The organism is Streptomyces sp. ISL-10, assembly GCF_018614575.1.
Taxonomy (GTDB): Bacteria; Actinomycetota; Actinomycetes; order Streptomycetales; family Streptomycetaceae; genus Streptomyces.
Genome location: NZ_JAGGOJ010000003.1, coordinates 745067 through 802737, shown reverse-complemented (window position 1 = coordinate 802737; position 57671 = coordinate 745067). Strand labels below are relative to the sequence as shown.

The window sequence follows — 57671 nt, the reverse complement described above, 5'->3', positions numbered from 1 at the left end:
CGCTCGGGATCCATGCCACGCATGAGTGCCGAGACCTGGACGGCCGGACCACCGATGTTCATTCGCGCGATCACCCTCATCACGCGCAGGCGAGGAATTCCGGAACCGCTGGTTCGCTGCGGGGCGGTCGACATGTGACCGATATTAGGCGGAGCGCAGTCAACTGTCCGTCAAGGGCACGGGAAGCCCGCGTGGCGCGCCTGGTTCGCGCCGGATATGAGCGGCACAGATCCAACCGAGCGTTTCTCGTTCAGGTGACGGGCGGCAAAGCGCTGCCATTTTCGTCGGACGCAGGAGCCCGCCGACTACCGTGCAGGAAGTACTCATACTGATCTGGAACCACCCGGCCGGCCGGGGCCACCGCATGGGGCCTACGCGCGCATGGCGCTTTCGGAGACGCATAAACGCCTGGTTGGCAGGCCCTTCGACCTGGAGATCTACGACAGCATGCGGTTCCTGGCCCATCCTGACAGCACTCAGGTGGGCCACCTACTCTATTTCGGCGACCTGCCGGACTTCGAGGCCATGACCTTCATGAAGCGCTGTTTACGTCCCGTTGACCGATTCATCGGCGGAGGTGCCGGCGAGGAAATCTTCACCCGCTTCCAGCCGCTGCCGGAGCGCTCTGACATTCCCCCCGGATCAAGGTCGTCACCGAGAACAGCCTCCTCTTCCCCGAGCCCGGCAGGCCCTCCATATCAAGCACCGACGCACCGACCGCACGACCGGCGATAACGTCTACACACTCACCAGCGTGACCGCCGGGCAGACCACGAGCACACGAAACGGTGCGCCCGTCGGTCGCCCGTGGGTCACCGCGTCACCCACGGCGGCGGAGGACAGCCAACATTGTGTGCTTGTGCTCGCCCCGGGCCGTGAAACGCCCCTTGACGACATGCCGGTCGTGACGGCATTGCGGCACGAGCAGCTCAGTGCTCCTGGTACGCCCGCCATCGCAGGGAGGGCAAGGAATCGCGGTGATTCGGTCACCGGGCCGTGCTTCCGTGAGCGTGCTTACGTACGGTGGTCACGCGGTCGATGTGCAGCGCCCTGTCGGAAGCCGTAGACCAAGACCACGGTCAGAGCCAGGCCCATGGCACCCACAGCCAGCCATTTGCTCCACGGCGTGGGTGTGAGGTGCGGACTGTGCACAACGGCCACGGCCGCGATGAGGCCTAGCCACACATGGACCCGCATCATGGCCCGGGCCGGGGAGAGGGGGAGGTATAGCACCACCAGGAGCAGCAGCATGCATTCGAGAAGGGAGCGCTGCCGATAAAAGGAGCTACCGAAGGTAGCGATATACATGGCGGCGTAGGCGGACGCACCCACCACGGCGGCGCGGCCCACGCCGGTGGTGTCCGCCCACGCCTTGCGCAAGGCGGTGGGCGCAAGAGCAAGGGACGCGATCCAGATGACGGTGCCCAGATAAAGCCAGCGTTCCGGGCTGGCCGTTCCCGGGCCGTACATCCAAGGGAACGGCCCCAACAGCAGGGTCACCAGGTACTGAGGGTTGCTCAGCAGATTCTGGGAGCCGTATCCGCCGGTGAAGTCCAGAGGGGTCCCTTCCTTGATCTCCAGAACGTCCAGGAGCCCGATGAGGGGAAGCAGCCGGGGGAGAATGAAGACTGCGGTGGCCCCTGCGATGATCAACGAACCCAACAGGTACTCGCGTCGGAACCTGGCCCGGGCGAGCAGGGCGGCCGCGAGGAGAAGCGCCGTGGCGGGTCTGATGTACAGACATGTGCAGATGCTCAGCACCGTGGCGACGCAGGCCAGCGAGAAGCGCGCCCGAACCTGAAAGAGCAGAGACCACAGGACGAGGCTGGTGAGCAGCCCGTCCTTCAGGCCCCAGGCGTCCCAGAGCAAGAGGGACGGACTCGTGCCCACCAGCAGCCCCGCAGCGGTGGCCCGTTTCAACCCCCGCCCTGATACGAGAGCCAACTTGTACGCCGCCACCGCGCCAGTGGCTGCCAGCAGGGCCAGCACGGTCTTAGCAGCGAGCCAGCCGCCATCGGTGACGAATCTGCACACCGCTATGATCGCCGGGTAGCCCCACATCGCCGAGCCGACCAGGGACGACAGACTGCGGGTCTCCAACGGGCTGTCGCCACGCCAGGCCATGACGATCCGGTCGCTCGCCAATTCGTATCCCCAGGCATCGGGAAACAGGGCGTGGCCGTAGGTCTGCGAATGAACTAGCAGCACCACACACACATGGAGAAGCGCCGCAACGGCGAATACCACGAGAGTATCCGCGGCCGAGGCAATCCGCTTCTCCGAGGTGCGGGGACGTGCACCGTCTGGTCTCCTGAGCAAAGTCAATGAGCCAGCCTCTTCCGATCTTTTCTCGGGGTGCATGCCTGTGCGCCGCTCCTGCGCGCAAACGTTTCGCGGTGACGAAGCCAGCCCCGGAGTCGAGCACCGAGTACGGCCATGGGGCCGATCTCCGCGACCATAACCCGCCTTTCATGCCCGACCATCATGCCAACAGTGGGGGGACGAAAAGGTCACCGAATCAGAGCACACCGCGAGTTCTGATGATGCGCGAGTGTTTGTCGGTGGTGGTTCGGCGATCTGATGTCACTGCGGTAGGTAGCGGTTTCCGCTGTTGACGGGGTGTCGTGGGTGACTCGGCTGCATGCCGATCTGGTGCTGACGTTTTTGCTGGTGAGCCGGGTCAGTTGGTTGCCGGTCGGTACGGCATGAGGTGCGTGTCGCTGGTCAGGACCGTGGTGGAGGTGCTGGTTCAGCCGTACGTGCTGCTTGATGCGGACGGCCCATCGTCGCCCCGGTGGCGGCGTTCTTCGCGGAGCTCCAGGCGTGCTCGAGTCCGGCGACGACGATCCGCTCCTACGGGATGGGCCTGCTGCGGTGGTTTCGACCTGTTAACTGCACCATGTCTTGATCGTGAACCAAGCGGATCGCTTGGTCTCTCCAGGAGCGTGGTGTGGTGGAAGACGTGAGACGTGCCCTGATGGAGGGAAAGCACTCGGTTCCAGAGGTTGGCACGGTGGTCACGGGGGCCTCGCCTCACCTTCCGTTCGTCGTGGTGGACGGTGACGGCAGGGAGGTTGAGCCAGTCAGCGTCTACTTGCGGGACTTGATGCTGGGGGACGTCAGTCCGCTGACGTGCCGGAGCTACGGGTATGACCTGTTGCGGTACCACCGGCTGCTGTGGATCTTGCAGACGTCGTGGGAGATTGCCACCGAGGCCGAGATCGCGCTGCTTGTCTGCTGGCTGAGAGAAGCCCGTAACCCACAGCGGCTCCGTAAGCGGAACGGCTCGCCGCCGCCGGGGTCGGTGAACGTGAAGACCGGGAAACCGTCGCTGCGGGAGGACTACGCGCCCAGAACGATCAACCATTACCTGACTGTGATCAGTGGCTTCTACGCCTTTCACGCCCGCTTCGGCGTCGGCCCGGTGACCAATCCGGTTCCGGCGTCGAGAGAGCGCAGGCAAGCGCTCGCACATCAGCTCCCCGCTGGAGCCGACTCCGCCTTTCCGCCGGGGCCGGCTGCGGCAGAAGGTGCCTGTCCAGGCTCCGCGGGCGATCCCGGATCACCTGTGGGATGAACTATTCGCCACGATGGGCTGTGACCGCGACCGTGCTCTGCTGGAGTTCTACGTCTCTTCCGGGGCCAGGGCGAGCGAGCTGCTGGCGGTGGGTCTTGGCGATGTTGACTGGCTGGGGCAGCTCATCTATGTGATCAGCAAAGGCACACGTATCCGTCAAGCCGTGCCGGCGTCCCCGAACGCCTTCCGCTATCTCGGCAGCTACCTCGCCACCGACGGATTGCCGACGCCAGACCAGCCAGTATGGCGTACCCGCCGTGGTGAGTCTCGACCTTTGACCTACTGGGCGATGCGGCGCATCCTCCAGCGGGCCAACGCCAAGCTTGGCACGAACTGGAGCCTGCACGACGCCAGGCACACAGCCGCGACTCGGATGGCCGGGGACGACCGGCTCACCCTCGCCGAGGTACAGACGATCTTGCGGCACGCGCATCTCGACACGACAGGCCGCTACCTGACCGCGCGGGTTGAAGACATGCACGACAAGCTGCAAGAGCACTACACGCGGCCCCGCCCCGCAGCGCACCTACGCCACCGGTTACAACCCCGACGACATCAAGACGGTGTTCGGTGGCTGAGCCCGGCTCCGCGCTCCGTCAGAGCAAGAAGGGAGGCAGCCGCTTCGTCAGCCTGAACGCGGCCCCGGCACCGGACCCGGCCTTTCCTCCACGACCTCAAGGTGATCTCTCTTGCGCCTCCATAGAGGAAGTAGCTGCGGCGATACGCGCGACGTGGCCGACGAACTCGGCGGATAATCGTTGGCGCCGAAGCCGCGGCGCCCGAGACCTCCTCCGGCATCTAAGAGCCTTCCCCGGCGACAGTTGGCAGCAGCGGTGGGACGCCAGCGGCTTCAACGAGCGCGGGCGCCCTGTCGCCGATCTGCAATCGACACGCAAGGAGAAGAGCCAGATCGGGGTGGGCACGGCCTGCCTGTTCTGCCTGCGGGTCATCCAGCCGTCCCTTGAAGCCTTTCGCTCGAATACGTTCTTGTACTACGGCCAGCGCTTCCTGACCGCCCAGAACGACCCGCTGCTCGACAAATTCTGGGCCGCAGTCCACGACAAACCGGTGAACCCGGTCCACCATGGCGTCGCACTGTTCGACGTCACCGTGGCCCTCACCACCCAAGGCATCGCGCTGGGAGACCTAACGCCGTCGGCATTCCTGCACTACGCGTGGGAGTGCCGCCGCAAGGGGCTGGTGCTCGGCCAACGCGGCGCCGGAGGCCGGTTCCCTGGACACCTCGCCTGGCAAGTGCTCCATGAGATGGGCCACTTCCCCTCTCACGGGCCCGCGACGCTGAAGGCTGCGTTGCTGACGGGACGGCTGACGGTGCGAGGAGATGGTCGACCGCTACGAGATCCGGCACGCCGGCGTCCGGCAGTTGCTCACCGCTTACCTGGACCGGCGCAAGCCCGAGCTGGACTACTCGACGCTGGACAGTCTCTCCCGGCACCTCGCCAGCCACTTCTGGTCCACGATTGAAGATCTCGCACCCGACCAACCAGACCTGCGGTTGGACAGCGAGCTCTACCAACGATGGCGCGATCGGGTGGCGGTGCGCTCCGACGGCAAGGGCGCGCGCGACTTCGATCCGATCTTGAGGGCAGTCCGGGCGTTCTACACCGATCTGCAAGCCTGGGCCGCCGCAGAGCCCGAGCAGTGGGCGGTCTGGTCGCTCCCTGCCCCATCTCCGACACGGACGTCCGCGGCTACGGAAGCGAGTCAAGGAGCGTATGGATGATCGCACCCGGCGACGTCAACCCCTGCTGAGCACCCTCGTGGAGCACATGGAGTACCGGTACAGCCACCTCCACGCGCTCTTGGAACAAGCCGCTGACGCTGCCGGCGGAGCGACCATCGCCCTCGACGGCCGTATCTACCAGAGGCTGTGGAGCCGGGCTGATGAACGACGCGTCAGGCTCGGAGGAAACGCGAACGTTCGTGTCCGCGACCAAATCAGCGGTAAGTCCATCAACGTCACGGCAGCCGAGGACGTCGCTTTCTGGGAGTGGGCGATCGTCGAAGTTCTCCGTCACTCGGGCGTCCGCATCGAAGAGGCACTCGAACTCACCCACCTCAGCATCCGCCAATACCAACGGCCAGGCGGGGAAGTCATTGCCCTACTCGTGGTCGCTCCATCCAAAAGTGACCGGGAACGCCTCATCCCCATGTCCGCGGAACTGTTCGGTGTCATCGCGTCCATCATCCGGCGCCACACGCGGGACGGCCGCACGATCCCACTGCTGCCACGCTACGACCCTCACGAGCGCCGCAGCAGCGCACCCATGCCGTTCCTGTTCCAACGACGGATCGGCACGAACCACGAGGTCATCTCCGACACCACCGTAGTCAACATGCTCAAACGACGTTGCGACGAGCTCGCGGAACACCAGCCCGCCTTCCACGCCGCCGACTTCACCCCGCATGACTTCCGTCGACTCCTCGCCACGGACCTGGTGAACCATGGTCTCCCAATCCACATCGGCGCTGCCCTACTCGGCCACTTGAATGTGCAAACAACTCGTGGCTACGTCGCTGTGTTCAACGAAGACGTCGTCCGCCACTATCAGGGCTTTCTCGACCGGCGCCGGCAGGCTCGCCCCACAGGTGAGTACCGTCCGGTCACTGACACCGAGTGGCTCGGGTTTGAAGAGCACTTCGACCACCGAAAGGTTGAGCTGGGCGGGTGCGCTCGGCCCTACAGCACCCCTTGCCAGCATGAACACGCTTGTTTGCGATGTCCCATGCTCAACATCAACCCCAACATGTTGCCTCGCCTCGACGAGATTGAGACCGATCTCGTGGCCCGCCGGGCCCGTGCCGAGCAGGAGGGCTGGCTCGGAGAGATCGAGGGCATCGAGCTCACCCTCGCCTTCCTCGGTCAGAAACGCGAAGAGAGCCAGCGGCTGGCTCACATTGCGCCGGTCAATCTCGGCATGCCTGGTCTCCGGGCCACCGACGAAATGCTGTGACCTGCAGCTGCACGGCGTCTTGTGGGTGAGGATCCCGACAGGAGCAGGCCCGTCGTCACCGCGCCAGTCATGGATTGGGCGTCGCGCGGTCCGGTCGTCGTCGCCACCTTCGGAAGACGCCTAACGTAGGGCCGGACTCGACCGTCGCGAGGAATTCGCGTGTCGCGAGCGTCGCTGTGTGGTCGGGACCGAAGGCACGCTCACGCCCTTCCAGGGTCTGCCGCAGCAGGGCGGCAGGTTCGGCTTGCTGTCCCAGGTGGAAGAGGGCACGGGCAAGGTTCTGACGAGTGTCGAGGGTGCGTGGATGGTCGGGGCCGAGGACACTTTCACGCTGCCGCAGCGTCTCGCGGAACATCGCGGCTGCCTCGTTGTACTGCCCCATCCCGTCGAGGGCACTGGCCAGGTTGTTCTTGCTCTGCAGGACCGACGCATGGTCGGGATCGAATGCGGCGAGCCGCACCTCGAACGTCTGCCGGTGGATCTGTGCGGCCTCGGCGTAGCGGCCCGCACCGTTAAGTGCGTTGGCCAGACTGTTGCTGCTGACAAGCGTCAGGGAGTGGTTCGGTCCCAGGATGTGCGCACGTTGGTCGACCGTCTCCCGCAGCAGAGCTATGGCCTCGTGGTGCTGTCCGAGATGGCTGAGCGCCATCCCCAGACTGATCTTGGTCTGCAAGGTGAAGTAGTGCGCCTCTCCCAGCGCGCGGCCGCGGTGTGCGAGGGTCTGGCGCAGGAGTTCGACGGCTTCGGCGTGCAGGCCCAGATGATTGAGCGCCGCGGCGAGAGCGTGCCGCCTCTTGTCCGTGCGGATGTGGTCCATTCCGAACGTCGCTACGTCGGCTTCGTACGCCGCCCTGGCCAAGGAGGCGGCGAGCGCATACTCCCCTGCCGCGAAGAGGCTCTTCAGGATCCGGCTCCTGGCATTGTCGACCCTGTCCGCAGGTGCTGGAGCCCCCGGGCGGAGCAGCAACTCCACATGCGGCGCCAGCGTGCGGGCCAGCGGCCAGTCGACGCTGTCCGTCGTGATCCGCTCAGCCAGCTCAGTGGTGCGCAACAGCGCCGCACGCTGCCAGAGCCTCGGATCGACCCCCGCCGTCGTGCCGAGGAGGAGCTCGTTGATCTCACGTACGAGAGAGTGGATCTGCAGAGCACCAGCCTGCGCTCGCCGTGTCCCGTCGCTGAACGCGAGGAGGCCGTACTGGTGCAGTCCCAACAGCGCGGCCTCCACGTCCCGTCCTCGGACGCGCAGGCCCGTGACCGACCTGAGCATGCCGACCGTCATCCACTCGCGTGGAATCGGCGCGTCCGCTGCAAGGGCCAGCATGCGCATCAAGGGACGCGCCACCGGATAGCCCGAGCTTTCCAACTGGTCGAGCGACAACTCCCAGGTGTGCCTCACCACTTGACGCGCGTCGGAGTCCCGCTGCACAGGTCCCGTTGCGCCCATCAGCGCGGGAAGCTCATGGTCGAGGGCGCTGCGGTAGTCGTTGAATGACCGATAGCGGCTGCTCGGCCTGGAGAGATAGGCAGCGGCCGAGCGGAGCGCCAGCGGCAGGCCGCCGAGCCGCTCCGACAGCTTCTCCGCGTCCTCAGGTGAACCTGCCTGAGGTGCCGCGTCGCAGAGGACCTGAGCACCCGCCCGGGTGTCTAGCGAGGAGAGTTCGACGATATGCGCCCGCGGGCCCCAAGTCTCCCGGCTGGTATCCCGGCTCGTGAGAAGCAGCAGGCCGTTCCCCTCGGGCCGCACCCATCCCCGGTAGTCACCGGTGGCACCCTGATCGAGGCTGAGCTGGTCGGCCAGATCCACGTTGTCGATGACCAGAAGCCAGTTGCGCACGCTGCCCAGGCGGCACCAGACGACATCGGGCAGCGGGACGAGCTCGGTCCGGGCATCCTGCAGCTCCGCCTCGGTCAGTCCGCACGCGACGGCGACCTGTGTCATCTGCAGGACGAAGGAGTCCCTGTCCTGCCAGCGGATCCAGAAGACGGTGAACCCGTCCTTCTCCGCCTGCTTGGCCAGCGCCGCTGCCAGTGTCGTCTTGCCGAAACCTCCGGCTCCGCACACCACTGCGAAACCGTCCGGGGGCCGGGTCAGCAGTGCCGACAACCGCTCGAGTTCGGATGCGCGCCCGCGCACCAGCGGAAGATCGACGTGCGGCGGCCGTAAGGAGGTGGCCCGCACGGTGCTGAGCGTCGTGCCGGTCACCGAGTCCACCCCGCGGGGAGCACCGACCGCGCCGGACGTCTGGTCGAGGCGGCGGCTCAGCAGGAGGAGCCCGACGCTGAAGGTGGCAAGGAGAACGAAGACCGCCCAGACGACGCCCGGGTTGCGGGCCCAGGCCGGGACCGTCGCACTGGCGTAGTTGGTGACGGGCCCGAGTAGAATGCTCACCGCCGCAGCCGCTCCAGCCGTGACGGCCCCGAGCAGAGCACTTCTTCGCGGTTGCATCGTCCTGTCCCCCGTAGCGGTACGGCCGCACTCACCAGCGACCGCACTCAGCCTGACAGGCAACTCTGCCTCCCGCAACGCGCTCACGGATGCATCCGCGCGCGCCCCCTTGATCGTCTTGTCCACCGCGGCCCGCGGCCCATACACCGCCCGATGTGCCGCCGGGCGTACGTCGCGCACACGACGGCGCTCTCCGCGACCGAACTCGGCCCAGGGATGTACAACACGTCTGGCGCGTCCCCTGATGCGCAGGCGGTGGTCGGCCGGGAGCGATGAAGGATCTTGCGGATCGCCCCGGAGCCGGCCCGCCAGTTCTCCTCGGAGCGGGCCCTGATGCGCAACGAATGTGCCAGCATGCCCTTGATGTCTTGCGGCACTCGCGCCCCTCATGCCTCGCCCCCTCGCGATGGACTTCACTCACGAGGTCATCGGCCTGGCGCTGTTGAAGCAGTTGCACGAGGAGGCGGCTCGGCAGCGGGCGGTGACCGGCCTGCTGCTGGCCACGCTGCTTGACATAGTGCAGAGAAGGTTCCTGTCCGGATGGGGCGTCGCGTGGGATCGGGTGACACGCATGGACGCGCCAGACTTCGCTCGGTGGATGCAGATCGCGCCGAAGGCTTCCCGGGGCCACCGGGCCTCCGGTGAGGTGCCTTGGGCGCCGGCGACACGATCCGCCGCAGGCGTGCCGAGCTCGGTGACCGGTGAACCAGGCGGGCCCTCCTCCATCGGGCGCAGCTCCTGGGCGAGTTCGTTGAGGAGCACCATCGGCTCGGTGAAGCCGTGACCGTCCCTGCCCCGCCGTGATCCCCGCCGCCCGGGCCCGCCGTCAGCCAGGCCGGGAACTCCGCGACCAGCCGGTCTAGCGCTCGGCGTCCGGGAGGCGGCGCGGGTCTGCACCGGCGTGGAGGAAGCCCGCGTTGTCCACCGGGCGCTCGCCGATCACGGCGAGGGTGTCGAGGCGGCGGAAGAAGTCGAACTGCTTGCTCGTGGCATCGCCGAAGCCGATGAACTGCCAGAACGGCGGGAGTTTCGCGGCCTCGCAGAGGTGGCGTTCCGCGGCGAGCCGGTTGATGGGGCCGCCGTCGGTCTGGAAGACGACGAGCGCGAGTGCGGTGGCACCGCTGTCCAGGTAGTGGTCATGACCGCGTCCATGGCGAGGTGGTGACTGGTCCTGCCCATATGCCCGAGGCTGGCCACACTGCGGTCGCCCCGGTCGCGGCGGTCGCGGCGGTCGTCCAGGGAGAAGTCGGTGGCGGCGTCGACGTCCGTGGAGAAGAAGACCGCCGGCACGTGCCGTCGTCGTCGAGGTGGGCGGCGAGTCCCAGGACCCGTTCGGCGAGCGCCTGGCCGCTGCCGTCCTTGTAATAGGGCTTCATCGAGCCGGAGTAGTCCACGACGAGGTAGACGGCGGCGCGCCAGCCGTCGAGGCCGCGTTTCCGGAGCGAGACCCCGGCGCTCTTGTAGAGGGGGACGGTGGCCGGGAGCTCTCTCTGCCATCTTGCGGAGCGATATCGCGGGCATATGGGCCTCCGTTCGGCCCGGTCGGGCCGAGTGGAGGCCGAGACTGCGGCACGACGGACCGCGCCGTCGACCGTCGTCACGCCGACGGCCCTGGACCGGCCCACCGCGGCGGTGTCCTCCGACGGCCGGGTCCGCCTCGTGTCGCGCCCGGGCGACACCGCTGGCCGGGTCAGCCGCTCTGGCCTGCGAAGACGGTCAGCAGACCGGTCACCACCAATAGTGAGCCGACCCAGGTCCAGAGCGAGGTCCGCTCGTGCAGCAGCGTCGAACTGGCCAGCACGATCAGCAGATAGCCGAGGGCGTTGAAGGGGTAGGCGACGCTCAGTGGGACCCGGGCGAGAGTCGACAGCCATGCGACCGCGGACACCGCGAACACGACCAGGCCGAGCACCACCCAGGGACTCGTGACGGCGCGCGTGGCGAGTGAGCCGCCATCCCGCTCGGCGGCGAGAGCCGCCGCCCGCATACCGTGCTTGAGCATGACCTGGCCGGCCGCGGCGGAGAACACCGCGAACAGCAGCAGCATCAGACTGGGGAGGGTCACGTTCCGTCTCCTGCCGACTTGCGCGGGAACGCCGTCAGACGCGCCTGCGGTCGGAAGCGTGCTCGTCCCTCGGGACGAGCTGGCGGTTGAGGATGTCCTGGACATGGATGTGCTCCCCAGCGACGATCGTCTGCGCCGCATGCGGGGTGAGCAGTGCGACGTACTGGTAGCCGAAGACGGTCGGCCTGATCCGGGTCAGCAGCCGCGACAGGCCGCCGAGCGACTTCGCGGCGGGGTGCCCATCCAGCACCGACCAGAAGGGAGCGCCGGTCGCAGCGATCGACAAGACGTCGAAGCCGGCGGAGCGGACGGTGCGGCGCAGGCTGGCCCGGCTGAAGAATCGCAGGTGCGTCTCGTCGAGGATGCCGCGGCGGTCGTAATCGAAGATCCCGAGCGCGACCCGCAGCCGCGAGTACCAGTGTCCGAAGTTCGGTACGGAGAGCAGGACGCGGCCGTCCGGGCGCAGGATCGCGGGCAGCTGGGTGAGGATCCGCTCGGGGCGGGAGAGGTGTTCGACGACGTCCGCGGCGACCACGTAGTCGTACCGGTCGCCGATGCCCTCCGGAAGACCCTCCTCCAGGTCAGCCAGGTGGAACTGCGAGCACCGATCACGCACCCCCGGCACCTCGACGCAGTCCACGCCGGTCACCTCGTGACCGAGGGCTTCGAGGCGCTCGGCGAACAGTCCGCCCGAGCATCCCAGGTCCAGAACGCGGCCCGGCGGCATTCCGCGCATCATGTCGAGGATGACGGAGTGCGACGAGCCGTCGCCCTCCTTGAAGGAGTATTCGACGGGCTTGGGGATCCAGTCGCAGGTGCCGAATCCCTTGACCGCGAGGCGGTAGGCGAGGACGTCCTTGACGACGTCCTTGGCATAGCGCATGCCGTTGACATAGCAGATCTCGTCGCCGTAGTAGGTGGGGATCGGAATTTCCTTGATCCGCATTCCGGCGTCGAGGAGCTGGACGATGATCTGGGTGTCGAAGTCGAAGCCGTCCGTATTGCGCTCGAAGGGGATCTTGCACAGGGCATCGACGCTGTAGGCGCGATAGCCGGAATGGAATTCGGTGAGTTCCGAGCCGAGCAGGTTGTTCTCGACATGGGTCAGGATCCGGTTGCCGATCCACTTGTAAGGGGGCATTCCGCCGGTGAGGGCATCCCTGGGATTCATCATGCGGGAGCCGAACACGGCATCGCATTCGCCGCGTTCCAGCGGTTCGACCATCTGTGGCAGAAATTCCGGGGCGTACTGGCCGTCCCCGTGCAACAGTGCGACGATGTCCAGTCCGCGTTCTACCGCGAGGGCGTATCCGGCTTTCTGGTTTCCGCCGTACCCGAGGTTCTTGGTGTGCCGCATGACGACGGTCGGCGGCCTGCCGTCCAACTGCGACCAGCGGCATCCGGCGGTGAAGGTGGCGTCGTGGCTGGCGTCGTCGAGGATGAGGATCTCGGCGATCCGGGAACGGAAGTCCGCCGGAATGCGGTCGAGTGTCCGCTCCAGCGTCGATTCCGCGTTGTACGCCACCACGAGGATGCCGATTCTGGGACGCTGACCTTCCGTCACGTGGCTTCTCCACTCTTGCTCGCGGGGGTCGAGGTGCCGGGCCGGGCCGCGGCGAAGGCGGACTGTGTCCCGGCGCGCCGAATGCCGCCGGCCGGGAGACCGGTATCGGGCGCGGCCGCGCCGAGGACGGCGCGGATGCCGGAGAGGACGCCGAAGGCGAGGACCAGCCATGCGGCGATGCCGACCGCCAGCATCGCGGAGTAGAAGAGGCCCCCGGTCGTGAACGCGTAGAGGGGGGCGGCGAGGGCGCCGCTGACGACGCCGTAGGACAGCCCCTCCCGCAGGCCGATGACGAACAGCCCGGCGGCGGGCCAGGCGAGGTACTGCAGACCCGACGCGGTGCTGAGCAGCAGCAGCAGTCCCAGCGTCGTGGCGAGCACGATGTGCAGGGCAGCGGGACGCCGCCACACGAGCCACATTCCGGTGGCGGCGCAGACGAGGACGAACAGGAAATGACCATCCCCTTGGGCGAAGGCGATGACGGGCTCCGGCACCCGGGCCCATTCGGCGAACCGGATCAGCCCCCACATCCGCCAGTGGCCGCCGCCGTATTCCAGGACGTTCTCTCTCAGCGGGCCGGGTACGGTCACGAGGACCGGCCCCCAGACCGCAAGGACCAGTGCGGTGAAGGCGGCGCCGAACCGGAGCAGCGCCGCTCGTCCGCCGAGGCGCCAGGCCGCGAGGAAGAACAGCGGCACGGCCACGACCGGGGGGAGTTTGACGCTGAACGACAGGACGACGGCGCAGCCCGCCAGGGCGGGGCTCGCGCGATCCAGGAGCAGGTGCGCCGCGGCGAAGGCAAACATCACGGCGATCGTGTCAGTGTTGCCGTGGTACCCGGAGGTGGCCACGAGCAGGGGACACAGCGCCGCGCCGACGGCACAGAGCACGGCGGTGCACAGCGAGGTGCGACGGCGCAGGATCTCGAAGACCAGAATGCAGGTGACGAAATCGGCCAGACATGCCGGCGTTCTGATGAGCGTGCTGAACGGGATTCCCCATGCGGCGATTTCACGGAGGCCGAGGAGCATCCAACTGGTCAGCGGCGGATGATTGTATACCGGCAGGTCGCCGAGCGCCTGCTCGTAGATGTACAGGGTGCCGTACTGGGCCACAGCCTGGGAAAAGCTCTCGAAATACCGCACGTCGACCGGACCGCGGGTGCTCGCCGCCAGTGCCATCTTCGCGACGAAAGCGATCGCCGCTACGGCGATGACGACGGCTCTGGCTCTCGACAGATCCCAAGGGTGCGAGAATCTTCGCAGGTTCATGACGGCACAACGTAGCAACCTGTCCCCCGATACGCGACGAACCTATAACCACACTAAGCCGAAATACAGCTCCGGCCCTCGGAGTTCTCGCACCACGGGACCTGCGCGGAATCACGCGAATGGCCCCTCGGGGAAAAGTAATGGACCGCGTGCGGCACTGATTCACTACCTGTCGGGAATTCCTCAGCGCCCTCACCACCACCGACGGGTCAGGTCCAGTGAAAGCACTCGTACTCTCCTGCGGCGCCGGCATCCGGCTGCGGCAGATCACCCACCGGCCTGGTCGATCAGTTCCGCAGGGAGCGGCCGGACGCCGGGATCCTGCCAAACTCTTCAAGCCCGTCTACACGGCACCGACCGAGGAGGCCGCCCTGGACCGGTTCGCCGAGTTCGCCGACGCCTGGGGCAGGAAGTACCCGGCGATCGTGAAGCTATGAGAGCACGCCTGGGAGGAGTTACCCGTTCCTGCGCTTCGACACCGAAATCCGCCGCATCGTCTGAACCGCGAACACGATCCAATCCGTGAATGCCCGTATCCGGCGAGCGGTCAAAGCCTGCGGACACTTCCCCAACGAGCAGGCCGCCCTGAAGTGCGTCTAAAGGCCATCATGTCGCTCGATCCCACAGACAAAGGCCAGGACCGCTGGAACATGCTATGGAAGACCGCGCTGAACGCCTTCGACATCACCTTCGACGGCTCCGCCGCACGTCAGTAACCAACCACCCTGGTTACGCCGCTCATTTGACAGACCACCACACGGATGCTCTGCGGGAAGCCCTGGACACCACCTGTCGCATGATTGCCCCCGAAAGGGCTGATGTACGTGTCGGTCTACGACAACCAAGGTCTTCAGAGCCGCGTGTCGAGGCGGATCAAACAAAACTGCAACTCCTCCGGGTCGTTGACACGGAGTCATATTGGTCACCGGCAGCAAGATGTACCTCACCGCTCCCGGCGTGCGCTCGGCGCTGGTGCGGTCCTCCAGGTCCGGATGAGCGACCGCTGACCCCAACCGCGCGGACACGCGGCATGTCCGCCCATTACGACCGCATCGACTGGGTCGGCGGCTATCCATTTGACGTCGCAGCTCCGGAAGGGGTTCTTCCGTGTTGGGCGGCGCTACGGGTTCGAACTCCGCCGCCTCAAGACCTGCGGAGGGGGGCCTGGGCTGCAACGAGTACGTGTTCGTATCGAAGACTGATCCTGGCGTTGCGGCACCGTCGGCCGGCTGCCAGCAGGTCACGGCATTGGCCTGACGGATTCCGGTCGGCGACGCGACCGTGCTGCCCGCCGACCGGCGGGCTCGAACGTCTTGGGCATGACGGCTGCGCGTCCGGAGAGCACACCGGCGGCGGTGTCCACCTCAACGGCACCGGTCTTGCGGCGCGTGGCCCGATCGAGTTGGTTGACATGGAAGTGCTTGCGGCTCAAGGACCGTGCGAGGGCGGCCCCGCAGGAATCTGTGCACTACAGTGCTGCACGGTGGAGGACGCCGAAGAGGCGTTTCCAGGAAAGAAGTTGATGGTATGCGACGGCGGTCGCCGGGGGACTTCTGGGGCGACAAGAACGCGCCATACACGGTGATCACGACGGCGACGTAAACCTGCCTGTGGGTACCACTGCCGAGAATCACGTCCTCAGCCGGATCTCCTCGGTCATGTGACGGACAACATCTGCACTGGCACTTGTGCACATTCACAAGACCGCCACTGTCAGCGCCGTGTCGAGGCGACCCCGTATCCCTCAAGGGCGCGAAATCAATGTGCGCGCCGCCCAAATGGCCTCACCCGCCTATTTCGCGAATCCGCGAAGAACCTCCCGGGGTTCGGCATCCGGTCTATATCTTGCGGAAGCTGGCGCAGGTTGGATCCCTTTGTGCCGGACGTCTGATATATCCGCGTCAGTAGGCGGAACATGAGCACAATGAAGGGAGACCCCAGATGACCGACTGCACCAGCGAGGTGGAGCGAGGTAAGCGCTTCGCCTTCGGCCGTAACTGGCAGAACTTCAGCAGGCTGGTGGACGAGGACCGTATCGCCGCCGCGCAGGAGTCCCTCGTGTCCGCCCTGGCGATCGACGACCTCCAAGGCCGCACGTTCGTGGACATCGGCTGCGGCAGCGGGCTGTTCTCGCTGGCCGCGGTCCGGCTCGGCGCCAGGGTGCACTCCTTCGACTACGATCCCGACGCGGTGGCGACGACCATTCGGCTGCGGGAACGGTACGCGCCCGACAGTGACTGGCAGGTGGAGCAGGGTTCGGTGCTGGACACTTCTCTGGTCTCCTGCCTGGGAAGATTCGACGTCGTCTACTCCTGGGGAGTGCTCCACCACACCGGGGGCCTGTGGGAAGCCCTGGACACCGCCTGCCGCATGGTCGCCCCGGGCGGGCTGCTGTACGTGTCGGTCTACAACGATCAGGGTCTGCAGAGCCGCGTGTGGAGGCGGATCAAGCGAAAGTACAACTCCTCGGGCCCGCTGACGCAGAGCTTGCTGGTGACCGGCAGCGGGATGTTCCTGACCGTTCCCGAACGTGCGCTCGCGGTGGCGAGGTCCGTCACGTCCGGACGGGCTCCCGTCAACGGGCAGGCCCGTCGCGCCCGAGGCATGTCCGCCCGGTACGACCTCGTCGACTGGGTCGGTGGCTACCCCTTCGAAGTCGCCACTCCGGAAGAGGTCTTCCGTGTCGGCCGGCACCACGGCTTGGAACTGCGTCACCTCAAGACCTGCCGAGGGGGCCTGGGGTGCAACGAGTACGTCTTCGCTTCGTGCGCCGATCTCGGCCCCGCGAAGTCCTCGGGCGCGTCCCGCAGGGTGACGGCTGTGGCTTGACGGATACGGGACGGCGGCGCCGCCTCCCTGCTGCAGGCATTACGTGCTGCAAGCCGGTCGGCGCCGCCGTGGGGCTCAGTGCCCGACCGTCGCCCCAGCGGGACATGCAGCAGCTGCCGGATCGGCCCCTCCCGGGATCACCTGGCGGCTCTGCGGTCCAGCAGCCCGCGGTACAGCGTGAGGTGCCGCTCCACCATGGATTTGGCACTCAGGTGCTCAAGGGCCCACTCCCGCGCCGCTTTCCCGAGGCGTGCGGCGGCGGGGCCGTCCGCGAGCATCCACTGCAGTCCCTGAGCGAGAGCCTCGGCATCCGCCGGAGGTACCAGCACGCCGCGGTCCTGCAACAGTTCGGGGATACCACCCACAGTCGTGGCCACCACGGGCCGGCCGACCGCCATGGCCTCCATGACGGCGTTGCTCAGGCCCTCCTCCAGCGAAGGAAGGACGACGACGTCGGCCCGGGAGAGGAAAGAAGCGACATCCGTGCGGTGCCCGAGAAACCGAACGTCGAGGCCCAGCCGGTCCGCTTGTTGTTGCAGAGCCGTACGAGCCGCGCCTTCTCCGATGAGCACGAGGGTGCAGCGCTGCCCCCGCCGCTGCATCAGGCCCACAGCGTCCAGGAGGTATCGGTGCCCCTTGTAGACGTGCAGGTTGGCTACACACACGACTACGGGGAACGATGTGTCGAGCACGGCGGGGCCAACGGGCTCGAAGTCCCTCTCTTCCATCCCGTTGCGGATGACGGCGATCTTGTGTGCCGGCAGGCCCTCCCGGCACCGGGCCTCGTCCGCGACGGCCTGCGCATTTGCCACGACGAAGTCCGTCATGCCGGTGGCGATCCGTTCCACGGCGAGCCGTGCCCGGCCCCCCTGCCTGGGAGCACCCAGACTCCGCCGGCCGGCCACGCAGACCGGTACCCGTGCCAGGCGGGCTGCGGGCGCCGCCGCCACGTAGCAGTGGAACAAGTAGGCGTGCAGGATCTGCGGCCGGGTCTGGCGCAGATGCCCGAGCAGACGGGCGTATGCTCGGGCGCCGAGGGCGGTCCTTCTGATCGCGGTCCAGGGGTCGACCCAGGGCCGGATTCCTTTGTATCCGAGGCAGACCACCTTCACTCCGGACCCGGCCAGTTCCGCCTCCCGCGGCCCCCGTTCGGACAGCAGCAGCAAGGTGGTGTCGATTCCGCGAGCGGCGAGGCCGCGGGCGAGCATGACGATCTGCTTCTCCGCACCGCCCAGCCCCAGTTGGCCGATCATGAGACACACTCGGGACAGTTCGGGGCCGCACCGGGCACGGTAGCTGGTCGAGAATTCCGTAGTGCCGGGGAACGCAGCCACTGATACCAACTCCATCCCGCCCGCGGTCCTCGCGTGACACAGCGTGCTTCTCTTCCGGCTCAGCCTCTCAACCTGTTCGCCCGACAGCCGATCGCAACGCCTTGTCGACCGGGTGATCCTTGCACTGCAACTGGGTTTGGGGCGACGAGGTCACCGCTCCAAGGGCACCTCGTCGTTTGTAGCGGCTGTGACGGGCTCCCTACCCTGTCTTCGGCGGTATGCCGGTGCAAGCCCTCGTAGCGGCGGACCGGATACGGGTCGAGGCCTCATTCACCTGCGGCGCTCGGGAAGCATTCCTCGACGACCCAGCCGGTGCCGGCGACGGCGACGAGCTTGTGGAGGGTGGCCTTGGCGGGAGCGCAGGCTATGCGGGGGCCATCTCGTGCCGGGCGGTGCTGCTGAGACAGGCTGGGACCCAGTGCCGACCGTCCGGCCGATGCAAGGGCCTCACCTCAGCGCGGGGCCAGTCATAGGGCCGTGGACTCCGGCTCCGGCTCTGCAGGTTCGGCGTTTCCACTTCTGCCGAGGCAGAACGGCGATCAGTTCGTTGACGCTCTGGTCAAGACAGAACGCGGTCGGTGATGGCGCGGTCCACCATCACCTCGGTCATCTGCAACTTCGTCGCGAACTCGATCTGGTCGACGATGCCTGCGGCCCGGTATCGCCGATGGTCCTCCTTCATGACCTCGGCAGGTACAGGTCCCGGTCGATCAGCGTGCACCCGCGCAGCGTGGCGTATGCGAGGAGGACGCCACGCCTGCAACTTCACCGTCCTGCCCGCGGTTCCGGAGTGCTGCCGCTGAACCCTGACCGATCGAGTGCCCCTATTCATATAGCTGGTGACATCCACGATCAGCACCCCGCTCGGGTCGCCGAGATACTCGATCATGTGCTCCCGCACGTCATCCAGCACCCCGTCGACGTCTGAGTGGCAAGTCTTCAGCAGCCGCTGTATCCGACCCGGGCCCCGTGTCCCGCCTCCTCAACAACCGTCCAGTCCGACCTGGCGTAATGTCACACCAAAGGCAGTTGCGGAATCAGGCGTCACCCGGTCGGCTGCTCGGACCACGGGTCGGCTGCCCTGAAGGGGCCGGCATGGGCCGGCCAACCGGACCGCAGCGACGCAGTGCCGTGAGCAGTACGCGGAGGTCGGCCGACGTTGGCAACAGCTCCCTGGCGGGGATTCGGGCTTCGCGCAGGAACAGGCGTGTCTGCCAGGCGGCCAACAGCAGGTACGACACCGAACAGGCCACCGCGCAACCGATGGCGCCCCATTCGGGAATGAGCACCAGGTTCATCGCGATGTTGATGGCCAGAGCTACCACGCTCGGCGTGACGACCAGGAGCGGACGGCGCAGCCTCAGCAGGTACGTGCTCGGCATCCGGCTCGCGCCCAGAGCCAGCGCGCCGGGAGCCAGCAGGGCCACGAGCGGTACCGCGGCGGCGAATGCCTCGCCGTACACGGCGACAACGATCAGCGGGGCTCCCAGCACCACGAGCAGTCCCGAGGCGACGGCCAGCAGGATCGCGATCCGTGTGTTCCGGACGGTGACTTCGACGGACTCATTTGAATTCGAGTCGAGTTGACGGTTCATCATGACCTGTGAGAGAGCATCGATCAGGATGCGACCGTATCCGGCCAGGATCACCGCCAAAGAATAGATGCCCACGTCCTCAGCACCTGCGTAGGCGCCCAGAAGAATGATGTCGGCGTACTGCAAGAGGAAGATCGCCGTGGGTCCCGGGTGGTAGCGGGCACCGGTGATCACCGTCGTACGTGCCAGCCTCAGGTTCGGACGGCGCACCGGCATGCCGCCCCCGACCACGAGCGCGAGCAACGGAACGGTCTCGGAGGCGACCCAGACCAGCACCACCGCTATGGGCGACAGCCCGCCTGCCGCGGCCAGCACCAGCAGAAGCCCGCACTGCACGAATGCACGGGCCAGCAGGGCCCTGGAGGCCACATGCGGCGCTCCGTGCAGGAGCGTGATGTTGTTCGCGTAGTTCACCGCGACGCCCAGCGGCACGCCGAGGCACGCCAGCGCCACGATCGACAGGCCGGGCAGGTGCAGTGCATCGGGGCCGATCATGGCAACACAGGCCGTACCGGCGAGTCCGCCCACCGTCCCAAGCGACAGGGCCAGCGGTACGCTATTGCCCGTCAGCGCCTCTCGGCGCTCGGCGTCCGTCCAGAGAGCGCTCTGCGCCTGTTCGACCGACAGCTGCGCCAGCGCGGTGGCCGTGGCGGCGACGGTAACCGCCATGTAGTAGATCCCTCGGCCTTCCGGCTCCAAGGCCCGCGCGATGATGGCGCTGGTCACGGCGGAGAGAACGAGGCACGCGCCCCTGCTGCCCAGCATGCCGACGGCCTGCCGCGCACTGTCAGCCACAGCACTCCTGGGCCCGGCCGGGCGTCGCGGCCGTGACGTCCCAGGACTGGTCTTCGCACGTGCGCTGCCACAGCTCGAACTGCAGCAGCGCCCATAGTTGGTCGGCTCGGTCCCGCCCCTCGACGTGGTCCTTCAGCAGTCGCCGGACGACATCGGGTTTGAACAGGCCACGAGAGCGTGCTGTGTGGTCGACCAGGAGATCGAAAGCGAGTGGCCGAAGCTCGCCGCGCAGCCACTCGGCCAGCGGCACCCCAAATCCTGCTTTCGGTCTGGTGATCAGATCAGACGGCAGCCACGGAGCCATCGCCTTCTTCAACAGCGCCTTGGTCACCTGGCCGTCGACCTTCCACCGGCCCGGCAAACCTGCGGCCCACTCCATCAGATGGTGATCGAGGAACGGCGAGCGGGCCTCCAGTGAGTGGGCCATAGTGCTGATGTCCACCTTTACGAGCAGGTCTCCGGGCAGGTAGGTGTTGACGTCCACGTCCAGCAACCGGTTGACGTCCTCGTCGGCACGTGAGGAGTTGAAGACCTGCCGGATCAGCTCATAGCTATCGACGCCGGCCACCTGCTCGTGCATCTCCTCGGTGTAGAGGGTGTCCTTGGCCTCGCTGGTGAAGTAGGCCATGAGGCTGGCGTAGCGGCGCTGGGGCGTCTCGGCCAGCACCTGCATGCCGCGGCCCACCCTGCGAAGCCGCGACCTGGCATCCGCCCTCATCAGCGCGGACCCGACGCGGTGCAGCGTGCCGCGGAGAACGCTCGGGGGCTCGATCCGTCCCACTCTGTTCATGAACGCATAGCGGCGGTACCCGCCGAAGCACTCATCTCCCCCGTCTCCGTTGAGTACCACCGTCACGTGGCGACGGCTCAGTTCGGCAACGAAGAAACTGGGAATGGAGGAGGAATCGGCGAACGGCTCGTCGAACTGCCGGGTTACGCGGGGCAGGACGTCCAGCGCCGACGACCCGGCCACCACGAACTCGTGATGGTCCGTCCCGTAGCGGCGCGCCACGGAGGCCGCGTAAGCCCGCTCGTCGTAGCGCGGGTCGTCGAAACCGATGCAGAACGTCTTGACGGGTCGGTCGCTGAGACGGGCCATGGCGGCCACCACGGCGGAGGAGTCGATGCCGCCGGACAGGAACGCGCCCAGGGGCCGCTCGCTGACCATGCGGACCCGTGTGGCATCCAAAACCAACTGCCTTACCTGTTCTGCCGCTTCCTCCTCGCTGCCGACCGGGCGTGGTGTGAAGTCCAGCTTCCAATAGCGCCTCAGACGCGCCTCGCCCTCCTCCCACACCAGCAGATGTCCGGGGGGAACCTTGCGGACACCGCGGTAGATCGACCACGGAGCTGGCACGTACTGGTAGGTGAGGTAATGGTGCAGGGCTACCGGGTCCACCTCCCTTGACACCGACGGATCGGCCATCAGAGCCTTGAGCTCGGACGCGAACGCCAGTGAGGGCCCGGCCTGCCGGTAGTACAGCGGCTTCTTGCCCACCCGGTCCCGCGCGAGGAGGAGTCGCCGCCGCGCGGTGTCCCACACCGCGAAGGCGAACATCCCGCGCAGGTGACCGACGAGGTCCTCGCCGTATTCCTCGTACAAGTGGACGAGCACCTCGGTGTCGCCGTCGGTGGTGAACCGGTGCCCGCGTGCAGTCAACTGTGCGCGCAGTTCACGGAAGTTGTAGATCTCGCCGTTGAAGACGGCAGCGACGGTGCGGTCCTCGTTGTAGACCGGTTGGTCCCCGCCCGCAACGTCGATGATGGCGAGCCGGCGCATTCCGAGGGCCGCCCGGTCGTCGACGTGGTATCCCTCTCCGTCCGGCCCCCGGTGGGCGATGACCCGGCACATCGCGCGCACCTGTTCCGGGTCGGGAGAGCTGGTGGACACGATCCCGGCTACACCGCACATGAAGACTCCCATTTGCCACGGATCGCCGATGACGAGTCCGCCCGACATCATCACTCCGGCTCGTCGGCGCAGCTCATCAGTCCGACCGACCACCAAAAGCTGGCAGATTCATACCACACGGATATACTCATTCCCCGGCACCCCGCCTGGCTGGGGCCGCTTTCGGTCCGCAAGAGATCAGCCGTGTGCTCTGATCCGGTGACCTCCCCCGCGCAGTCCCCGGAAAGTCGCCGCAGGGCGCACACTCCGGGTTATGGTCGCCAAGCCCTGACCGGTGGTCTTTACTTGGGAGCCCATATGGCAATCGACACCGCTGAAGCACTCGGGAACCAGGCGATGACTTCGACCTGCCAGGCGGTGCTGGCGCGCCGTGGCGGGCTCGTCCGCGGACAGCGCGTCCTGGATTTCGGATGCGGCTCGGGCCGTCATTTGCGTGAATTCTCCACCGCCGGCTACGAGGCGGTAGGTGTGGACCGGCCTGTGGAGAAAGTACTCGCAGGGTGGGAGGAGCTTCCGGCGGAGCGCAGGGAGAAGATCCACTTCTCGGACTCGGAGGGAAGGTTTCCTTTTCCCTCGGATTCCTTCGACTTCTGCTACTCCACCTCCGTCTTCGAGCATGTGATGGACTACGACAAGGCAATCGGTGAAATCGCCCGGGTCCTGAAACCGGGCGCCTGGACCCTGCACATCTTCCCGGCTCGTTGGCGCCCGGTCGAGCCCCATATTTTCACACCCTTCGGTGGACGGTTCCAGCAGCCCGCATTCATTTCCCTGTGGGCAAGGCTCGGCATCCGCAACTCCTTCCAGCGAGGGCTCAGTGCCGCCGAGACCGCTGCTCGAAACGTGGAATACAGCAGGACCGGAATCAACTACCCGACCAGGCGGGAAATCTCACGGTCATTCGGCCGCCACTTCGCACACGTGGAGTTCGCCGAACGCGAGTTCGTCCGGGCGACGCGAAAAGTGAGCCGTGTATCCGGACTCCTGGCACCGGTGATCTCATGGCCCACGGTCGAGTCGTTCTACCGAGGCTTCCACACGCGCGTTGTGCTCGCTCGCAAGGCGTAGGCGACTGGAATCTCCCTTTCCTTGCTGCCGTCGTCGTCCTGTGTCTCGCGCTGATGGCCCTGCCGCGGCCCGACTTGGCGCTCGTGGCAGTGCTGGCGAGCGTGCCGACCGCCGCCACCGTCGATCCCGGTGGCGCGACGGCTCCGCTCCTTGCCCCCACAGCCATGGGGCGTTCTGTTCCGTATGACACGGACCGGTTTCCGGCCGCGCGTGCACTTCGTGCTCATCATGCCCACTGCTTTCGTGGTCGTGTGGAGCTTCTCATGCCTCAGGTGCGCAGACATCGGAGCGGTCGTGGGCCGACCTCGCCTGCCTCTTGACGGGGCTCGGCGCCCTGGCGACTTCCACGGTCGCTCCTCCGAGCCCTCGTTCCGTCACGTGCTGCGCCGCCGGCACGGGCGCGGGCGTCGCCGAATTCCTTCAAGCCGGCGCCACGCCCCGGTCCGGGCGGTGCTCCAGTCGCTGTGTCCGACCTACGCGCTGGAGATTCCGTTCGCCAACGACCTTGGGAACATCGTGGTGACGGCGCCCATCTGGGTCTCACTCGGCTGCCTTTCGCTCATGCACGGCGCCGCCATCCCGCTACTGCATCACACGGGCGGCCATCACGGTCTACGCGTGCCTCCGGGTGCCTCAGGAAGCCGCACGTCGGACGTCGGCCTACAGCCCGGTAGGCGCGGGTGACCGGCGCTCGGCCGAGACAGGCGCCCATGCGCACGAGTGACGGCGGACGGGTAACGACTGTATGCCTCAGCGTGACAGCAGCACGGCTGCGATCCGGTCAACCGACTCCTCGATCCTCCGGAAAACCTCCCGCACCTCCGGGGGCCTCGCGCCGAGGGGATCGGCCACATCGTCATCGCTCACGTCCGCCCCGGCCGAACCGCGGCGAGCCGCCGCTCCCTTCACCAGTGCAGTGAGCCGCGCCGCCGGGTCCACCAGCCCGGCCGCGTCCTCGGCCCGCACCAGCCGCGCGAACTCGCGCAGACTGAAGGCCCGGGACAACGCCCGTACGGGAGAAAGCCGTACAGCGGCCTCGCGGTGTTCGGTGGCGGCTCCGAGCACGAGATCGGCACTCTCGACCAACCCTGCCGTCAATCGGCGGGTGACCGTACCCGGCAGGTCCGCAGCCATTCCGAGCAGGGACGCAGCGGTGGCAGCGACCGGCACCCCTGGGGTCGCGGCCGTGCCCGCGCTGCTCACGTGGATCGCCTCCAACAGGGGAGCCAGCCGCCGTCTCAGAAGGCACTCGGCGACGGGTGACCGGTAGAGGTTGCCCGTGCAGACGGTCAGCACCCGGAACCGGGCCTGGTGCGCCGCGGGGAGGGATGAGTCAGGCATGACGTCAGTATCCACCCCAGAAGCCTCAGGACCCGCCCCCCACCGCCGACGAGGCACTCAGGTTGCGGGGCAGGGCGGGAAAGGGTGCACGGTGGCCTTCAGGGGGCGGGGCAGCAGCTGGTGCAGCACCGCGGGCGACCGGTCGGTCGGAGGCTCCAGCAGACGCAGCATCACCGTACGGCTGCCACCAGCAGGGACTTCTACATCGAGCGTGTACACCGGGTGTCCTCGTTCGCGGCCGGATGACAGCAGAGTGGGCCGCCCGTCCACGGTCGCCTTCTTGAGCCTCGCTCCGGAGGTCGCGTAGTAGGACACCAGCAGCCGGTTGTCACCCCTGCGCGTCGCGTAGGGGGTCTTGTCCATGCGGTGAGTGACGTAGGAGGGAAGTCCGGAGGACGGCGCACGGTTGGTGAGCACTGCCTTCACGGTCACCTCGCGGCCCGCGGCGGTGCACCGGCCGACGTGCCAGTCCAGGGTGCGGTCCAAGTAGTAGTCCAGTTTGGTGCCGGCTGCGTTGTTGACCACCAGTCCTGCGTAGGGCTCCGGCCCGTGCGGCAGGGAGCCGCCGACGGGCCGTGACTCCAGTTCCCGCTGCTCGTCGGGGCGGGTGCTCCAGGCATTGATCTGCCCGTTGCCCAGCACCTCGTACAGGGCTGTCAGCAGGCCGGGCCGAAGCCGCGGGTCCTCGGCCGCGGTCAGCAACCGCCCTGCGGCGGCCCGTGCCACCTCGAGGAGGAATGCCTTGCGCTGCAGCGGGTCCGCGTACGTCACGTAGTTGGTGCGCTCGCTGATCTCCACGACGGTGTCCGCAGAGACCACCGTTCCGTCGCTGGTCTGCGCTGGCCCCGAAGCCGCCAGCAGGCGGGCGAGGACAGCCGGATCCACGGAGAGCACGCCATCGACACGCTCGCCGCTTCTGTCCAGCCAGGCGGCCGACCAGATGCGCGCCGCGTAGGGGAAGTGCGGGCTCATGTTGGAGTTGGGCCATGTGTTCACCGGGTCGGCCACTGCGTACATAGCGTTGAACTCGGCACCGAGGTCGACCTTGGGCCGGGCGGTCACCATCTCTCCGTCGTGCCCGAAGCTCGTCAGTGCCAGCGCCCCCCTGTCGGCCGTCAGCATGGCGTGGGCACCTGGCATTCCGCCGGTTCCTCGGGCTTCCGCAGGATTCTGGAACACCAGGAAGTAACGCCGCGGACCGTCCTCCCCCAGCATCGCCGGCAGGAGCCGGGCTCCGGTTGCGGCGTCGTCCACGAGGGGCACCATCCGGTCCAGCCCCTCGAGCAGGCGCGCCCGGGCCTCGTCGGTGGCGGGCAGCCAGGTCTGGCGCGGCAGTCCGCGCGTCTCGGAACGAACCGCGACGACCCTGCGCGACGCCTCCTCAAGAGCCGGCGCGGCCCTGCGCAGCACGGAGAGGTTGAGGTGGCCGCCGTCGGCGCCGGCACTCTCGGTGAGGTCGCCTGCCGTTCGTACAACCGCCGGCAGGACTTTGCCGGTCAGCTGGTCGAGGGCATTGGCCGTCCCGCGCACGGTCTCGAAAGGGCCCCCAAGCACGGGGACATGCGCGGCCACGAACCACGCCGGTCCGGTGGTCAGCCGCCGTGCCCGAGCCGCGTGCGCCGCGGCAGACCGGGCCGGCGATTCGGCCCGGGCCCAGCGGCCCTCGACGTCTCCCGCGGCCGCCTCCTGCGGGGGCGCCGTCACTGTGTTCCGCAGCGATTCCAGGTCCTTTTGCGCCGCAAGCAGCTCGCTGCGGGCGTACAGACCCGTGACCAGCACCCAACCCGCGCCGGCGACGAGGAAGGCTGCCGCCCCCCAGATCCACAGCTTGGTCCGACGGATGGATGTCATGAAGGCGGCCGGCTTGATGCGAGGCATTGACGGCATCGTCGGTCTCTCAACCGCATCCGGTGCGGGCACATCGGCAGCCGGCGACCACCCGCGAACCGCCGGCGAAGAGCAAACCGTCTGCGGCGGCAGCCAAAGAGACCGGGCTGCCCGAGGCATTGGGGTGTGCCGGCCCACGGCCCTCCTCAACGTGACCGGAGAATACGCCGTCGTGGCCGGGGGCGGCGGCAAGGGGCACCCGCCATCCAGGACGTCTAGGCATTCTTAGGGCTCCTTCAGCAGACGCGCGACCGGGGAATGAGCGGTTGTCGGCTTGGAGTGCCGAGCACCCGTGGCCGGACAGCTGGTAGCCGGTGGCCCATGGCCTGGACCGACCGAAATCCGATACGGGGATCCATAGACGGTGACGTTTCCGGCCAAACAAGGTCTGCGGAACTCATCAACAGGACGGGGGCGCTCGTAAACCCGTCTGGCAAGCAGTCAGGCACTCCGCGCTCGCCGCGCATGCCGGACGCATCAACCGGCTCAGGGCCGCGAAGGGCCGCGTCGCGGAGGCGGTTGGTCGCCGAGCAACCCCTCGCCCACCACCGGGAGTCCTGCCGAATCGTCACCGACTTTCTCCGGCGATAACGAAACACCCGAGTACTTGCCCACACAAAAGCGGGGGATCACTTAGCCTGTTCCACATGTCCATGAAATTGACTGACAGCCTCCCGGAACATAATCGGGACTGTCGCTGGTTCGAGGCGCTTCGTTGCCCTAACTGCCTCATGCAGCTTCATAGAGAGACTGCGCTGATCTGTGAGGGGTGCGGACGTACCTATCCGGTGCGGGATGGGATCCCGAGGTTCGTCCCTGAGGAAAACTATGGCAAGTCGTTCGGATACCAGTGGAATCTGCATCGACTTACCCAGCTCGACTCGCATGTGGGACTCCCGATCTCCAGAGACCGACTACTGCGGGAGAGCGGCTGGAGCGCCGACGAGCTCGAGGGCCGCGAAGTCCTCGAGTGTGGAAGCGGCGCCGGACGGTTCACTGAGGTGCTCTGCCAGACCGGCGCTGTCGTCACCTCCTTCGATATCTCCAACGCGGTGGATGCCAACGCCGCGTCCAATTCCCGGTTTACCGATCTACGACTGTTCCAGGCAAGCATTTATGACCTGCCGCTGATGGAGGAGTCGTTCGACTACCTTGTCTGCATCGGGGTGATCCAGCACACGCCTGATGTCGAGCGGACTTTCAAGACGCTCATGCGTTACCTGCGGCCCGGTGGAAAATTCTGCGTCGACGTGTACGCAGCGATCGTCGCCTATCCGCATCTCCGGCACCTGCTGCGGCCCGTCACCAAGCGAATTCCTCCCCCCAAGCTGTACAGCGCCGTCCAGTCCGCTGCTCCGCGGCTGCTGCCACTGTCCATGCGTCTCAGCGCGGTCCCACGAGTGGGCGACTACCTGACGAGACTGGTTCCCGTCGCCAATCACCGCCACCTCGGGTTGACGGACGCCGAAACCCTGCGCACCTGGTCGATCCTGGACACCTTCGACTGGCTGTCGCCCCAGTTCGAGCGGCCTCAGCCGCGACGCCGACTCGAGCGCTGGTGCACCGAGCTCGACCTGAGCGATTTCACCATCGAGCGCATTCGCGGCCTCTATGTCATCCGGGGCACGAAGTAGAACACTGACCAGAACGCCGGAAGAACGTGGGAGGCAGTGTCGGATCATTCCGACCGGCGCTCCGCGCGGAGTGCGTCACAGTCTTGTCGGCGTGTTTGCTCTCGCCGCCTGCGCGATGCCATCCGGGGGCCACCTCGCTGCTGGCGCTGCGCCACGCGTGATCCCAGCATCGCGTGCCGACCAGGAGCGCAACACGGCCAGCTTGTATGGCCGCAGCGGGACCGAGGAGATGGCAACGTTGGCTCTCCTGCCGCAATGGCCACTCGCTCCGTGTGCGCGGCGGCTCGGAGGCAACGGTGCGTGGGCCACCCGCCGTAGCTAGGCGCACTTCCTCGAGCGGCTCCAGCAGGGCTCTGGCGTTTGACACTCGCGTATCACGCCATGTCTCACAGCACACCGCTCGTTGGCTCGGCCACGTCAGCGGCGCTGGAGAAGCGGGTCATCGGCAGCGAACAGCCCTCGCGTTGGCCGCTCGGTATGGCTCGTCGCGTCAGGCAGACAGAATCTCGGACAGCTGTGTGCTGTCCGAGATTCTGCCGATGTCACGCGCAGGAATTCGACTTACTTCTGCTGAGCCGCCGAACGCCGACGCTTCACGAGGACCAGAGATCCTCCGCCGAGCAGCACGAGGCCGCTTGCCGCGGCGAGCATGGCCACCGTTTGGTCCGATGAGCCGGTCTTGGCGAGCGAGGAGCCGTCGTGATCGGACGACTTGCCGCCGCTGCCCGAGTCGTCGTGGTTCCCCTTCTGGTCATGGGAATCGTCGTGGCTGTTGTCGTCGGATCCGGGTCGGCCGTGGTCGTCGTCACCGCGGCCGTGGTCGTCGTCACCGCGGCCGTGGTCGTCGTCGCCGTGGTCGTCGTCACCGTGGCCGGGTCGGCCGTGGTCGCCGTCGTCACCGTGGTCGCCGTCGTCACCGTGGTCGCCGTCGTCGTCACCTTCGATGGTCACCGCGGCGGTCAGTACGAGACCCGACTCAAGACCTTCGAGAGTGAAGTCGTAGTCGCCGGGCTTGGTGTCCTCGGGAATGGTGACCGAATCGGCCACGCGGCCATTCCCGTCCGCGAAGTGGGTACCGAGTGGCACGACCGCCAGGCCGTCGTCGCCGTCGTCGTCGCCGTCGTCGTGGCCGTCGTCGTCGCCTTTGTCACCCTTGTCGCCGTCGTCGGCGCGTACGACCGAAAGGGGCGCCGGGAATGCGGGGGTTCCTCTCAGTGCGGCCGTGTTCACCGATCCGGCGGCGCCGTCTCCGTCTCCGTCGGGGACGAGACTTGATTCGACCTCTTCGTTCGGATCGAAGCCGGTCGCGACGAAGTCGACCTCATCGCCGGGAGCGAGGGTGACGTCATCGAGCGTAAGGCTTGGGGCTGGTGGGTACTGAGCGAGCGCCGGCTCCGCAGCGATGAAGGGAGCTGCGGCAACGAGGCCTACGGTGGAGGCGGCCAGGGCGACTCGCCATCCGGAGCGTCTGGGCATGGTTTTGGGCTCCTTCGGACGACGCTTGATTTCAGAGTTGAATGTCTTGTTGTCGATATGGAGGTTCGAACCGCGTTGCAGGACAGAGCTGTCTGCCGTGTCCGTTTCCCGCCGTGGCCGTGTATTCCGGACACCGACCCGGTCTGTGTTCGCATTCGAAGGCACACATGACGTCTGCCGTCCAAGCACCGGATCCATAGACGTGGACGGCTCCGCCGAAACAGGCGCGGCACGAGGCTCGTCAGGACGGTGTACGAGTTGCACTCGTGTGGCCCTCACCGATCGCGATCGCGGCCCGGATCTGCTGTGGTCCGTCGTGTGTCGCCGCTGGCGCGGCGAGGCAGTGCGGCGATCCCGCGGAGCGCCCGTCTCCTCGCCCCCTCCGGGTGAGGGTGAGCATGAGTACTCATGTGGCCAGTGATCCGCATCTGCACGATGCATGCATGCGGTCAGCCTCTTGTGCAGGGCGTACACCGCGTAGGAGGCGAGTCCGCTCTGCTGCACAGACAGGCCGTGCCCCCTGCGGCTCGGGCTTTGCACCGAGCAGGACGAGCCAGGGAAGCACCACCAGCGCGCAGAACAGCTGGCCAGCGGTGCTCAGATCGAAGGCGGCAAGTACCGGCAGAAACCCCGAGCAGGAGAAGCGGATGAATTCGAGGGACCCGCACGGCGCGGTGCAAACGATGGAGTGGAACTTTGAGTTTGTTCCGCTTTGACGGACACCATTGGTGTGGTGGTCAGGCTGCGAGTGCGGTCTCGTATTCGGCGGGACTGCGATAGCCGAGGCTGCTGTGCAGACGATGCAAGTTGTACCAGCCCTCGATGAAATCGAAGATCGCGGTGCGGGCGGTGGCCCGGCTGGGCCAGGCGGTGGTGTCGAGCAACTCGCGTTTGATAGTGGCGAAGAACGACTCGGCGAGTGCGTTGTCCCAGCATTGGCCGGTGCGGCCGACCGACAGGCGGACCACCAACTAGCCTGCCAGTGAGGCGAGTTGCTGACTGGTGTATTGGCAGCCGCGGTCCGAGTGGAAGATCACCGGATCGATGGGGCGACGTTGTCGGCAGGCGGCCGTGAGGGCATCGGCGACCAGATCGGTCCGCAAGTGATCAGCCGTTGCCCAGCCGACCACGCGGCGGGAGGCGATGTCGATGACGGTGGCCAGGTAGAGCCAGCCCTCGTCCGTGGCGATGTAGGTGATGTCGCCGCACCAGCGGGTATTCAGCCCGTTGGGGTCGGGCTGGAAGTCGCGGACGATGAGATCGGGCCGCAGGGCAGCTCGTGGATCGGGGACCGTCGTCAGGTGCCGCCGTCTGCGATGCCTGCCTTGCAGGCCGGCTGCCCGCATCAGCCGCGCGACCCGGCGCCGCCCGCACCCGGCACCCGCCCGCTTGAGCACGGCATGGACGCGCGGGGCACCATAGGTTCCCCGCGATCGTGTGTGGACGTCGGTGATCTGTGCCGCCAGTTCGGCATCACGGACCGCGCGTGGACCGGGCGTGCCGGTGCGGCGGGCATAGAAGGCGGTCCGGGAGACCTTCAGCAGCTCACACGCCCGTTTGACGTTGTGACCTGCACGCTTCTCCGCCTCGATGAACGGGTGGACCGTCACCGGGTCTCCTTCGCGAAGAAAGCCGTCGCACGCTTGAGGACCTCGACATCCTCGCGCAGACGGCGGTTCTCCCGTCGCAGGGCTGCCAGTTCCTCGCGTTCACCGCTGGTCAGGCCGTCCCGCTCGCCCGCGTCGACCTCGGCCTGGCTGACCCACAGCCGCACCGCGGTCTCAGTCAGATCGAAGTCCTTGGCGATCTGACCGACCGAGCGGTCACCGCGTCGGCACAGCTCGACGATCTCGGCCTTGAACTCCGGCGTGAACGAACGACGAGGCCGAGGCTTCTTCTTCCCCATGCTCTCCATGATGGACATCCTCCCGGGGCAGAACCCCTGATCTCAGATGTCCGACAAAGCGGATCAAGCCCAACTTCCAGCAGGAACGAGTACAGAACTCTCGCGAGACCACCGGCGAATGTGTCCCAGCCGACGCCCAAGAGCCGGGGAGTCCCACCAGAGAGCCCGGCTGTCCAGGCTGGTCGCACGAGTGCGGAATGAGGTGTCCCCCCGCATTATTGGACACTGTTGCTACGCCGCTGCGTCTGAGTCGGATGTGGCCAAGGGAATTGGCGATTTTCTCTCTGACTTGCGGGCGAGACACGATCGAATTCGGCGTTCGGAGTCAACGGTGACACCGACGGGCACGAGGTGCGGGCTGGCATCGGGACGCACCGTGGTCTGGGCCTGACCTGGTTCACCGAGGCCGGGTCCAGGTGTATGCGCTGCGCAAGATCACCGGGCACGGTTCGCTGAGGACCACCCGACGCTGCCTGTCCCCCGGCGTCCACAAGATCACAGCTGCCGGAGCCGGTCCTCCGCCCACATCGGCACGCTGCGGCCCCACGCTCGCTACGGTGCAGATCGCCGCCGTCACCCGACGCGGTCGAACAGGCCGGCTCCGACGGGTCCCCAAGGATGACCAAAGGGCCGTTTCAGATTGCTCTGAAACGGCCCCTGACCTGCGACTTTTTCAAGTCGGGACGACAGGATTTGAACCTGCGACCCCTTGACCCCCAGTCAAGTGCGCTACCAAGCTGCGCCACGTCCCGGTGCCCGTGTGACCTGGGATTTCCCCCGGCTGCACGCGCATGAGAACAATACCGCACTCGGCCCGGTGGTCACGAACCCGTATTGCGCCGTTCCCGCCCGATCGCGACATGGTTGACCTCAACCAAACTTCAGGTTGCACGGTGGTGGTCATGACGACGACACGCACCGTCCCGGCAGCCGGCTTCCGCGACCTGAACCGCCTCATGGCCCTGATGACCGGCGACGAGAAGCACGGTCCCGCCGCGACCTCCACCCTCGACGCCCTGTGGGTCCTGTACGACCGCGTACTGCGGGTGACGCCCCAGACCGCCGACGACCCCGCCCGCGACCGTTTCCTGCTCTCGAAGGGGCACGGCCCCATGGCGTACTACGCCGTGCTCGCGGCCAAGGGCTTCCTTCCCGAGGAGTGGCTGCCGGGCTTCGGCTCGTACGACTCCCCGCTCGGGCACCACCCCGACCGCACACTCGTGCCCGGCGCCGAGATCGGCAGCGGCTCCCTGGGCCACGGACTCCCGCTCGCCGTCGGCACCGCGCTGGGCCTGCGGGCGCAGGGCCTGACCGACCCGCGGGTGTGGGTGCTGATCGGCGACGCCGAACTCGACGAGGGCAGCAACCACGAGGCGATCGCCTATGCGGGACCGGCCGGCCTGGAGCAGCTGCACACGCTGGTGATCGACAACTCGTCCGCGACGTACGGCCGGCCGGGCGGCATCGTCTCCCGTTTCGAGGCGGCCGGCTGGTCGGCCGCGACGGTCGACGGCCGCGACCACGAGGCGCTGCACACGGCCTTCACCGCACAGCATCCCGGCCGGCCGAGGGTCGTCGTCGCCCGGGTCGAGCCCAAGAACGCCTAAGGCCCCACGGCCTTCCAACCGCTTTCACGAGGGGAACCACCACGATGGACACGATGCGCGACCGCTTCATCTCCACCACGACGCGACTGCTGGACGAGGACCCGCGGCTCGCGCTCGTCCTCGCGGAGATCAGCCGGGACGGTTTCGACGCCGCGCAGCGGCGCCACCCGGACCGGGTGATCAATGTCGGCATCCGCGAGCAGCTCCTCATCGGGGCCGGCGCCGGCATCGCGCTCACCGGGATGCGGCCGATCATGCACACGTTCGCGAGCTTTCTGGTCGAGCGCCCCTTCGAGCAGGTGAAGCTGGACCTCGGCCACCAAGGGGCGGGCGGCGTGCTGGTGAGCGCCGGTGCGTCGTACGACTGGCCGGCCGGCGGCTTCACGCACATGTCGCCCGGCGATGTCGCGCTCCTGGACACCCTGGAGGGCTGGACGGTCCATGTCCCCGGCCACCCCGACGAGGCGGAGGCGCTGCTGCGCAGGGCCGTGGCGGGCGACGACCGGGTGTACGTCCGCCTGTCGAACCAGTCCAACGCTCAGCCCCGGCCGGTGCCGGGCGGGGGTTTCCTGAGCGTACGGGAGGGCCGGGGCGGGGTCGTGATCGCGGTGGGCCCGATGCTCGACAACGTGCTCGCGGCGACGGAGGGCCTCGACGTCACCGTGCTGTACGCCACGACCGTGCGCCCCTTCGACGGCGCGACACTGCGGTCGGCCGTCCGGCGGGACGCGGCAGACGTGGTGATCGTCGAGCCGTATCTCGCGGGCACGTCCACGGCATCGGCGGCCGAGGCCCTGGCGGAGGTGTCGCACCGCGTGCTGGGGCTCGGAGTCGCCCGCCACGAGCTGCGCAGGTACGGCACGATCGAGGAACACCTGACGGCCCACGGGCTGGACGCAGCGGGCCTGCGGGCGCGGATCGTCTCCTTCATCAGGGGTGATCTCCCGAACCGCGTGGGGCGACGCGAAGGTCCCGGCAAGGGGGCCGATGGCGGCCGGCGGAGGCCGCGAGAATGGCGGCATGAGGACGGAAGAGGACACCGCGGTCACTGAACGCATTCTGCTGGTGGAGAGTCGCGCGGGCGAGGGTGCTCTCGCGGCTCTCGGTCGGGCTTTCCCACCCCGATCCGCGAACGAGCAAGCCCTCTTCCTCTCGTACAACTACGCCGATGTGCCGGTGGGAAGGCGCTTCGACTGCTGCTTCCGACGCGCAGACGAGAGGGACGTCGTCTGGGTTGCGACCACCGTCGTAGCCGTGACCCAGCAGTTCGGCGTCGCATGGGACGTGATCCATCACGGCTGGAAGACTCTGGCCCTGCTGAGGTTCGAGCCGGAGATCCCGGCATTGATCCGCGACCTGCCCGAAGCCTCCACATGGTTCGAACGCCCCATCTCTCTTTACATCTCGGACAGCGAGACCTGGGAAGTGCGAACCAAGGCAGGGGGACCCTTGAGCGCTGCCCCGTAAAAGCGCACCCGCGCGGCGACGGCCGCCCAGCCGTTCAGCCCCTTGGAGGTGCCGCGAGCTCCGGGTGCGCGTCGAGGAGTTTGCGCGGGGCCGCCTGGCGCCACGCGTCCCGAAGGATCGCGCTCAGCTCGGCCTCGTCCTCCAGCGCGCCCAGACGCACCCGGATCCAGGCGTAGTTGTCGTCGTGGCCCGCGCGCAGGAAGAACTTCTCCGGCTCGGCAGTGATCAGCTCCTCCCGGTCCTCCTTGGGGCACTTCACACCCATCACCCGGTCGTCGTCGTCCAGCGAGGCGAAGATCCGCCCGCCCGCCTCCAGCCGGAAGGTGGGCATCCCCCAGGACAGCTTCTCCATCGCGCCCGGCAGCGCCAGCGCGATTTTTCGTACGTCGTCGGCAGTGGCCATACAGCGACCGTACGACGCGCCACTGACACTCGCCCGCGACCCGTACGACGCGCCACTGACGCTCCCCGCGACCTGCGACGCGCCACCCCGCGCCGCCGCCGCGCCTCCTGAGGCCCGCAGTCACAGCAGCAGGCCGCCGCACGCCAACTGCCGCGACATGGTGGGCGCTTCCGGCCCATCGCCCCTCCGTGGGAGCGGAACCCTCGCTGTCCCGCGGATTCAGAAAACGCTTTCCACACCGCCGCCGCCCGTGCGCCGCCGGCCCGGGGACCGCTGCCCACCCGCGTGTTCGCGGTGACCGATGTGATGGCCGTGGGTGCGCTCGCGGCCTTCCGGGAGGAGGGCGTACGGGTGCCCGAGGACGTCTCGCTCGCGGGCTTCGACGACGTCCCGCTCGTGCGGGAGCTGTCCCCCGCGCTCGCCACGGTCGCCCTTCCGCTCGCCGGGACGGGACAGCGGGGTGATGGCGCTCGCGCTGCGTGAGCCACGGTGGCCGCGGTCCCGTGTGCTGCGGATCGGCGGGGAGGTCGTGCTGCGGGAAGCGTCTCCCCTCCCCCGGCGGTCTCCCCTCCGGCCGGGCCGCGCGCATGACCTTCCAGGAGTGTCCGGTTCTGTACGCGCGGGGGCGTGCGCCCATGAGGGGCCTTCCCGGGGCCGTGCGCCGTGCGCCGCCTCCATGCGCCGGGCCGACTCGTCCGGCACCGATCAGGAACAGTTGTTTTCGTTCCAGTTGGATGCTGTATCGATCCTGCAGATGTTCTCCGATGGCACTCTTGTATACATCTGAGGCGATCCCCCAACCTCCTCCGCCATATGCCGACGCACCTTTTGCCGTTGGCATGTGGCGGAAGGAGATCCACGGGGAATGGTCCCGGGCAGGCATGAACACGGGTGGTACCCACCCGGCCCATATCCTCAATCAAACGTCTGCGCTCTGGATTTCGGCCAAAGTTGGCATCGAGCTTGTTCCGGTCGGGAAGGGTCAACAGGCTGAAGTGTCGGCCTGTTCGGGACGGGATCACTGCCGATGCACCACCTGCTCGCACAACTGCGCGAACAGGCGTAACGCGGAGGGGAGCTCGCGATGGACGGTTACTTCGCCAGTCGACTGCATCACCAGCTGCGCGCTCAGGTAAGGGATTTCGCCGAGCGGGAGGTGCGGCCGCGTATTCCGGCCATGGAAGCGGCGCGCGCGGTCGATCGGGACCTCTCCCTGTTGATTGCCCGGCAGGGCTGGCTCGGCGCCACCATAGGTGCCGACTTCGGCGGGATGGCCCTCGGGCACCTCGCCAAGACCATCATCATCGAGGAGCTGTCCCGGGTCAGCGGGGCGATGGGCGCCATGGTCCAGGCGTCGCAGTTGGGCGTCGCCAAGATTGTCCATTTCGGCAACGACGAGCAGAAGAAGACCTGGCTGCCGGCGATAGCCGCCGGCGAATGCCTGCCGACCATCGCCGTCACCGAGCCGGACTCCGGCGGGCATGTGCTCGGCATGAGCGCCACCGCGGTGCGCGACGGCGACGACTACCTCCTCAATGGCCGAAAGGTGTACGTGGGGAACAGCCACGTCGGCGATCTCCACGGCGTCGTGGTCCGGACCGGTCCCGGCTCCCGCGGACTGACCGCCTTCCTCGTCGAGTCGGACCGGCCGGGCTTCCGCATCGGCGAGCAGAAACCCACCATGGGGCTGCACGGCTTCAGCTTCGGCGAGCTCTCCTTCGACAACTGCCGTGTCCCGGCCGCCAATCGCCTCGCCGACGAGGGCGACGGACTGTCCGTGGCGTACTCCTCAAGCGTTCTGTACGGACGTGCCAACCTCACTGCGGTGTCCCTCGGCATCCACCGGGCGATCCTGGAGGAGACCACCCGGTTCTGCGAACAGCGCCGGCGCTACGGCAAACCGCTGCACGAACTGCCGTCGGTGAAGCTCAAGCTGGGCACGATGCAGTCACGGCTGATGACATCGAGGCTCGCCGCCTACCACGCGGTGCATCTGCTCGACGCGGGCATGCCGTGCGACGCGGAGCTGATGAACGCCAAGCTGGTCAATGTGGAGTCGGCGATCGACTCGGCCCGCAACGCCATGGAGATCCATGCCGCGGCCGGGCTGTTCACGGACCGGCCGATCGAGCGCTACATGCGGGACGCGCTGCACATGTTCGCGCCCGCGGGAACCTCCGACGTACAACTGCTCCGCCTGGCCGAGGTCGCGCTCGGCACGGCGAGGGGCCAGTGGTCGCAGCGGCTGTCCGATGCCGTACGCATGACGCCCACCGGCTGAGGCAGCCGGAGCGCTGCCGCGAGAACAGCCCCCGCACACGAGCTCGGCGGCGGTGGTGGCCGCGGCCGGGAGCAGAGGCTGTCGCCTGCTGCGCCCGGCGAAGGGCTGCGCGGCCGGTTGGACTGGGTGGTCGACTGGTGAAGGCGGCAGGGGGGTCGACCGACGAAAGCTTGCGCGGCCGGGCGGCGAAGGCCTCGGCGGTGCGAGGTCGCCGAAGACACGTCACCCCGGGGAGCAGCGTGCACCCCGGGGCCCGGCTCCTCAGATGCGTCCGTCCTCCCGCCGGTGGATCTGCTCGATCAGCTCAGCGGCCAGGGACTTGATGGTCTCGAGCCCCGCCCTGCCCCACGGCCGCGGCTCGGTGTCCACCACACAGATCGTGCCCAGGGCGATCCCCGTGCGGTCGATCAGCGGCGCCCCCAGATAGGACCGGATGCCGATCTCGTCGACGACTGGATTGCCGGCGAAGCGCGGGTAGTCGCAGACGTCCTCCAGCACCAGCGCCTTGCGCCGTACGACCACGTGGGGGCAGTAGCCGTGGTCGCGGGCCATGAAGCGGCTGACCTCACCGCCTGCCGCGCCCGGGGCACCGCCGCTGTGTGTGCCGGTCGGCGTGTGCAGTCCGGCGAAGAACTGCTGGTTCTCGTCGATGAAGTTGACCATCGAGTACGGTGCGCCGGTCACCTCCGCGAGCTTGTGGGCGAAGTCGTCGAAGGCCGGGTCGGGCCGTTCTCCGAAACCGAGCTGGCGCAGCCGCCGCACCCGGGCGGGTGCCTCACGGTCGACCGGGGTCAGCAGCAGATGGCCGGTGGGGTCGTACGTCATGTCGGTGCTCCATAGCTCGGTGCCGGGGCGGGCTGAGGGATGGTGGTGAGCAGATGCTGGACGAGAGTGACCAGGGTCGTGATCCCGGAGCCGGCGATCCGCGCGTCGCACAGCACCACCGGCACCTCCGGCCTGAGGTCGATCGCCGCGCGCACCTCGTCGGGCTCGTAGTGGTACGCCCCGTCGAACTCGTTGACGGCGACGACGAATCCGATGCCGCGCCGTTCGAAGAAGTCCACCGCGGAAAACGACTCCTCCAGTCGGCGGGTGTCCGCGAGGACGACCGCTCCGAGCGCGCCCTCGGACAGCTCGTCCCACATGAACCAGAAGCGCTCCTGGCCCGGTGTGCCGAAGAGGTAGAGCACATGACGGGCGTCCAGGGTGATCCGGCCGAAGTCCATGGCAACGGTGGTCGTCGTCTTGGACTCAATGCCGTCCAGCCGGTCGGTGGCGGCGCTGACCTGGGTGAGGAGTTCCTCCGTGCTGAGCGGGTCGATCTCGCTGACCGCTCCGACGAACGTCGTCTTACCCACTCCGAAGCCGCCCGCGACGAGGATCTTCAGCGCGGTCGGAAACAGGTCAGCGGCTTCAGAGCCGTCGTCGTAGGCCATCGAGCACCGCCTCCAGCAGCGAACGGTCCGTAGGTGTGTCATGGGTGCGCGGTGCCCGCGCGGTGACGGCACCGCAGTCCACGAGGTCGGACAGGAGCACCTTGGTGACGATGGCCGGCAGTCGTAAGTGCGCGGAGATCTCGGCGACCGAGGTGGGGCCGTGGCACAGTCCGAGCGCCACGGAGTGTTCGGGGCCGAGTTGTCCCTGCGGGACCGATCCGGTGGCCATCACCAGGCTGAGCAGATCCAGCGCTGCCGTCGGACGGGTGCGGCCGCCGCTGACCGTGTAGGGACGGATCAGCCGCCCGGCCGCGTCGTCCAGCAGCGGCCCGTCCTTGGGCTCCGGCATGTCACTGCCCCGCAGCGCTCGGCGTCCCCGCGGCCGCTCTGGCCGGCGTGGTCAGGTACGGCCGTACGCTCTTGACCAGCATCGCCATCTCGTATCCGAGCACGGCGGCGTCGGCCTCACGTCCGGCGAGCACGGCCAGACAGGTGCCCGAGCCGGCCGTGGAGACGAACAGTAGAGTGGAGTCGAGCTCGACGACCACCTGGCGCACCTCGCCGCCGTCGCCGAAACGGGCTCCGGCGCTGCGGCCCAGCGAGTAGAGGCCGGAGGCGAGGGCGGCCATGTGGTCCGCGCTGTCGTTGTCCAAGCCGTGCACGGATTTCACCAGGCCGTCGGAGGAGAGCAGTACAGCGTTGCGTGTGTAGGGCACACGCTGTACGAGGCCGCTGAGCAGCCAGTCGAGGTCCGAGACATGGCCGGACGGCACATCGCTCGCCATGGTGCATCTACTCCTTGATGGTGGTGTCCTGGGGATGCAGGTCGGATCGTGCGGGGGGCGGTTCGGCCGGCGGCTGCGACGCGGCGAGGCCGATACCGCGCTGGAAGGCGGCCATGAGTCCCGGGTCATGCAGGGCCTGGTCGTCGTCCCTGCGGGGCGCGGGGGCGTCGCGCAGCTGCGGCACCAGGTGCTCCTGGCTGCGGCGCTTGGGGAGCTGAGGCCGGCCCGTGGTGTCGCCCGCGGCATGCGGCCGCAGCGGGTCCCCGACGGGCTGCCGGGAGCCGGCGGCTGTGTCGTGATGAGCCTGGGTGCCGTAACCGGGCTGCATGGCGGCCGGGTTGGGCCGGTCGCCGTGTTCGCCGCGTACGGGGAGGGGCGCAAGCCGGTCCGAGACGCGGACGGGTTCGCGCTGGCCGGGCAGCGACCGCGGCTGGCGCTGTGCCCCGGGCTGCGGGCGGGCGTCAGCACGGTCGGGCTGCGGTTGCTGGTACGGCTGCGGCTGGTGGTGCGGCTGCGGTTGCGGTTGCTGGTACGGCTGCGGCTGTGCATCCGGGAGCGGCTGCGACGGGACCGGCGGCTGAGCGGCCGCCGGAGTCTGCGGCAGCTGGGGCGGTGCGGTGGCCGCGATACGCCCCGCCGAAGCCTGCTCGCCGTCGTTCTGGGCGAGCGTGCTCGAATCGGAGCCGAGCAGGCTCTGCGGCAGGACCAGAACGGCCTGCACACCGCCGTAGATGTTGGACTGGAGCCGTACGGCGATGCCGTGCCGGCGGGCGAGCGCGGAGACGACGAACAGGCCGATCCGCCCGTCCTGCAGCAGATGCGCGACGTTGACCTGGTCGGGGTCGGTGAGAAGGGCGTTCATCTTGTCCTGCTCACCGAGCGGCATGCCCAGGCCGCGGTCCTCCACCTCGACGGCGAGCCCGGCCGTTACGTGCTGGGCGCGCAGCAGGACCTGGGTGTGCGGCGCCGAGAACAGGGTGGCGTTCTCGACGAGTTCGGCCAGCAGATGGATCACATCGGCGACCGCGTGCCCGCGCAGGGTGCCGTCGACCGGCGGCACCAGCTTGACCCGCGGATACTGCTCGACCTCGGCGATCGCCGACCTGAGCACCTCGGTCATGGTGACCGGGTTGGACCACTGACGGCGGGAGATGGCGCCGCCGAGGACGGCGAGATTCTCGGCGTGCCGGCGGATGCGGGTCGCCAGGTGGTCGACGTGGAACAGGCCCTTGAGCAGCTCGGGATCCTCGACCTCGTTCTCCAGCTCGTCGAGCAACTGGATCTCACGGTGGACGAGCGACTGGAGCCGCCGGGCGAGGTTGACGAAGACCTCGACCTTCTGCTCGTTTCCGACGCTGCTGGACAGCCGGGCGGCCTGAACGACGGCCGCGACGGCGGCGTCGTGCGAGCGGCTCAATTCCTCGGCCAGAAGGTCGAATTCGTCCGCGCCCGGTATCGGCGGCACGGGGTTGCAGCGGGGCGGGGGCCCTTCGCCGCGGCGGAGTCCGTCGACGACGGTACGCAGTTCGGCCTGTCCGCGCGCGGTCGTGCGGCGCAGCGCGGAGGCGCGGTCGAGCAGGGACCTGGCCGTGCGGTCGGCGCCCACGGCGGCGGCTGCCACGGCCGTCATGGCGAGTGCGGCCATGCCCAGGAGCACGACCCACAGGGCGAGGGTCGGCTCGGGGGACGCGCTGCGCAGGGTGAACAGCACCGCTGCGGTGCCGCTGAGTGCGGCGACCACGGTGGGCAGGACCGCGGCGCGCAGGAGTTGGGGTCGTATGCGAGCTTCCGGCGGCGCCGGGAAGGTCTGCCCCCGCCCCGGTGACGACAGGTGGCGGGCGCCTGGCCGGCCGTGACGTCCGCCCTCTCGGCGGTCGGACCGCGCGGCGGGTGCGCGTAGTTGAGACATCAGCGTCCTTGGTGCGTGGGTCCCCAGAAATCGGCGTACTGCGGTTGGGCGACGTCGGTGCACGGCGGGCCGAGGGCACACGAAAGAGAGCCCACTGTGGATCACCGGCCACACACGGTAGTCGCCGTGCGGACACGTACGGCGGGCAGTTGAGAAACTTCCCCGCAGTTGGTCCCGTTCTGGTATGAGGGCTCGTACGCCGGCCCGACAACGGAGTATGAAGCGGTCCCCGTCCCGGACGAGGTGGCCGATGGCACCCGCCGCTTCATGGCGGCCTGCCCGGCACCTGACCTGGGATCGAACGCGCCTCGAAGGGAGACAGCCGCTGCCCTGCTTCCGCATCCGCATCCGCATCCGCATCCGCATCCGCATCAGGGAAGATGTCGGTCCTGATCTTTAGGCTCCGGGCGGACGACCTGCATCTTCGATGTGTTCACCGATGCACGCGGCGGCACCGCCCTCACCGGCAGCGTGCAGAACCGGAGTTCAGGGCTGCCCCAGCCGGCATGTCCGCTGTGTCGAGACGTCACGATCTGCGTCCCACACCGTGAGCCGCGGAGATCCCCTCGTCCGGGGAGCGGAGTCGAGGCCTGCGGCTTCGACTCCGGGGAGGACTGGCCGGCTCCAGGGGCGGGACGGGGGGATCCGGGTGGCCGGGCCCTAAGACTGCCTCTCGTGCTCCTACTCCTCGTGATCACCTACGAGTGGAGCGGCCCCCGCCCTGCCCGCGGGGGCCTCGCTCTTGCACGGCGCACACTCTGCGTCAGCGGGACGGCGCCGCCTCCGGGGTGCCGGTGTCCTCGTCCCGGGGCGAGGGCGCCTGCGGTGCCGTGACGGCGTGTGCCGTGGCCCCGGCCGCGTCCGACGACGCGGTCCAGCCGCCCGCCGGGGCCGGCGCAACCGCGCGCCACCACGGCGCGGACGGCAGGAATCCGGACGTCGGCTCGAAGGGCTCGCCCGGGCGGGGCAGCGCGACCGTCGCGCCCGCCCCGGCCGCGGCGGTGACCGTCCCCTCGGCCGGCTCGGCCCACGGGTGAGGAGCCAGGTTGAATGTGCCCCAGTGGATCGGCAGCATCACACCGGACGGCGTACCGCCCTGGAGGTCCAAGTGGGCCCGCATGCCCTCGGCCGGTGTCATGTGGATGTCGGGCCAGTACTCGGAGTACGCGCCGATCTGGATCATGGTCGCGTCGAATGGCCCGTGCTCCGCGCCGATGTCCTGGAATCCGGTGAAGTAGCCCGTGTCGCCACTGTGGTAGATCCGGTGCTCGGGGCCCGCGACCGCCCAGGACGCCCAGAGGGTGTGCTGCTGGTTGCGCAGTCCGCGGCCGCAGAAGTGGCGGGCCGGCGTCGCGGTCAGCCGGATGCCGTGCACATCGGCCGACTCGTTCCAGTCCAGCTCGCGCAGCCGGTCGGGAGCCACACCCCAGCGCTCCAGGTGCGCTCCCACCCCGAGCGGGACGGCGAAGACGGTGTCGGTGCCGGCCAGTGCCCGGATCGTGGGGAGGTCGAGGTGGTCGTAGTGGTCGTGGGAGATCACCACGACGTCGACGGTGCCGAGGGCCGCGAGCGGCGCGGGCACGGGATGCAGCCGCTTGGGACCGACGAAGGTGAAGGGGGAGCAGCGCTCGCCCCAGACGGGGTCGAACAGCACCCGGCGGCCGTCGATCTCCGCGAGGACGCTGGAGTGGCCTGTCCAGGTCAGCCTCAGCCCGGAGGCGGGCGGTGCGGCCAGGTCGGCGACGGTCGTGGGGTGCACGGGCACTTCGCCGAGCGGTGACCGGCGGGCCCGTGCCTCCTTCTGGAAGTAGATCTTGGCGAATTCGACCATGGAACCGCCGGAGGGCCTGGTCCGGGCGCCCTCCGGGTTACGGAAGACACCGTCGGCGAAGTTCGGGGAGCGGCGGATTCGGGCCATCCGCTCTCCGGCCGGGTCGGCTCCGAAGGCGGGCGGTCTGAGCGAACGCATCCGGGCTCTCAGCGAGTGGGGAGAAGCAGCGCCGGTCACGACACCTCCTGATGTTCGAGGCTCTGTCCATTATGTGCGGGCGCGCACATCACGCCGGGTGTCCTGCTGTGCGTCCGATCCGTCATGACCGGGCAACGCGCGCCCCGGCGCAGGTGTTCCTGACGCGTGTCCCGGTTCCCATGGGAATCGGTGCGGAAGCGCGATGTCACATCTCGGTGTGCGGCTCCGTCGTATCCGTGAAGGACACCGCGAAGGCCCGTACGACGGCGTGGACCACGACGCGTACGACGACCCCAGGAGGCCCGACATGGCCCGTATCTCCCTCGAACCGCGCCGCTCCCTGTTCCTGCGTGCGATCGAGTGGTACACCAGGCGCACGTACGGCAAGGCGCTCGACCCGGTCCGGGCGCTCGGACACCACCGGCGGGTGCTCTTCACCGATCTGCGCCTGGAGACGTCGGTCGCCAAGTGGAAGGCGCTCGACGAGGACCTCAAGGCGCTCGCCACCATGGCGGCCGCGGCGTCGATCGGCTGCAGCTGGTGCCTGGACTTCGGCCACTGGCAGAACCGGACGCGCGGGATGGACGCACGCAAACTCCACGATGTGCCGGTGTGGCGCGAGAGCGATGCCTACTCCCCGCTGGAGCGGGACGTCCTGGAGTACGCCGAAGCCATGACCGCCAATCCGCCGGAGGTCACCGACGAGCTGGCCGAGCGGCTGTGCACGGCACTGGGCGAGGAGGCGTACGTGGAGCTGACGGCGATGGTGGCCGTCGAGAACCTGCGCTCGCGCATCAACTCGGCGCTGGGGCTGACCAGCCAGGGTTTCAAGGACCAGTGCGAGGTCCCGGCCGCACTGCCGCCAACCGCCCGCACGACGGCCTGAGAGGCGGAGCCGAACAGGGCGAGTTCCGTGCGGTAAAGCAGCGATCTCGCCCAAGATCGGCTGTGTAGGGTGACGCCCGTGGCCAGGATTCGGTTGAGCGTGCAGGAGCGGCGTGAGGAACTGCTGAACGCGGCTGTCGCGCAGATCGAACAGCGTGGTGTGGCGGCCGTGCGGATCGCCGATGTCGCCTCTTCACTCGGCGTCTCAAGCGCCCTGGTGCTCTACCACTTCTCGTCCAAGGAACAGCTCGTCGCTGCGGCGTTCACCCACGCCGCCGATGCCGATCTGGCCCATCTGCGCAAACTGCTGGGCCGTCGCACGTCCGCGCTGCGCCGGCTGCGGGCCGCCGTGCGGTGGTACGCGCCGACCGGGCAGGCCAAGGGCTGGCGGCTGTGGATCGACGCCTGGGCCGCGTCGCTGCGTGATCCGGCCCTGCGGGAGGTCGCCCGCGCCCTCGACCAGCAGTGGAAGGCGGCGCTGACCGAGGTGATAGCGGAGGGCGCGGCGGCCGGGGAATTCCCGTGCGAGGACCCCGCGGCGGCGGCCTGGCGTCTGACGGCGTTCCTCGACGGGCTCGCCGTGCAGATGACCTCGTACGCGGGCTCGCTGACCCGCGCGGCGATGCTGCAGTGGACGGACGAGGCGCTGGCCCGCGAGCTGGGCTTGGACCGCGCGGCGCTCACGGCGACGGCCCACTGACACGCCGCGGACTTCACGGGCTTTGTGTGTCCCACCGGTGCGGCGAACTCGGCCTGCTCGTGCTGGGTCGCAGTACCGTCTCGGGACGGGTCTTCGGCGTGCCCTTCAGAGCGGCAGCAGGTCCGGACGCTTGGCCGCCACGTGGTCGCCGGAGCTCTCGCCCCGCAGGCGCCGGCCGATCCACGGCACCAGGTACTCGCGCGCCCAGTTGATGTCGTCGCGCCGCACCTCGAGGGCGCCGCGCGGCGGCAGCGGCGGCCAGGCCTGGTCGGGGTCGGCGGGCACATCGAGGCCGAGCACCTGGGCGGCGCGCAGGGCGACGCGGGTGTGGCCCTCGGCTGACAGATGCAGACGGTCCGCGTCCCAGGCGCGCCGGTCCTGGACGGACTTGAGCGACCACAGGTCGAGGACGGGGCAGTCGTGGCGGTCGGCGATGGCCCGTACGTGCGCGGTGTACGTGGCGATCTTTCCGCGCAGATGGCGCAGGACAGGCACGTCCCGCGTGTCGAAGCCGGTGGTCACCATGACGGTGCCGACCGACCTCGTGAGGTCGGCGACGGCCCGCTCGAACCGCTCGGCCACATCGTCGGGGTCGCTGCCCGGCCGGATGATGTCATTGCCTCCGGCGCAGAACGTCACCAGGTCCGGGGCGAGTTCCTTGGCCCTCGGGACCTGCTCCTCGACGATCTGGTCGAGGAGACGGCCTCGTACGGCGAGGTTGGCGTACCGGAAGGTGTTCTCCGGCATGAGGTCGGCGAGCAGCACCGCGAACCGGTCCGCCCAGCCGACGTACGTCCCGTCGGGACCAGGGTCTCCCACGCCTTCGGTGAAGCTGTCACCGATCGCCGCGTACGACCCGAATGCGCCCTTGTTCTCTGTTCTCGAATCGTCTGCCACGAGAGCACATCTTTCCTTCACGGATGTGACCTACGCGACCGTAAGGAGGGGTTGACGGGGAGTGATCTTTGCCACCGTCGACGTTCGACCGGGCCGGAATACGCGGAATCCCCCGCTCCGCCGCCGGACGGAACGAGGGACACGCGCCTGACTGCGGGTCAGACAGAGACGCCGTGCTGGCGCAGGTAGGCCACCGGGTCGATGTCCGAGCCGTACGAGGGGCTGGTACGGATCTCGAAGTGCAGGTGGGGACCGGTGGAGTTGCCGGTGGAACCGGACAGACCTATCTGCTCGCCGCCCGAGACGCTCTGACCGCTGGAGACGGACAGGGAGGAGAGGTGGGCGTACTGCGAGTAGGTGCCGTCACCGTGCTGGATGACGACCTCGTTGCCGTACGAACCGCTCCAGCCGGCCGAGACGACGGTACCCGGGCCGACGGACTTCACGCTGGTGCCGCTTCCGGCGATGAAGTCGACGCCGGTGTGGTAGCCACTGGACCACATGGCACCGGAGGCGCGGTACGGCGTGGAGATGCCGCCCCCGACCGGGGCGGTCCAGCCGGAGGAGGCCGGGGTGGCGGCCTTCTCGGTCGACGCCTTCTTGGCGGGGGCCTTCTTGGTGGGGGCCTTCGGCGCCGGAGCGGCGGTCCGCGAGGCGTCGCGCGAGGAACGTGCCTTGGACTCGTCGCGCGGCTCCGGGTCGTTCTTCGCCGTGGACTTCGCGCCGATGGTCAGTTCGAGACCCGGGTGGATCAGCGCGGGGTCGGCGCCGATGGCGCGACGGTTGTCGTTGTAGAGACGCTTCCAGCCGCCTCGGACGTCCTGCTCGTCGGCGATCTTCGCCAGGTAGTCGCCGGCGACGACGGTGTACGTCTTCGGCGCCTTCTTGCCGGCCGGAGCGCCCGCGGCGGCGAAGGCCGGTGCCGAGGCGGCGGCCTTCTGCGGAGCCGCTTCGGGGGCCGAGGCGGGCGCGGCGTTGGCGCTGGTGGCGCCGATCAGCGGCAGGGCTATGACGGCACCACCCGTACCGGCGGCGACGAAGCCGCGAGTGAGGGGGTTGGCCTTGGGACGGCGGTGCTTACCCTTTCCGGGCATGACGCATTCCTCTCCGGCGCCTGCGAGGTGAGCTGTCGGGTTCGGGCTGGAGATGCCCGTTCGCGCTGGTTGCGCGAATTAACCCCAAGCCGTCCGAAATTTCCGATACGGCGTACTACCTGGGTCCCCCGCTCCTGCCACACGTGGGTGGGTTCGAGCTCCGGTCGGCGGCAGGATTTGGCGATCCGTCCGGATTGAGCGTGACCGTAGGCGAGCACACCGGGCGGTAACAAGCCGCGAATTCTCCCGATCTCCGCCGGGCGCGATTCCGGGGCGCTTTTCCCGTCACCCTCCGTGGAGGGAAAACGGTCAATTCCCTCGTCGGCAAGGGAATTGATACGGGGAAACCGGGCACGTTCCGTCACGGATATGATCCTGCTCACGGACCGTGCCCCATCTCCCCTGTAGACGGGGCACGTTAGCTGTAAAGACTCAATTCGGACAGAAGAGGCAAAAGGTTGCCTAACCATCCAGTTGGTCATCAAGCTCCGTCCGCAACGCCCGACTTCGTCCCGTGCCGCCGCTCGGCCCTGACACAGTCCCCCGCCGTCCTGCCCGTCCCCGTGAATTCACCGGCCCGCCGCCTTCAGGAACACGCGGCGAAAGGCGGCAGCTCCCTCTCTCGCAAAGGGAATCGGTCCCGGCGGCCATACCCTTCGCAGCCTGATCACTCGGCACGCTCGTCACCCCGGAGGTCAAATGGGGCGCGGAGAACCCGTAATGAGCTCCGGAATGGACTCCAGTGGGGGCGGCGCCTCGCCGCACCCCGGGCGACCCACATGACCCCGCGCGCCCCCGCAGCCGGGGCGCGGCTGGGCAGAGACGCCTGCCGCACGCACCGGCGCTCGCGAGATGATTGGCCGATGAACATGTGCCGTATCGTCGGATCGCGCCATCGTCGGCGACCGGCGCCGACAGCAGTCACCTGAAGGAGTCCACGTGACGCAGCAGCTGCCCCAGGCCCCGTCGACCGAACCCCGGCTCGCCGGAGTGCGAAACTTCCGGGACGTGGGCGGACTGCCGACCGTGGACGGCGGTCAGGTGCGGCACGGCCGGCTCTTCCGCAGCGGGCACCTCGCGCACGCGACCGAGAGCGACGCCGCCTTCCTCGCCTCGCTCGGGCTGCACACGATCTTCGACTTCCGCAACGCGGCGGACCAGCGGCTGGAGGGCCCGGACGTCGAGCTTCCGGGCGTGCGCAATGTGAACCTGCCGCTGAGCGACCCGGCCGACGGGGCGGAGTTCTGGAAGATGGTCCGGGACGGCAACCTCGACCAGCTGAAGTCGATCCTGGCCGACGGCAAGGGCGCCGGGCGCATGATCGCCTCCTACCGGATGATCATCAAGGAGCGGACCGCCGAGCACAGCCGCGTCCTGCACGCACTGGCCGAGGACAGCGTCCCGGCGCTGATGCACTGTGCGGCGGGCAAGGACCGCGCCGGCCTGTCGATCGCGGTGACGCTGCTGGCCGTGGGCGTGGAGCGCGACGCGATCGAGGCGGACTACCTGAAGTCCAACGACCCGCACCGCCGGTACAAGGTCAAGCGCGGTGACGACTCCCCCGAGGCCATGTCCGCCGAGGTCATGGAGCTGCTCAGTCCGCTGTTCGACGCCCGTGCCGCCTATCTGTCCGCCGCGTTCGAGACGATCGAGGAGACCTGGGGCGGCACCGAGAAGTACCTGTCGAAGGGGCTGGGGCTCTCCGCCGAGACCCGTGAGCGGCTGCGCGAACGGCTCGTCGACGGGAGCTGAGCCGTCGCCCCGGCGGGTGCCTACTGGTTCTGGCCGCCCACCAGGAACAGCAGGTAGAGGAACGCGGCGATGAGGTGCCCCGCCACGAGGTAGGCGAACAGCCGGATGACGAGGCCGCGCGGGAAGCGCTCCTCCCGCCTGTTCTCGGGCGTGTCCGGCAGGGGCTTGTCCAGGGGGTCCCACATGTGCGTGATCACGACCTTCGGGTCAGGCGTGCGGAAGGAGATCGGGGCTCTGCAGCAGGGTGTGCACGAAGAGCAGTTCGGCGCCTTCGGGCGAGGCGGCCGCGATGCGGTGCGGCGTGAGCGAGTCGAAGTGCGCGCTGTCCCCCGGGGCCAGCTCGTGGACCGCATCCCCGAGAGCGAGGCGCAGCCGTCCACCGACGACATACAGCCACTCCTCGCCGGGGTGCACCCGGACCAGATCGCCCTGGGCGCCGTACGGGACGACCACCCGCAGGGCCTGCATGGCCCGGCCCGGGGCGCCGACCTGGTGGTACGTCCAGCCGTCGGCGGTCGCGGGCTCACGGCGGCCGGCCCGGATGACGGGCTCGCGCTCGGGCGGGAGCTCGCCCAGCACCTCGGCGACCGTCGTACCGTAGATCCGGGCGAGGGCGAGAAGCATCGGCAGCGAGGGCTGTCGGTTTCCGGTCTCCAGCCGGGAGAGATGGGCCGGGGAGAGCCCGGCGCGCTGGGCGGCGGCCTCGAGGGTCAGTCCGCGGCGGCGGCGCAGATCGCGCAACCGGGGCGCGACGTGGTGCAGCCCCTCGCCCGTCGGTGCGGCGGAAGTGGTCATGCGTCCATTGCGCCAGCCCATTGCCCGAGAGGCAAGTTTCTTGCCTCTGTGGCAAAGCGGCTCAGCGGTTCGCCATGGCCTGTTTCACCAGCGTCTTGCCGAAGTCCCACATCAGCCCGCCGCCGTTGTGTGCGTCGTCCATCACGGCCGTGAACGCCTCTACGAATCGGTCCACCTCGCGTTCGCCGATGATCAGCGGCGGGATCAACTTGATCACTTCCATGTGGTCGCCGGAGACCTGTGTGAGGATCCGATGCCTCTGCAGCAGCGGTACGACGACCATCTGGGCGAACAGTCCCTTCCGGGCGGCCTGCAGCATCGCCCACCGGCTCCGCAGCCTGATCGACTCGGGGCGGCCGAACTCGATGCCGATCATCAGCCCGCGACCGCGGACGTCCCTCAGCAGTTCGTAGCGGTCCACGAGCGCGGCGAGCCTCGCCCGCAGCAGCTCGCCGGTCACCCTGGCGTTCGCGATGACCTGTTCGTCCTCCAGCACCGACAGGACGGCGAGCCCGGCGGCCATGGCCTGGGCGTTGGAGCCGAAACTGGCGGAGTGCACCAGCACTCGGTCCATGGACGAGAAGACCTTCTTGAAGATCCAGTCCTTGCCGAGCGTCGCGCCGACGGGGATGTACCCACCGGACAGGGCCTTGGCGACGCAGATCAGGTCGGGCTCCACGCCCGCTTCGTACTGGAAAGCGTAGAAATCCCCCGTCCGCCCGAGACCCGTCTGCACCTCGTCGGCGATGAGCAGCGCCTTGTGCCGGTGCAGGAGCTCCTGCGCGGCCCGCAGGAATCCCGGCGGGCTCGGCACCACTCCCTTGCCCTGGACGGGTTCGACGATGAGGGCGGCGACGTCGCCGCGCAGCAACTCCCGCTCCAGTGCGTCCAGATCGCCGAGTTCGATCGCCGAGTCCGGCAGCAGCGGGGCGAAGCCGTCGCGGAATCCGGCCTCGCCGTTGACCGATAGGGAGCCCGTGGTCAGCCCGTGGAAGGCGTGCGAGCAGTACAGCATCCTCGGCCGGCCGGTGGCGCACCGGGCGAACTTCAGCGCCGCCTCCACCGCCTCCGTCCCGCTGTTGCCGAAGAACACCCGGTCCAGATGCGGCGTGTGCAGGAGCAGCTTCTCCGCCAGCAGCCCCGGCAGCGGGGCGCAGTCGAAGCGGGTGAGATCGGGGAGCGAGGCGTCGAGCACGTCGTGCAGGGCCTTGCGTACGACCGGATGGTGGCGCCCGAGGGCCATGACGCCGAAGCCGGCCAGCATGTCGAGGTAGTCGTTGCCGTCGGCGTCCCAGAAGTAGGCGCCCTCGGCCCGCTCGTAGACCTTGTCGAAGCCGATGGTGTGCAGCATGCGCGGGAGCTGGTGGTTGAGATGGAGGCCGTGCAGTTCATAGCGCTCGGCCCCGCGCCGGGCCAGCAGTGTCGCCAGGTCGAAGCCCTTGGACGCCTCGGTCATCGCTCAGTCCTCCTTGCCTGGGCCCGTGGCGGGCCGGTCCTGGGCGCCGCCGCGGCTGTTGTCCGTAACGACGGCGACCATGCGGTGCCGCGCCGCGAGCGGCGGCCTCGTCCCGGTGCAGGACGTCCGTCCGGCCGATCCGTCCCGTCGACCCGATCGCCTCGGCCGCCGGCTCCGTGGCGAGGTGACCACGGTCGGGGCTGCAAAGACCCGGTGGAGCGCGATGGTGAGCTCGACCACGCCCGGGTTGGGACCGAGGTGCCCGCCGGTTCGGGCCACCGCATGGATCGGGAACTGACGGATCTCCGCCGTGAGTCGGCCGGGCTCGGGCCGGGTCAGCGCCTTCAGGTCCCGCGGCCCCCGGATGGGTTCGAGAAGCGTCATGTCCAGCCCCCTTCGCATGCAGAACGACTCGGCGGCGGACGACGGGCCCCCGGGCGGGTCCGCCCGCGCGTCGCCACCGTCAGGTCACCGGCTGCCGCTGACCGTCTCGCGGGCCGCGCGCAGGGACTCCTTGAGCGAGCCCATGGTGGCGAGCACGGCGGTCGGTTCGTAGCCGCAGTGCGCCATGCAGTTGGCGCAGCGCGGGTCCTTGCCGCGGCCGTACTTGCTCCAGTCGGTCTCCTCGATGAGCTCGCGGTAGGTGGGGACGTAGCCGTCGCTCATCAGGTAGCAGGGACGCTGCCAGCCGAAGAGCGAGTAGTTGGGGATGGCCCAGGCCGTGCAGGGGAAGTCGGCCTTGCCTTCGAGGAAGTCGAGGAAGAGCGGAGAGTGGTTGAGCCGCCAGCGCCGCCGGTTGCCGCCCGCGAACGCCTTCCTGAACAGCTCGCGGGTCTGTTCCACGCCGAGGAAGTGCTCCTGATCGGGAGCCTTCTCGTAGGCGTAGGCGGGCGAGATCATCAACTCGTCGACCTTGAGGTCGTCGTTGAGGTAGTTGAGGACCTCGATGACGGTCTGGGGTGTGTCGGTGTTGAAGAAGGTCGAGTTGGTGGTGACCCGGAAGCCGCGGCGCTTGGCCTCCTTGATCGCCTCCACGGCCTCGTCGAAGACGCCCTCCTTGGCAACCGACTCGTCGTGCCGCTCACGCAGTCCGTCGATGTGCACGGCGAAGGCGAAGTACGGGGACGGCGTGAAGTTCTCGATCTTCTTGCGCAGCAGCAGCGCATTGGTGCACAGGAAGACGTACTTCTTCTTGCTCACCAACTGGCGGACGATTTCATGAATCTGGGGATGCATCAGTGGCTCGCCGCCGGCGATCGAGACCATCGGCGCCCCGGACTCCAACACCGCCCCGACGGCCTGCGCCACCGGCATCCGCTGCTTGAGCACGCCGGCGGGGTGCTGGATCTTCCCGCACCCCTCGCACGCGAGATTGCAGGCGAACAGTGGTTCGAGCTCCACGATCAGCGGGAACTTCTCACGCCCGCGAAGCTTCTGTTCGAAGAGATAGGTCCCGACCCTGATGGTCTGGCGGAGCGGCATGGCCATCTGGCTCACCTCCTGGGGAGCAGCAAAGAACGGTGCCATTCATAGAAAGCGGGAAGGACGGCACGCAGAACACGGAAAGCTGATATTCCACCGCGTACCGTGCCGATTCGGACCAGTTCGTGCTCCGGAGCGTCCACGACCACCCGGACGGCCGCAACCGGACGGGGACCGGCGCGCAACGCGCTGCTCAGGGTGACCGCCGACTCCATGTCGACGGCGATCGCGCCGGTCGCCTCCAGCCTGGCCCGCTCGGGCCCCCGCACCACGTGGTCGGCGCCCGTCAGCAGGCCCCCGTGCACGGTGCGCCCCGGTACGGCCCTGGCCACCGCCCTGCGCAGCAGCTGGGAACCGGTGCACGCGGTGGTGACCTCGTCGATGCGTGTCTCGTCCGCGACGACGAGGTCACCCGGGTGCATGCCCGGAGCCAGCCCCGCGCAGAAGCCGGAGGCGACGACGGCGGCTTCGCGCAGCGGGCCGCTCGCGCAGGCGGCGAGCACGGCCCGTGCCGCGTTGACCGGCCCCATCCCGGTGCGCAGCACCGTGACCTCGCCGGTCCGGCCCTCCTGGTCGAGGGCGCGGACACCGCTGCGCAGGGCGGCCTTCTCGATGCCGAGCGCACAGGCGACGAGCAGCCGGGCAGCGGAGCCGGACGGCTCCGGGGGACGGCCCATCAGCCCCCCTTGCGAGCGTGCGCGCGGGCGGCGAGCGGTTCGCCGTGCACGAAGCGGCCCAGCGCGGTGAGCGGGAAGACCTGCCGGTAGAGGTGGTAGTTGATGGAGAAGTCCCACGGGAAGCCGGTGCCCGTGAACTGCGGCTCGTCCCAGGAGCCGTCCGGGCGCTGGGTGCCGGCGAGCCAGGCGATGCCCCGCTGGACGGCCCTGCCCTCCTGCTCCCCCGCCGCAATCAGCGCGAGCAGCGCCCAGGCGGTCTGGGAGGCGGTGGAGGGGCCGTGTCCGATCCACTTCTCCTCCCGGTAGGACCTCAGGTCCTCGCCCCAGCCGCCGTCCTCGTTCTGCACGGACTCGAGCCAAGAGACAGCCCGGCGGACGGCCGGGTGGGACACGGGCAGTCCTGCGGCGGTCAGCGCGGGGACTACGGACCCTGTTCCGTAGAGGTAGTTGACGCCCCAGCGGCCGAACCAGGCACCGTTCTGCTCCTGTTCGGCGAGCAGCCATTCGATGGCACGGCGGGTCCGCGGGTGGCCGGCCTTGCCCTCGTACGCCAGCATCTCCACGACGTGCGCGGTGACGTCCGCGGACGGCGGGTCGATCACCTCGCCGAAATCGCAGAAGGGCAGCCGGTTGGGGAACGCGCTGGTGTTGTCGGCGTCGAACGCGCCCCAGGCGCCGTTGCGGGACTGCATGCCGAGGGTCCAGCGGGCGCCGCGCTGGACGGCCGCCTCCAGGCGCTCCTGATCGGGGTGACCGGCCCTGCGCAGGGCGAGGATCACCTCGGCGGTGTCGTCGATGTCGGGGTAGTTGTCGTTGTGGAACTCGAACGCCCAGCCGCCGGGCGTGAGTCCGGGCCTGCGCACGGCCCAGTCGCCGGGCCGCACGACCTGCTCGCTGAGCATCCAGTCGGCGGCCTTGACCAGCGCCGGATGGTCGGCGGGCAGGCCCGCGTCGGCCAGCGCGATGGTGGCGAGACAGGTGTCCCACACGGGCGACTGGCACGCCTCGATCATGCGGACGGCCACCCCGTCCTCCTCGTGCCAGACGGCGAACCGGTCCAGCGACTCCAGGCCGGCCCGCATCACCGGGTGTTGGAGGTCGTAGCCGAGCAGGTACAGCGCGATCACGGAGTACACGGCGGGCGGCTGGATGCCGCCCCAGCAGCCGTCGTTCTCCTGCCGCTCGATGATCCAGCGGGCCGCGCTGTTCATGGCGGTACGGCGCAGACGGCGCGGCGCGACCTTGTGGTAGAGGTGCAGGGCCTTGTCGGCGCGCTGGAAGAAACCGTCCCAACTCGACGCGGGGGCAAGCGCTTTGGCCGGCTTGGGGTTGTCGGGGTCGGTGTGCAGCTCGTCCAGCGCGAACGGCGCCGGACGCACGGGCCGCTTGGCGGAGACGACGGTGAGCGGGACGACGGTCTGCCGTGCCCATTGGCCGAAGTCGTAGATGTTCAGCGGGAACCACTTCGGCAGGAAGATCAGTTCCGGCGGGAGTTCGGGCAGGTCCTCCCACTTCCACCAGCCGAACAGCGCGAGCCAGATCCTGGTGAAGACGCGGGCGGCGGCGATGCCGCCCTGGCCGCGGATCCAGGCCGCCGCGCGCTGCATGTGCGGGTCGTCGGGACGGTCCCCGGCCAGGCGCAGGGCGACGTACGCCTCGATGGTGGTGGACAGCTCGCCGGGACCGCCGTGGAAAGTGGCCCAGGTGCCGTCCTCGCGCTGCCGGCCGCGTACGAAGCGGGCGGATGCCGCAGTGGTCCGCTCGTCCTGGATGCCGAGGAACTGCCGCAGCAGCAGGTCCTCCGCGTCCATCGTCACATTGGTCTCGAGATCGCCCTTCCACCAGCCCTGGGCGTCCTGGCGTTTGAGCAGATGGTCGACCGCCCGTTCCACGGCTTTCCCGGCGGCCTCGCGAACGTCGGCCGCGCTCTTGGCTCCCGCGGCAGTGGTGGCAGTGGTGTCGGTGGTGCTGACGGCAGTGGCGGCGGAGGCCCGCAGGGGTCGGCCGCTTCCGTCGGTCGTCGCTGTCATGGCTTCCCCTTCGTTGCAGTGGTTCTCTGCTGAGCTGGGGTCTGACGTCGGCCGGTGACTGTGAGGTCACCGGCCGGCGACGCGCTTCATATGGTGCGGCTGATACTCCGCCCGGTGCGGCGTGTGATGGTGATCATCTCTTTCGTACGACGACGAAGTCCGCGAGCGCGACGAGCTGCGCCCGAACCGTTTCCGGCATGTCCACACCGTCGAGGGCCTCGATCGCGGTTCCGTGCTGGCGGCGGGCCTCCTGGGAGGTCCACTCACGGCCGCCCGCCTCCTCGATCAGGGCCGCCCTGATGGCGAACTCCTCCTCGGAGAAGCTGTCGAAGTCGTTGCTCTTGGCGTCGGCCGCCAGCAGTGTGCCGAGGCGCTGCGAGGCCGGGCCGCCGGCGGCGAGCGCGGCGACGACCGGCAGGGACTTCTTGCGCTGGCGCAGGTCGCTCCAGGTCTGCTTTCCGGTGGCGACGGGGTCGCCCCAGATGCCGAGCAGATCATCCACCGCCTGGAAGGCCAGGCCGAGGTGGTAGCCGTACGCCTCCAGGGTGTCGGCGGTACGGTCGTCGGCCCCGCCGAGAACGGCGCCGATGGAGACGGCGCAGGCCAGCAGTGCGCCGGTCTTGTTGCCCTCCATCTCCAGGCACTCCTCGACGGTGACCCGCTCGCGGTGCTCGTAGGAGATGTCCTGGGCCTGGCCGTCGATGAGCTTGCGCGTCGCGGTGGTCAGGCGGCGGGTGGCGCGGCCCGCCTCCACCGTGCCCATCTCCAGCAGGAGTTCATTGGCCAGGGCGAAGAGGGCGTCGCCCACGAGGATGGCCTGTGCGGGGCCGTGCACCTTCCACACCGTGTCGCGGTGCCTGCGCTGCTCGTCGCCGTCCATCAGGTCGTCGTGCAGGAGCGAGAAGTTGTGCACGAGCTCGACCGCGACAGCGCCGGGGATCCCGACCTCCGGCGCCGCGCCGGCCGCCTCCGCGGACAGCAGCGCGAGCGCGGGGCGCACCGCCTTGCCGCCGTCGCCGTCCGAGGGGCGGCCCTCGGCGTCGATCCAGCCGAAGTGGTAGGCGGCCACGGTGTCCATGGGCGGGGCGAGCCGGTTCACGGCCGCGCGCAGCACGGGCGTGGACAGGGTGCGACCGCGCTCCAGCAGCGCGGCGATGTCCGTGTCGTGCGCGGTCCTGGCGGTCTGTGCGGTGTCTTCAGCCGGGTTCGCCGAGGGCACTGTCGGCACGCTTACTCCTCTGGTTCCAGTACTGGTGCTCACGCCGCCTCCTTGAGCGGATGTTCATGGCGGCGGCCGAGCGCGAAGAGCGCAGCACCGGCGGCACTGAACCCGCTGCGCACGGCGCCCTCCATGGTCGCGGGCCAGCCGGTGGCAGTCCACGCGCCAGCAAGGTACAGGCCGGGGGCGCACGTTCGCGCACCCGGCCGCAGACGGCCGACGCCGGGAGCGGGGGCGAAAGTCGCCGTCCGCTCCCGGGTGACGAAGAAATCGTGTACCCGTGCGCCGCGGGCCGCGGGCAACAGCCGCTGCAGTTCCGGCAGATACCGTGCGCGCAGAACGGCGACCGGGTCGTCGATCTCGTCCTCGGCGGCAGACTGGGACAGGGCCAGGTACTGGCCGCCCGAGAATCCGGAGGCCTCGGTGCGGTCGAAGACCCACTGGACGGGCGTGCCTAGTGCGGCGAAGAACGGGCGGCGCAGCACCTTGCGGTCGTACAGGACATGGACGTTGAGGATGGGTGCGGTACCGATGTCCAGCAGCCGGTCGCGGTCCTCCATCGCCCCCTCCGGCAGCAGCGCATGGGCCTCGCGCTGCGCCACGGCGAGGACGACCGCGTCGGCGTGGAGCGTCTCGCCGCCGGCCGACACCTGCCAGCGTCCGCCTTCGGCGCGGGTGATCCCCCGTACTCGGGTGGACAGTTCGGTGCGTACGCCTGCCGAGTCGAGAGCCTTGCGGGCGAGGGTGTCGTGCAGTTCGCCGAGGGGGACGCGCGCCCAGCCGATGTCGGCGGCTCCGGGCTCGGAGAGCAGTCCCGTCCTGAAGACCATGGCGGCGAGCGCCATGGAGGCGTGGGGCGCACGGGCGTTGAGCGTGGCCACGCCGACGAGGTCCCACAGGGCGGCGACGGCGCGCGGGGACTGGCCGTGGCGGCCGAGCCAGGTGGCGAAGTCGATGCCGTCCAGCGCGGGGTCGGCCGGATCGATCCTGTTCAGGGCCATCGCGGCGCGTGCGACACCGGCGCGCTCGGCGAGCGAGAGGTGCGGGTAGGCGGCGAGGCCGCCCGCGAGGTGCAGCGGCACGGGCAGCGCGGTGCGCCGCAGCCGGCCGAGCCGCGGCCCTCCGGGGGCCGCCACGTCCAGCACGGGCACG

Annotated in this window: 48 protein-coding genes, 1 tRNA gene, 3 pseudogenes and 1 riboswitch (2 of these 53 running past the window's edge); of the genes and pseudogenes, 16 read left to right on the top strand and 36 right to left on the bottom strand. The window is 68.6% G+C overall.

Features of this window, described 5'->3' with window-relative positions:
• Together J7E88_RS04390 and J7E88_RS04385 are read right to left on the bottom strand one after the other, a co-directional pair.
• On the bottom strand, positions 1-62 hold the 5' end (the start) of the coding sequence (locus tag J7E88_RS04390; RefSeq protein ID WP_215177320.1) for a glycosyltransferase. 1066 nt of this gene lie to the left of the window's left edge; the window shows 62 of its 1128 coding nt (coding positions 1-62); it begins with the start codon at positions 60-62; the stop codon falls past the left edge of the window.
• Between the two features lie 952 nt (positions 63-1014).
• A complete protein-coding gene (locus J7E88_RS04385; protein ID WP_215177319.1) occupies positions 1015-2247 on the bottom strand; it encodes a hypothetical protein in 1233 nt (410 codons plus the stop codon).
• A 703-nt stretch (positions 2248-2950) separates the two neighbouring features.
• Between J7E88_RS04385 and J7E88_RS35560 the strand changes: the two genes are divergently transcribed.
• The 4 genes from J7E88_RS35560 to J7E88_RS35545 all read left to right on the top strand — a co-directional run bounded on the left by J7E88_RS35560 (position 2951) and on the right by J7E88_RS35545 (position 6552).
• The gene (locus tag J7E88_RS35560) at positions 2951-3577 is read left to right on the top strand and encodes a hypothetical protein (RefSeq protein ID WP_251022036.1); all 627 of its coding nucleotides are present in this window, start codon (positions 2951-2953) and stop codon (positions 3575-3577) included.
• A 13-nt stretch (positions 3578-3590) separates the two neighbouring features.
• Positions 3591-4211: a site-specific integrase gene (locus J7E88_RS35555; protein WP_251022035.1), complete on the top strand. Its 621-nt coding sequence runs from the start codon at positions 3591-3593 to the stop codon at positions 4209-4211.
• Between the two features lie 708 nt (positions 4212-4919).
• Positions 4920-5321: a hypothetical protein gene (locus J7E88_RS35550; protein WP_251022034.1), complete on the top strand. Its 402-nt coding sequence runs from the start codon at positions 4920-4922 to the stop codon at positions 5319-5321.
• Positions 5314-6552 carry a site-specific integrase gene (locus J7E88_RS35545; RefSeq protein ID WP_251022033.1) on the top strand — a complete coding sequence of 413 codons (1239 nt, stop codon included), beginning with the start codon at positions 5314-5316 and terminating at the stop codon, positions 6550-6552. Before J7E88_RS35550 ends, J7E88_RS35545 begins: the two co-directional genes overlap by 8 nt.
• Before the next feature lie 67 nt (positions 6553-6619).
• On the opposite strand, the gene J7E88_RS36960 is transcribed toward J7E88_RS35545, so the two are convergent.
• The 5 genes and pseudogenes from J7E88_RS36960 to J7E88_RS04350 form a co-directional block, all read right to left on the bottom strand.
• Positions 6620-8941, bottom strand: coding sequence for a tetratricopeptide repeat protein (locus J7E88_RS36960; RefSeq protein ID WP_215177318.1), 2322 nt, complete (start codon positions 8939-8941; stop codon positions 6620-6622).
• An 878-nt stretch (positions 8942-9819) separates the two neighbouring features.
• Positions 9820-10519, bottom strand: a pseudogene (locus J7E88_RS35535) (VWA domain-containing protein); the annotation flags it as partial.
• Between the two features lie 169 nt (positions 10520-10688).
• Positions 10689-11063, bottom strand: a complete 375-nt coding sequence (locus tag J7E88_RS04360) for an SMR family transporter (RefSeq protein ID WP_308307276.1) — start codon at positions 11061-11063, stop codon at positions 10689-10691.
• Positions 11064-11097: 34 nt separating this feature from the next.
• Positions 11098-12627 carry a bifunctional glycosyltransferase/class I SAM-dependent methyltransferase gene (locus J7E88_RS36955; RefSeq protein ID WP_215177316.1) on the bottom strand — a complete coding sequence of 510 codons (1530 nt, stop codon included), beginning with the start codon at positions 12625-12627 and terminating at the stop codon, positions 11098-11100.
• Positions 12624-13898, bottom strand: coding sequence for a hypothetical protein (locus J7E88_RS04350; protein WP_215177314.1), 1275 nt, complete (start codon positions 13896-13898; stop codon positions 12624-12626). Before J7E88_RS04350 ends, J7E88_RS36955 begins: the two co-directional genes overlap by 4 nt.
• 335 nt (positions 13899-14233) lie before the next feature.
• Between J7E88_RS04350 and J7E88_RS04345 the strand changes: the two are divergent.
• Both J7E88_RS04345 and J7E88_RS04340 read left to right on the top strand, forming a co-directional pair.
• Positions 14234-14614, top strand: a pseudogene (locus J7E88_RS04345) (transposase); the annotation flags it as partial.
• 1225 nt (positions 14615-15839) lie between these two features.
• Positions 15840-16727, top strand: coding sequence for a bifunctional 2-polyprenyl-6-hydroxyphenol methylase/3-demethylubiquinol 3-O-methyltransferase UbiG (locus J7E88_RS04340; protein WP_215177312.1), 888 nt, complete (start codon positions 15840-15842; stop codon positions 16725-16727).
• 137 nt (positions 16728-16864) lie between these two features.
• Here J7E88_RS04340 and J7E88_RS04335 read toward each other — a convergent pair whose 3' ends face one another.
• The 4 genes from J7E88_RS04335 to asnB form a co-directional block, all read right to left on the bottom strand.
• A complete protein-coding gene (locus J7E88_RS04335) occupies positions 16865-17980 on the bottom strand; it encodes a glycosyltransferase (RefSeq protein ID WP_215177310.1) in 1116 nt (371 codons plus the stop codon).
• Positions 17981-18620: 640 nt separating this feature from the next.
• Positions 18621-19016 carry a transposase gene (locus tag J7E88_RS04330; protein WP_215177513.1) on the bottom strand — a complete coding sequence of 132 codons (396 nt, stop codon included), beginning with the start codon at positions 19014-19016 and terminating at the stop codon, positions 18621-18623.
• Positions 19017-19098: 82 nt separating this feature from the next.
• Positions 19099-20382, bottom strand: a complete 1284-nt coding sequence (locus tag J7E88_RS04325; protein ID WP_215177309.1) for a lipopolysaccharide biosynthesis protein — start codon at positions 20380-20382, stop codon at positions 19099-19101.
• Positions 20383-20443: 61 nt separating this feature from the next.
• Complete coding sequence (gene asnB, locus J7E88_RS04320) at positions 20444-22363, bottom strand: asparagine synthase (glutamine-hydrolyzing) (protein ID WP_215177308.1); 1920 nt, start codon at positions 22361-22363, stop codon at positions 20444-20446.
• Positions 22364-22660: 297 nt separating this feature from the next.
• Here asnB and J7E88_RS04315 point away from each other — a divergent pair, with 297 nt between their 5' ends.
• Positions 22661-23431, top strand: a complete 771-nt coding sequence (locus J7E88_RS04315; protein ID WP_215177307.1) for a class I SAM-dependent methyltransferase — start codon at positions 22661-22663, stop codon at positions 23429-23431.
• A gap of 750 nt (positions 23432-24181) precedes the next feature.
• On the opposite strand, the gene J7E88_RS04310 is transcribed toward J7E88_RS04315, so the two are convergent.
• Both J7E88_RS04310 and J7E88_RS04305 read right to left on the bottom strand, forming a co-directional pair.
• A complete protein-coding gene (locus tag J7E88_RS04310) occupies positions 24182-24772 on the bottom strand; it encodes a low molecular weight phosphatase family protein (protein WP_215177306.1) in 591 nt (196 codons plus the stop codon).
• Between the two features lie 57 nt (positions 24773-24829).
• Positions 24830-26650: a DUF4012 domain-containing protein gene (locus J7E88_RS04305; protein WP_251022032.1), complete on the bottom strand. Its 1821-nt coding sequence runs from the start codon at positions 26648-26650 to the stop codon at positions 24830-24832.
• A gap of 656 nt (positions 26651-27306) precedes the next feature.
• Between J7E88_RS04305 and J7E88_RS04300 the strand changes: the two genes are divergently transcribed.
• Positions 27307-28293, top strand: coding sequence for a methyltransferase domain-containing protein (locus tag J7E88_RS04300; protein WP_215177303.1), 987 nt, complete (start codon positions 27307-27309; stop codon positions 28291-28293).
• 561 nt (positions 28294-28854) lie between these two features.
• Here J7E88_RS04300 and J7E88_RS04295 read toward each other — a convergent pair.
• From J7E88_RS04295 to J7E88_RS04275, 5 genes are all read right to left on the bottom strand, one after another.
• Positions 28855-29769 (bottom strand): LPXTG cell wall anchor domain-containing protein, encoded by a 915-nt coding sequence (locus J7E88_RS04295; protein WP_215177300.1) that lies wholly within the window; start codon positions 29767-29769, stop codon positions 28855-28857.
• Positions 29770-30506: 737 nt separating this feature from the next.
• Positions 30507-30737 carry an integrase core domain-containing protein gene (locus J7E88_RS04290; protein WP_308307275.1) on the bottom strand — a complete coding sequence of 77 codons (231 nt, stop codon included), beginning with the start codon at positions 30735-30737 and terminating at the stop codon, positions 30507-30509.
• A gap of 3 nt (positions 30738-30740) precedes the next feature.
• On the bottom strand, positions 30741-31379 hold the full coding sequence (locus J7E88_RS04285; RefSeq protein WP_215177298.1) for an IS3 family transposase: 639 nt from the start codon (positions 31377-31379) through the stop codon (positions 30741-30743).
• Positions 31376-31684 (bottom strand): transposase, encoded by a 309-nt coding sequence (locus J7E88_RS04280; RefSeq protein WP_215177296.1) that lies wholly within the window; start codon positions 31682-31684, stop codon positions 31376-31378. Before J7E88_RS04280 ends, J7E88_RS04285 begins: the two co-directional genes overlap by 4 nt.
• A gap of 669 nt (positions 31685-32353) precedes the next feature.
• Positions 32354-32427 (bottom strand) — tRNA-Pro (locus J7E88_RS04275).
• Between the two features lie 150 nt (positions 32428-32577).
• Between J7E88_RS04275 and J7E88_RS04270 the strand changes: the two genes are divergently transcribed.
• Genes J7E88_RS04270 through J7E88_RS04260 form a run of 3 tightly spaced genes read left to right on the top strand, consistent with a single transcriptional unit; the run spans position 32578 to position 34749 of the window.
• Positions 32578-33282, top strand: coding sequence for a transketolase (locus J7E88_RS04270; RefSeq protein ID WP_215177294.1), 705 nt, complete (start codon positions 32578-32580; stop codon positions 33280-33282).
• 44 nt (positions 33283-33326) lie between these two features.
• A complete protein-coding gene (locus J7E88_RS04265) occupies positions 33327-34334 on the top strand; it encodes a transketolase family protein (RefSeq protein ID WP_215177292.1) in 1008 nt (335 codons plus the stop codon).
• Complete coding sequence (locus J7E88_RS04260) at positions 34303-34749, top strand: hypothetical protein (RefSeq protein ID WP_215177290.1); 447 nt, start codon at positions 34303-34305, stop codon at positions 34747-34749. The genes J7E88_RS04265 and J7E88_RS04260 overlap by 32 nt, the downstream gene beginning before the upstream one ends.
• Before the next feature lie 34 nt (positions 34750-34783).
• Here the strand turns inward: J7E88_RS04260 and J7E88_RS04255 are convergent, their stop codons facing one another.
• On the bottom strand, positions 34784-35152 hold the full coding sequence (locus tag J7E88_RS04255) for an MmcQ/YjbR family DNA-binding protein (RefSeq protein WP_215177288.1): 369 nt from the start codon (positions 35150-35152) through the stop codon (positions 34784-34786).
• A gap of 285 nt (positions 35153-35437) precedes the next feature.
• Here J7E88_RS04255 and J7E88_RS37310 point away from each other — a divergent pair, with 285 nt between their 5' ends.
• Together J7E88_RS37310 and J7E88_RS04245 are read left to right on the top strand one after the other, a co-directional pair.
• A complete protein-coding gene (locus tag J7E88_RS37310) occupies positions 35438-35635 on the top strand; it encodes a substrate-binding domain-containing protein (RefSeq protein WP_374196220.1) in 198 nt (65 codons plus the stop codon).
• A gap of 601 nt (positions 35636-36236) precedes the next feature.
• On the top strand, positions 36237-37433 hold the full coding sequence (locus J7E88_RS04245) for an acyl-CoA dehydrogenase family protein (RefSeq protein WP_215177286.1): 1197 nt from the start codon (positions 36237-36239) through the stop codon (positions 37431-37433).
• A gap of 261 nt (positions 37434-37694) precedes the next feature.
• Here J7E88_RS04245 and J7E88_RS04240 read toward each other — a convergent pair whose 3' ends face one another.
• The 6 genes from J7E88_RS04240 to J7E88_RS04215 form a co-directional block, all read right to left on the bottom strand.
• A complete protein-coding gene (locus J7E88_RS04240) occupies positions 37695-38258 on the bottom strand; it encodes a GAF domain-containing protein (RefSeq protein ID WP_215177284.1) in 564 nt (187 codons plus the stop codon).
• On the bottom strand, positions 38255-38869 hold the full coding sequence (locus J7E88_RS04235; RefSeq protein WP_215177282.1) for an ATP/GTP-binding protein: 615 nt from the start codon (positions 38867-38869) through the stop codon (positions 38255-38257). The genes J7E88_RS04240 and J7E88_RS04235 overlap by 4 nt, the downstream gene beginning before the upstream one ends.
• Positions 38847-39218: a DUF742 domain-containing protein gene (locus J7E88_RS04230; RefSeq protein WP_215177280.1), complete on the bottom strand. Its 372-nt coding sequence runs from the start codon at positions 39216-39218 to the stop codon at positions 38847-38849. Before J7E88_RS04230 ends, J7E88_RS04235 begins: the two co-directional genes overlap by 23 nt.
• A gap of 1 nt (position 39219) precedes the next feature.
• Positions 39220-39654, bottom strand: coding sequence for a roadblock/LC7 domain-containing protein (locus J7E88_RS04225; RefSeq protein WP_215177278.1), 435 nt, complete (start codon positions 39652-39654; stop codon positions 39220-39222).
• A 7-nt stretch (positions 39655-39661) separates the two neighbouring features.
• A complete protein-coding gene (locus J7E88_RS04220) occupies positions 39662-41563 on the bottom strand; it encodes an ATP-binding protein (RefSeq protein ID WP_215177276.1) in 1902 nt (633 codons plus the stop codon).
• A gap of 763 nt (positions 41564-42326) precedes the next feature.
• Positions 42327-43532, bottom strand: coding sequence for an MBL fold metallo-hydrolase (locus J7E88_RS04215; RefSeq protein ID WP_215177503.1), 1206 nt, complete (start codon positions 43530-43532; stop codon positions 42327-42329).
• Positions 43533-43734: 202 nt separating this feature from the next.
• Between J7E88_RS04215 and J7E88_RS04210 the strand changes: the two genes are divergently transcribed.
• Both J7E88_RS04210 and J7E88_RS04205 read left to right on the top strand, forming a co-directional pair.
• Complete coding sequence (locus J7E88_RS04210; RefSeq protein ID WP_308307273.1) at positions 43735-44418, top strand: carboxymuconolactone decarboxylase family protein; 684 nt, start codon at positions 43735-43737, stop codon at positions 44416-44418.
• 78 nt (positions 44419-44496) lie between these two features.
• Positions 44497-45117: a TetR/AcrR family transcriptional regulator gene (locus J7E88_RS04205; RefSeq protein WP_215177274.1), complete on the top strand. Its 621-nt coding sequence runs from the start codon at positions 44497-44499 to the stop codon at positions 45115-45117.
• Between the two features lie 105 nt (positions 45118-45222).
• On the opposite strand, the gene J7E88_RS04200 is transcribed toward J7E88_RS04205, so the two are convergent.
• Positions 45223-46014, bottom strand: coding sequence for an SGNH/GDSL hydrolase family protein (locus J7E88_RS04200; protein WP_215177272.1), 792 nt, complete (start codon positions 46012-46014; stop codon positions 45223-45225).
• A gap of 158 nt (positions 46015-46172) precedes the next feature.
• Positions 46173-47108 (bottom strand): LysM peptidoglycan-binding domain-containing M23 family metallopeptidase, encoded by a 936-nt coding sequence (locus J7E88_RS04195; protein WP_215177270.1) that lies wholly within the window; start codon positions 47106-47108, stop codon positions 46173-46175.
• A 4-nt stretch (positions 47109-47112) separates the two neighbouring features.
• Positions 47113-47268: riboswitch (cyclic di-AMP (ydaO/yuaA leader) on the bottom strand.
• Positions 47269-48047: 779 nt separating this feature from the next.
• Between J7E88_RS04195 and J7E88_RS04190 the strand changes: the two genes are divergently transcribed.
• Positions 48048-48860 (top strand): tyrosine-protein phosphatase, encoded by an 813-nt coding sequence (locus tag J7E88_RS04190; protein WP_215177268.1) that lies wholly within the window; start codon positions 48048-48050, stop codon positions 48858-48860.
• A 20-nt stretch (positions 48861-48880) separates the two neighbouring features.
• Here the strand turns inward: J7E88_RS04190 and J7E88_RS04185 are convergent, their stop codons facing one another.
• The 9 genes and pseudogenes from J7E88_RS04185 to hpnE all read right to left on the bottom strand — a co-directional run.
• Positions 48881-49045 carry a DUF6126 family protein gene (locus J7E88_RS04185; protein WP_251022143.1) on the bottom strand — a complete coding sequence of 55 codons (165 nt, stop codon included), beginning with the start codon at positions 49043-49045 and terminating at the stop codon, positions 48881-48883.
• Positions 49046-49067: 22 nt separating this feature from the next.
• A complete protein-coding gene (locus J7E88_RS04180) occupies positions 49068-49655 on the bottom strand; it encodes a helix-turn-helix domain-containing protein (protein ID WP_215177266.1) in 588 nt (195 codons plus the stop codon).
• A gap of 61 nt (positions 49656-49716) precedes the next feature.
• A complete protein-coding gene (locus tag J7E88_RS04175) occupies positions 49717-51111 on the bottom strand; it encodes an aspartate aminotransferase family protein (RefSeq protein WP_215177264.1) in 1395 nt (464 codons plus the stop codon).
• A gap of 195 nt (positions 51112-51306) precedes the next feature.
• A pseudogene (locus tag J7E88_RS35530) lies at positions 51307-51495 on the bottom strand (1-deoxy-D-xylulose-5-phosphate synthase N-terminal domain-containing protein); the annotation flags it as partial.
• Positions 51496-51579: 84 nt separating this feature from the next.
• Positions 51580-52599 carry an adenosyl-hopene transferase HpnH gene (gene hpnH, locus J7E88_RS04165; RefSeq protein ID WP_215177260.1) on the bottom strand — a complete coding sequence of 340 codons (1020 nt, stop codon included), beginning with the start codon at positions 52597-52599 and terminating at the stop codon, positions 51580-51582.
• A gap of 5 nt (positions 52600-52604) precedes the next feature.
• Entirely contained in the window at positions 52605-53270 is a 666-nt protein-coding gene (locus tag J7E88_RS04160) for a 1-hydroxy-2-methyl-2-butenyl 4-diphosphate reductase (protein ID WP_215177257.1), read from the bottom strand.
• Positions 53270-55300 (bottom strand): squalene--hopene cyclase, encoded by a 2031-nt coding sequence (gene shc / locus J7E88_RS04155; RefSeq protein ID WP_215177255.1) that lies wholly within the window; start codon positions 55298-55300, stop codon positions 53270-53272. The genes J7E88_RS04160 and shc overlap by 1 nt, the downstream gene beginning before the upstream one ends.
• A gap of 133 nt (positions 55301-55433) precedes the next feature.
• Positions 55434-56519, bottom strand: coding sequence for a polyprenyl synthetase family protein (locus J7E88_RS04150; protein WP_215177495.1), 1086 nt, complete (start codon positions 56517-56519; stop codon positions 55434-55436).
• A gap of 38 nt (positions 56520-56557) precedes the next feature.
• A protein-coding gene (gene hpnE / locus J7E88_RS04145) for a hydroxysqualene dehydroxylase HpnE (RefSeq protein WP_215177247.1) crosses the window boundary here: on the bottom strand, positions 56558-57671 show its 3' portion. 272 nt of this gene lie beyond the right edge of the window; only the last 1114 of its 1386 coding nucleotides appear in the window; its start codon lies off the right edge, out of view; its stop codon occupies positions 56558-56560.

Coding starts and splice junctions, on each gene's coding strand:
- J7E88_RS35555 (WP_251022035.1), top strand. CDS start 3,591: ATGGGCTGTGACCGCGACCGTGCTCTGCTGGAGTTCTACGTCTCTTCC.
- J7E88_RS35550 (WP_251022034.1), top strand. CDS start 4,920: ATGGTCGACCGCTACGAGATCCGGCACGCCGGCGTCCGGCAGTTGCTC.
- J7E88_RS35545 (WP_251022033.1), top strand. CDS start 5,314: ATGGATGATCGCACCCGGCGACGTCAACCCCTGCTGAGCACCCTCGTG.
- J7E88_RS04350 (WP_215177314.1), bottom strand. CDS start 13,898: ATGAACCTGCGAAGATTCTCGCACCCTTGGGATCTGTCGAGAGCCAGA.
- J7E88_RS04340 (WP_215177312.1), top strand. CDS start 15,840: ATGACCGACTGCACCAGCGAGGTGGAGCGAGGTAAGCGCTTCGCCTTC.
- J7E88_RS04335 (WP_215177310.1), bottom strand. CDS start 17,980: ATGATCGGCCAACTGGGGCTGGGCGGTGCGGAGAAGCAGATCGTCATG.
- asnB (WP_215177308.1), bottom strand. CDS start 22,363: ATGTGCGGTGTAGCCGGGATCGTGTCCACCAGCTCTCCCGACCCGGAA.
- J7E88_RS04315 (WP_215177307.1), top strand. CDS start 22,661: ATGGCAATCGACACCGCTGAAGCACTCGGGAACCAGGCGATGACTTCG.
- J7E88_RS04310 (WP_215177306.1), bottom strand. CDS start 24,772: ATGCCTGACTCATCCCTCCCCGCGGCGCACCAGGCCCGGTTCCGGGTG.
- J7E88_RS04305 (WP_251022032.1), bottom strand. CDS start 26,650: ATGCCTCGCATCAAGCCGGCCGCCTTCATGACATCCATCCGTCGGACC.
- J7E88_RS04300 (WP_215177303.1), top strand. CDS start 27,307: ATGTCCATGAAATTGACTGACAGCCTCCCGGAACATAATCGGGACTGT.
- J7E88_RS04295 (WP_215177300.1), bottom strand. CDS start 29,769: ATGCCCAGACGCTCCGGATGGCGAGTCGCCCTGGCCGCCTCCACCGTA.
- J7E88_RS04280 (WP_215177296.1), bottom strand. CDS start 31,684: ATGGAGAGCATGGGGAAGAAGAAGCCTCGGCCTCGTCGTTCGTTCACG.
- J7E88_RS04270 (WP_215177294.1), top strand. CDS start 32,578: ATGACGACGACACGCACCGTCCCGGCAGCCGGCTTCCGCGACCTGAAC.
- J7E88_RS04265 (WP_215177292.1), top strand. CDS start 33,327: ATGGACACGATGCGCGACCGCTTCATCTCCACCACGACGCGACTGCTG.
- J7E88_RS04260 (WP_215177290.1), top strand. CDS start 34,303: ATGAGGACGGAAGAGGACACCGCGGTCACTGAACGCATTCTGCTGGTG.
- J7E88_RS04255 (WP_215177288.1), bottom strand. CDS start 35,152: ATGGCCACTGCCGACGACGTACGAAAAATCGCGCTGGCGCTGCCGGGC.
- J7E88_RS04245 (WP_215177286.1), top strand. CDS start 36,237: ATGGACGGTTACTTCGCCAGTCGACTGCATCACCAGCTGCGCGCTCAG.
- J7E88_RS04240 (WP_215177284.1), bottom strand. CDS start 38,258: ATGACGTACGACCCCACCGGCCATCTGCTGCTGACCCCGGTCGACCGT.
- J7E88_RS04235 (WP_215177282.1), bottom strand. CDS start 38,869: ATGGCCTACGACGACGGCTCTGAAGCCGCTGACCTGTTTCCGACCGCG.
- J7E88_RS04230 (WP_215177280.1), bottom strand. CDS start 39,218: ATGCCGGAGCCCAAGGACGGGCCGCTGCTGGACGACGCGGCCGGGCGG.
- J7E88_RS04225 (WP_215177278.1), bottom strand. CDS start 39,654: ATGGCGAGCGATGTGCCGTCCGGCCATGTCTCGGACCTCGACTGGCTG.
- J7E88_RS04220 (WP_215177276.1), bottom strand. CDS start 41,563: ATGTCTCAACTACGCGCACCCGCCGCGCGGTCCGACCGCCGAGAGGGC.
- J7E88_RS04215 (WP_215177503.1), bottom strand. CDS start 43,532: ATGCGTTCGCTCAGACCGCCCGCCTTCGGAGCCGACCCGGCCGGAGAG.
- J7E88_RS04210 (WP_308307273.1), top strand. CDS start 43,735: ATGTCACATCTCGGTGTGCGGCTCCGTCGTATCCGTGAAGGACACCGC.
- J7E88_RS04195 (WP_215177270.1), bottom strand. CDS start 47,108: ATGCCCGGAAAGGGTAAGCACCGCCGTCCCAAGGCCAACCCCCTCACT.
- J7E88_RS04185 (WP_251022143.1), bottom strand. CDS start 49,045: ATGTGGGACCCCCTGGACAAGCCCCTGCCGGACACGCCCGAGAACAGG.
- J7E88_RS04180 (WP_215177266.1), bottom strand. CDS start 49,655: ATGACCACTTCCGCCGCACCGACGGGCGAGGGGCTGCACCACGTCGCG.
- J7E88_RS04175 (WP_215177264.1), bottom strand. CDS start 51,111: ATGACCGAGGCGTCCAAGGGCTTCGACCTGGCGACACTGCTGGCCCGG.
- hpnH (WP_215177260.1), bottom strand. CDS start 52,599: ATGGCCATGCCGCTCCGCCAGACCATCAGGGTCGGGACCTATCTCTTC.
- J7E88_RS04160 (WP_215177257.1), bottom strand. CDS start 53,270: ATGGGCCGTCCCCCGGAGCCGTCCGGCTCCGCTGCCCGGCTGCTCGTC.
- shc (WP_215177255.1), bottom strand. CDS start 55,300: ATGACAGCGACGACCGACGGAAGCGGCCGACCCCTGCGGGCCTCCGCC.